Below are 57671 nucleotides of genomic sequence, written 5' to 3' on the forward strand. Positions count from 1 at the left end.
CTGGAGCCGACAAGGCCACGAGAGCTATGCTCGAGTGGCGGGGCGTCCTGAAGAAACGTAACGAGCGCCTCATATAAAACGGGCGGAACTTCGGTTTCGCCGGTTTTGTCAGCCGGCGCGTTCGACCGGCTGGGGCACCACGCCGACGCGCCGCCGTTCGCTGTCGAGATAAGTCTCGATTTGATCGCAGGCCATAGGACGACCAAAGAGATAGCCCTGCATCACCGTGCCGCCGAGGCCCAGTAGGGCTTCCAACTGCTCTTCGGTCTCGATGCCCTCGAAAACACAGGAAATCCCAAGGTTGCGGCACAGGTCGATCATGGTCTTGACGATGGCCCGGCTGGCGGGGTCACAGGTGACCTCGGCCACAAAGCTGCGATCGATCTTGATCCGGTGCAGCGGTAGCTTCTGCACATGAGTGAGGCTCGAATGCCCGGTGCCGAAATCGTCGAGCGCGATGCGCGCGCCCAACCCCAGCAGGGTCAACAGCGATTGATTGGCCTGCTTGAGGTCGCGCAACACCGCGGTTTCGGTGATTTCGAAGTCGATACGGCAGGGCGAGGCAGCAGCCCCGACCAGCGCCGCGATCTGCTCGATGGCGGCGGAAGAACCGATATCGTTGGCTGAGAGATTGACCGAGAGGCGCAGGGGGCGCGGCAGCTGTTCGGCGACGATGAGTGCCTTTTGCAGCACCACTTGGGTGATGCGGCTGATCTGGCCGGTACGTTCGGCCATGGGAATGAAATCTGCCGGCGAAACCTCGCCCAGAAGCGGATTGCGCCAGCGCGCCAGCACCTCGAAGCCGGTGGTGCGGCCCAGGGCCACGTCGAATTGCGGCTGCAGCAGAATGTAGATTTCGCGCTCGAGATCGGCAGTGTGCAACAGGTTTTCCATGAGCCGCACCTGCTGCAATTCGCGCTGATGCACCCCCGAGAACACCACGCTGCGCGCACGCCCGTCGCGCTTGGCCACCCAGGTTGCGTAGTCGGCGCGGTCAAACAGGGTGTCGGCGGTGTCGCCCTTGCGCGAGGCAGCAAAGCCGCATGAGGCGGAAAGGCGTACGGTGCCGAGCGGCATGTCAAACGAGGGGCGCAGGGCGTGGGCGATCATCTCACCGCACCGGACAAGCGAGGCCTCGTCGGTTGGCTCCTGCAGGATCAGAACGAAATTGTCGCCATCGAGACGCGCCAGGATGCTGCTGTCCCGCTTGATGGATTCGATGCGGCGCGCGATCTCCACCAAGATCCGGTCGCCGGTGATCTTGCCGAAGATCTCGTTGACGGATTTGAACCGGTCGAGGTCGATGCGGGCAACGGCGATGGACCGGCAATTCTGCTCAGCAGCCGCCAGCGCCTCATGCAACTGCCGGGTAAACGATCGCCGGTTGGGAATGCCCGTCAGCGTATCGACATTGGCCAGGCGATGGTTCTCGTCCAGCAGTCGCTGGGTCTCGGCCTGCCGGTTCGCCATTTCGTTGCGCGAGGCCACCAGCGCGGCAAAATCCTTGTTGTTGCCAAGCAGAATGATGAGCAGGACCGCGATCACCATCACCATGTTGATGGAAATGGCAATGAATGTCGGCTGCCCGGTGGCCGCGAAGAAGATGGTGAAGGGCACCACGACACAGACGCCCACCGCCAGCGCGCCGGCCCGGACATGCATCAGGCAGAACATGCAGCCAATGGTGGTGATGCCCATATAGAAGGCCACCTGCGATTGCAGATAGGCGTCGCCGTAGGGAAAGAGGCTGAAGCTCCAGGCGGTGAACCCGAGCGCCAACGCGGCGCCGAGCACCACCATCTTGGCCAGCGTGCGCCGCGCCTCTTCTGTGGTCACGTCTCGATTGCGCTTCAACCACCACTGGATGGTGCGAACCACGCATAGCACCGTCAGGATACCGGGCACCAGAATGGTCAATTCGAACGGGGCGACCGGCAGATACATGCCGGCGACGATCAGCGTGTTGGACAGCAGCAGAAAGTAGAGCAGTGGGATCTGGCGGCTGAGTGCGCGCCACTGTGCCAGAGCGAGCGCAGGGGAGTCGTCCCCCCTCACAAACTTGCTCACAATGCCCCGGACCAGCGCCATTATTTTGCGTCTCCTGGCCCTGACCCTAAGCTGGCAAGTCCTAATAGAAAGGAAAACCAGTTCTGGGGTCTGCCAAGAAAATGTCGCAATCGCGCCGATCGAGAATTGTTCGAAACCGCTGCGGCCCCCATTGGAACGCTTGCTCAAAATCGCTAAAAGCGTGTTTCGAAATCGATTTCGATGTCGGAGCTGTCGACAGCCCGGTCGAGCCAGCGCAAAAGGACTTTCCATGGTCATCGCCGCCCAAAATACGTGCCTGGACCTGCATGGCCAGTACACCCTGACTGCGCCTGCCCGCGGCATCACCACTGCGATCCAGCTGCCCGGCGACGTCCACCACGCGCTGCTCGCGGCTGACCTCATCCCGGACCCCTATTACGGGGAAAACGAAAAGCAGGTGCTATGGGTCAATGAGACGGCCTGGGAAGTCGAGCGCCGCTTCACGGCCACTGCGGCCGATATTGATGGCTATCTGACGCTGACGCTGGCCGAAGTTGACTGCATTGCCACCATTTTCCTGAACGGCGCCGAGATCGCCCGCACCGATAACAGTTTCCTCCGCCACGACATCGACGTGACCGGCCGCGTGCATGAGGGCGAGAACACGTTGCGCATCGCCTTCGACATCGCTCCCGACATAGCCAAGGCCCGCGCCGAGGCCCATCCCTTTCCGATCCCGTTCACCAAGAACTACCAGACCAACGGTCTCAAGGGCATCCACATGAACTTCATCCGCAAGGCAGCCTGCCATGCGGGTTGGGACTGGGGCATTTGCCTGATGCCGGTCGGCGTCTATGGCCGGATGAGCCTGCGCAAATCGCGCCTCGCCCGCCAGGAGAGCGTGCAGGTCGAGCAAGCCCACGGCGACAATAGCGTTGAGCTTGCCATCAAGACCCGTCTCTTCGCCTTTGCCCATGGCGAGGTGGAGGTCGAGCACAGCATCGATGGCCAAGTCATCACCGACAAGGTGGCAGTGCAGCCGGGCGAAAACGTCTTCACCCATACGCTCACCATTGCAAACCCGAAACTCTGGTGGCCTGCCGGGCAGGGCGAGCAGCCGCTCTATGCGCTTGTCACTAATGTGGAAGGCGAAATCACCACTCGCAAGATCGGACTGCGCAAACTGGAATGGGTGGTCGAACCCGACGCGATCGACCATACCTTCAAATGCCGCATCAACGGTCGCGACATCACCATGATGGGCGCGAACTGGATTCCTGCCGACGCCATTCCCAGCCGCGTTACGCCGGCGGTCATTCGCGACCTCCTCGACAGCGCCAAAGCCGCCAATATGAACATGCTGCGCATCTGGGGCGGCGGCCAGTATGAGCCGGACTATTTCTACGATCTCTGCGACGAGCTTGGCCTGCTGATCTGGCACGATTTCATGTTCGCCTGCATGAGCTATCCATCTGATCGCCCCTTCCTCGCCAGCGTCCGCGCCGAAATCACCCAGCAGGTGCGCCGGCTCAGCCATCACGCCTCGATCGCTCTTTGGTGCGGTGACAACGAAGTCATCGGCTCGCTGCACTGGTATCCCGAGACCAAAGCCGCGCCCGAGCGCTATGTAGCCAATTATGATCGCCTCAACTCCATGCTCGGCAATATCGTCGAGGACGAAGATCCGGATCGTCGGTTCTGGCCCTCCTCGCCCTCCATGGGCTATCTGGACTTTTCCGATGGCTGGCATGCCGATACGCGCGGCGACACGCATTATTGGGATGTATGGCACTCAGCCAAGAGCTTTGAGGCCTACCGCTCCGTCAATCCGCGCTTCGCCTCGGAATTCGGCTTTCAGTCCTTCACCTCGATGAATGTCATCGAGACCTTTTCCGAGCCCAAGGACCGCAATCCGTCCTCGCCGGTGATGGAAAATCACCAGCGCAATGACGGCGGCAATGCCCGCATCCTCGAAACCATGACGCGCTATTTCCGCTTCCCGCGCGATTTCGACCAGATGGTCTTTCTTTCCCAAATCCAGCAGGGCCTCGCCATCAAGACCGCCATCGAATATTGGCGCTCCACCAAGCCGCGTTGCATGGGCACGCTCTACTGGCAGATCAACGACATCTGGCCCGTGGCGTCCTGGTCGAGCCTCGACTATGGCGGGCAGTGGAAGCTGATGCATTACATGGCACGCCGCTTCTATAATCTCGTCAATGTCGTCGCTGTGCCGCAGACGCGTGATGTGCGTACCAATTCGCGCGGCATCCCGGTCGCCGGCCAGCTTCCGGACGAATTGCTGCTCAAGGCCATCAACGACACCGGATACGACGCGGCGATCACGCTCGAGGTCAAGGCGATCAAGGTGTCCGGTGGCGAGCGCAGCTTGTTCTCCGGCCAGACCAATGTCGGCCCCGACGCCGCACTGGATGTCACATCCATCGACATGGCAGACCTCGCCTCTGACGAATTCCTGTTCTTCGTCTGGAAGGACGACGCGGGCAGGGTATTGGGCGAAAACGACTACTTCCCCAAGGCTTACAAGGCCTATGAGCTGGTCCCTGCCAGCATCGCGGCTACCTGGTCCGACCGGGACGGCCAGCCGGTCCTGACGCTCGAAAGTGACAAGCCCGCCCTTTTCGCCACCGCCAGCGTCGATGCGCCCGGCTACTTCTCGGACAATGCCATCACCCTGTTGCCGGGGCGAAAGGCGGAATTGGTGTTCCATCCGCGCCATGGAGCAAGAGTGACCTCGGCTGATTTGCAGAAGTCGCTGAAGCTCCGGCATCTGGCAGAGACATTCTAGGCGCGGCTATCTAGGCCGCGCCGACGACCGCAAAGGGCAGGGCGCCTTAGAAACTTCCATACAAGTGTGCGGCGTTGCGCATTGACTTCGCCGACGCTTTCTTCGACGCTCTGACGGCGCCGCATTTGTCTGGCGTCCGGATCAGCAATGTCGACCAATTTTACTCCGCCCACCGAACGCCGCTTGTTTGGCATCGGTTTGGCGCTCCTGGCCTATTTCATGTTCACCGGCATCGATTCCTCGGCCAAATGGCTGGGCATGGTGGGTGTGTCATTCATCCAGATCGTATTCCTGCGCTACTTCATCCATCTGCTGATGGTGGCCGCCATTCACCTGCCGCGCCACGGCACCGCATTGGTCCGCACCGGCAGCATCAGGCTGCAGGGCTTGCGTGCGCTGGCACTTCTTGGCTCCACCGCCTGCAATTTCCTCGCCGTGCAGTATCTGCCGCTTACCGTCACCGGCTCCATCGCCTTTACCGTTCCGCTGCTGATCTGCGCGCTTTCGGTGCCGATGCTGGGCGAGCAGGTCGGCTGGCGCCGCTGGACCGCTATTGGCGTTGGTTTCCTCGGTGTGCTGGTCATCGTCCGGCCGGGTACTGACGCCTTCCACCCCGCCGCCTTGCTCAGCCTGCTTGGTGCGCTCAGCACCGCCTTCTACATGCTGTTTACCCGGCGGGTCTCGGGCTTCGACAGCGCGGCGACCAGCCAGTTTTATGTCGGCATTTTCGCGACCATCTGCTTGTTGCCGATCGTGCCATTCTTCTGGTCATGGCCCAGTACGGCCGATGGCTGGTTCGCCTTCTTCGCGGTGGGCGTTTTTGGATTTGTCGGACACCAGTTGATCACCATGGCCTCGGGCCTTGCTCCCGCCACTGTGCTGGCCCCCTTCGCTTATTTCCAGATCTTCTTCATGGCGGCGGCCAGCTGGTTCATCTTCCACCAGCCGCCCGATGTCTGGCTCTATGTCGGCGCACCCATCGTGATCGCCAGCGGCCTCTATATCTGGCTGCGCGAGCGCAAGCTGGCCAAGCCGGTGGTGAGCATTGCCAACGAGGCTTGACCTACCGAAGCGGTGCGCTAACCGGCCTCGTCGACCTCTTCGAGTGGCGCCTTTTCCGTCGCCATGCCGTGGGTGATCAGTCGCGAACTGCGTTGGCCGGTGAGATAGATCCACAGCCAGCTCATCGCCACGAAAATGCGGTTCTTGAAATCCACCAGGAAATAGATGTGGGCAATGCCCCATACCCACCAGGCGATCCAACCCTTGAGCTTGGTTGTCCCGAAGTCGATCACCGCCGATCGCTTGCCAATGGTGGCGAGGTCCCCGGCATGGGCATAGCGAAAGGGCAGGGGGCTGGCATCGCCGCGCAGTCGCGCCAGGATCAGCTGCGCCGCATGTGCCCCCGCCTGTTTGGCAGCCGGAGCCACGCCCGGAACCGGCTTGCCCTCTGGTGTCGAAATGCTGGCGGTATCGCCCACCACGATGATCTCTGGGTGGCCGGGTAGGGTGAGGTCGGCATTGACCTTGACCCGGCCGGCCTTGTCAGCCTCGGCGTCAAGCCATTTTGCCGCCGGCGAGGCCGCAACGCCGGCGGCCCAGATGATGGTCTTGGTGAGAAGGCGTTTGTCCCCGAAGCTGACACCGTCGGCGTCGATGGCCTTCACCATCTGCCCGAGCTCTACCTCCACCCCCAGATCGCGCAAGGATTTCAGCGTATAGGCCGAGAGGTCGGGGCTGAAATTGAGCAGCACGCGATCGGCGCCCTCGATCAGCACGACGCGCAAATCCGCTGGGGTAATGTTGCGAAACTGATCCTTGAGGCTCGCGCGTCCCAGTTCGACCACTGCGCCTGCCATTTCCACGCCCGTCGGCCCAGCGCCGATAATGGCAAAAGTCAAAAGCGCCCGCCGCGCTTCCGCATTGGTCTCGCGCTCTGCTGCCTCGAAGGCAAGTAACAGACGGCGCCTTATCGAAGTGGCGTCTTCGAGCGTTTTGAGTCCGGGCGCGAACTGCTCCCACTCGTCCTTGCCGAAATAGGCGTGCTGCGCGCCCGTCGCCACCACCAGTTTATCGTAGGGCACATGGCTGCCATCCTCGAGGATAACGGCGCGCTGGTTGATGTCCACGCCGACAACTGTGGCCATCAGCACCTGCACATTGTCCTGCTTGCGCAGAATGTGCCGTATGGGCCAGGCCACCTCGGAGGGGCTGAGTGCCGCCGTGGCCACCTGGTAGAGCAGCGGCTGGAACAGATGGTGGTTGCGTCGGTCGATCAGTGTTACCGCGACATTGGCGCCCGCAAGTTTCTGCGCCGCGGCCAGTCCGCCAAAGCCACCCCCGATAATGACGATGCGGGGTTTGGGACTGGTCATTGCGGCCTCCTCTGTCGTTGGCGATGTCAACGCGATCCGAGGCCGACGTCAACCAGGGCTAGCCGCCGACGCGCTCGGTCCATCGGGACACATAGGCATCGAAGCCTTCGACCGCCAGCGGCGGAACCGGCTCCCGCAAGGCGCTGTGGGCGGCTTGTCCACCGAACAACAGGCTAGCCCCCAGGCTGGTTCCGGTACTGTCGCCCGAAGCCCTGACCGGCACACCGGTCAGCTGTGACAGGGCAGAGGAAAACAGCGTGTTGCGCGCCAGCGGCCCCTCGAGGGTAATGCTGCGTCCAAGGCCACAAAGCGCCATCGCCGCGCGCGCCAAAAGCGCAAGATAGAGCGAAACCGCTGCGGTGCGCTCGCCGGCGCTGAGCGTCTCCGGCGCCACCGTCCAGCGCCCCTGCTGGTCGCTAAAGGGCCCGACCCCTGGTACAAAACTGGGCAGCACCTGGATATCGTCTGCGATCACCCGCGCCACCTCGGCCACACTCGGTGTGGCGATCTCCGGCACGAGCAGATCAAATTCGCGCCCGCCCATGAACCGGGCCGTCGGCACCGGCCGCCCGAAGGCGTCGACATTGGCGAGGCTGTCCCGTCCGGCGTCAAGGCCAGACGTGTCGCCCCCAACCGTCATCACGATGGTCCAGGTGCCGCTCGAGACGATGGTGAAAGGTGGCTCCTGCGCCCCCAGATGTGGCAGCAGAGACGCATTTGAATCGTGGATGCCGACGGTGACAGGTGTTGCCGTAGCAAGACCGGTGATTTCGGCCAGGTCGGGCAGTAATGCGCCGAGCACAGATGCCGCCGGCCGCACTGGCGGAAACAGGTGCCGCCAGCCCATGGCATCGACCAGGCTGGAAAAATCTGCCTTGTCCGGCGACCAGAGGTCCGTATGACAGCCGAGCGACGTGACTTCGCTCGCCAACACCCCGGTCAAACGCCAGGCCCAATATTGCGCATAGGGCACGATCGCCGAGACCTCGGCAAATTGCTCCGGGAAGCTGCGCGCCTGCCAGAACAACTGCGCCCCCCAATTGAGCCCATTGGGCAGAGCGGGCGAAAAGCTTCCGCTGAAATCGGGCCGCACACCAGCATATTCGCTAGCCAACTCATCTGGCCCGCCAAATTCATAGTCCAGCACTGGCAGCGCCAGCCGGTCGCCGGCCAGCAATGCGCCTGTGGCGCCATGGGTTGTGATGGAAATACCATCGATGCCGAATTCAGCACCGATCTCGGTCAGGCTCGACAGGATGAAGGCCCAAAGCCTTTCGGTGTCGGCATGCGGATACGGGCCATCGCTGCGCACATGATTAGGCGTGGAGCGCGCCGCCAGCTGTGCGCGATCGGTGGCATCGATCAACACCACCTTGGCATTGGTTTTGCCGACATCGATAACGGCAATGCGACGAGGCGTAACTTGGCTCATGGCGCGACAATCCCGGGGCGTTCAAACGCCCATAGCGGAAATTGTCGCGCCATGCCAGCGCTAACATGTTAGTGGCAATTGCGTCCCGCCGCCGCTATTTGATGATCAGCACCGGGACGTCCGAGTGGGCGAGCACTTCTGCGGCTTGGCTGCCGAGCAGCAGTCGCCCCAGTCCACGCCGGCCATGCGATCCCATCACGATCAAATCGGCCGTATTCTCCTTGGCCGCATGCAAAATGCCCTCGGCTGCCGGACTGTTGGCGACATGCACCGTGGTGATCGCCTGGCCATCGCCTTTGGCGACCACTTCGGCATCCGCCAAAGTCGCTTTGGCAGAAGAGGCCTTGGCCTCGTCGAGGTCGGAGATGATGCTGCTTGTATCGACCATCATGATCTCTGCACCCGGCGCTACGATCACCGAAGGTTCCGTGACGGTCACAGCCGTTACCTTCGCGCCGAGCTTGGCCGCCAGCGCCAAAGCATGCCGCAAGGCCTTGGTGCTCAACTCCGATCCGTCTATGGCGCAAACGATGCGAGAATACATGATGGGCTCCTCTGGCCTGATATGGACTTACCCTACATCAACACACGTCCAGCCGCTTTGATCCAGATCAGTTGGTGGGCGTTGTGCGCGTCAGCTTTGCGCGCTTGTGAAGCCTTACCGGGCGGCAGGGGCTGGACAAGGACGCCAGAATGAAAGATTGCCTTGCCTATGATGAGCTCTGCCCGCCGCTTTTCCGTTGCGCCGATGATGGACTGGACTGATCGTCAGTGCCGGTTCCTGCATCGGCTGCTGACGCGTCATAGTCTGCTGTTCACCGAAATGGTCAATAGCGGGGCGGTTGTGCATGGGGATGCCGAGCGGCATTTGCGCTATCATGAGGTCGAGCACCCACTGGCATTGCAGCTGGGCGGGTCCGATCCGGCAGAACTGGCCAAGGCTACCGGGGTAGCAACCGCATTCGGTTATGACGAAATCAATCTCAATGTCGGCTGCCCCTCGGATCGGGTGCAGTCTGGGCGCTTCGGTGCCTGCCTGATGGCGGAGCCGGCGCTGGTCGCGGACTGCGTGCGCGCCATGCGTGATGCCACCGATCGGCCGGTGACCGTCAAGTGCCGTATCGGCATCGACGACCAGGATGTCGAGGAAAGCCTCGATCGGTTCGCCGATGCCATGGTGGAAGCCGGTGTGGCCGCGCTCTATGTGCATGCGCGCAAGGCCTGGCTGCAGGGCCTCAGCCCCAAGGAAAACCGCACCATTCCGCCGCTTAATTACGAGCGCGTGCATCGCCTGCGCGCTCGCCTGTCGCCGCTGCCGGTGATGATCAATGGCGGCATCGAGACACTGGAACAGGTGGGCGAGCAGCTTGCCCATACCGACGGAGTTATGCTCGGCCGCGCCGCTTATCATAACCCCATGCTGCTGGCCGATGTCGATCGCCGCATTTTCGGCGATGACCGCGATGTGCCCGAGCTTGCGGCCATTATGGCGGCCATGGCCGAGTACGCCGAAGGTGAACTGGCACAGGGCGTCCGGCTCAATGCCATTGCCCGTCACATGCTCGGCCTTGCCAATGGCCGCCCGGGCGCGCGTCAGTTCCGCCAGATCCTCAGCGTTGACGCTTGCAAACGGGGAGCGGGCCCCGAGGTTTTCGAACGCGCTCTGGCAGTGGTCGAAATGCGAGATTTCGCCGCTTCTGCCTGATCCTGTCGCTAAGCCTTTCGTCTAGGCGGACGGCACCATAGGTGCCGCTCGATACCCATGTCCTTGTGCGGAATGACGAATTTCCCTTGCGGTCGAATTTTCGTTTCTGTTTAAAGTCGTTTCGTTTGCGTTCGCTTTTCTTTCGCGTTGACGCTAAATTGCGCCTGTCGCTGTGCCATAGGCATAAGCAACATGTGGGGAGCTCCTTTCAATGACAATAAAAAATCGCCTGTTCCACGCGGGGTGGATCATCATTCTTATCGGTGCGCTTCTGGCGCACTTCATCCAGACTTCGGGTGGTATTTCCATCCGCGATCTGCGCTTCAATGGCCAGAACGGCCAGGTGCTGAGCGGTCTGCTCTATGTGCCGCCCGGCGTCTCCGCCGAGAACAAGGCGCCTGCGATTCTGGCCGTGCACGGCTATTTCAACAGCCGCGAAACCCAGGACGGTTTCGCCATCGAATTTGCCCGCCGCGGCTATGTGGTGCTGGCACTTGACCAGGGCGGCCATGGCTATTCCGACCCACCCGCCTTTGCCAATGGCTTTGGTGGACCGGGCGGCCTGGCCTATCTGCGCTCGCTTGATTTCGTGGATACCGACAATATTGGTCTCGAAGGTCACTCAATGGGTGGCTGGACGGTTCTGGCCGCCGCTGCCGCCATGCCCGACGCCTACAAGGCCGTCGTACTGCAGGGATCGAGCACCGGTGCCCCCTTCGCCAAGGAAGCCGATACCAGCTGGCCGCGTAACCTCGCCGTCGTCTTCTCAAAATTTGACGAATTTTCCGGCACCATGTGGGGCGTCCCCACCGCGCAGGAGGTGCCCACCAGCACCAAGCTGCAGACAGCATTCGGTGTGACCGAACCAGTTGTCATCGGCCAGCTCTATGGCGATATCGCCAACGGCACCGCGCGTATCCTGCAGCAGCCCAACACCACCCATCCGGGCAACCATCTGTCGCCCGAAGCCATCGGCGACGCCATCACCTGGTTCGACCAGACCCTCGAAGGGGCCCAGCCCATTCCGGCCGATAACCAGATCTGGTTCTGGAAGGAAATCGGCACACTGATCGCGCTGGTCGGTTTCGTCGTCCTCATGGCCGGCACCTTCGACATGCTGATCAAGACCCAGGCCTTCGCGCATCTGCGTAAGGAGCCTGCCGGCGCGGCCTATGACAAGCGCAATGGCAAGTGGTGGCTGCAGTTCGCTCTGGCGACGCTGATCCCTGTGCTGACCTACTATCCGTTCTTCTACTGGGCGACCCTGGTTTTCCCGGCCTCTGCGATTTTGCCGCAAAGCTTCACCAGTCAGATAGTGCTGTGGGCAGTGCTGAACGGTATTATCGTCCTGGCGCTGGGCCTGGTGTTCAAGGGCAACAAGGTCGAAGGTCGCGGCGATATCTGGGGCTCTGTCCTCATTGCTCTTGCCACTGTCGGCATCGGCTATCTGGTCGTCGCTGCCACCGACTTCCTCTTCAAGGTGGACTTCCGCTTCTGGGTGGTGGCGCTCAAGCCACTTGACCTTATCCGCACCAAGATCGCCTTGGTCTACCTGATCCCGTTCACCGCCTACTTCATCCTGGCGATGCGCGGTCTGCATACTGGCTTGTCGGTGCGTACCGACAGCCGTGTGGCGCAATATCTGTCCAACATCGCAGTGATGATTGTCGGCTTCATCCTGTTCCTTGGCTTCCAGTACCTGACGCTGCTGTTCACCGGCCACCTGTTTAGCATGAACGAGTCGCTCACCACGGTGATCGGCATGCAGTTCGTGCCGCTGCTGGCGATCGTGGCATTCCTGTCCACCTTCGCCTGGCGTCGGACTGGCAGTTACCTGCCGGGTGCGTTCATCAATGCGCTGTTCGTCACCTGGTATGTGGTGGGCAGCCAGGCGATCCAGTTCGCCATCCGTTGATCCAACCTGAAAGGGCCGGTCCTCGCGGCCGGCCCTTTGTCAATCCACCAGCTCCAGTGCATTCTGCGAGACACTGTAGCGGCTGAGGGTTTCAAGGAAGGTCATGCCCAAAAGGCTGGTGTCCATCGCCCCGGCCTCGGTCACGAACGCCGTGACATTGCGCCTGACAATCCCGCCCACTTCCAGCATTTCGAGCCGCGTGCGCGCCGCCATGCCGCGCCCATTGGCGGTGGACACGGGCACGGTATAGCGCAGGCCCGTCGTATCGATACCCGCCGCTTGTGCGTCCTCTACCGTCAACACCACGGCGCTGGCGCCGGTGTCGAAGATCATCGGTGTCACATGGCCGTTGATATTGGAATTGACCTCGAAATGTCCGCCCAGCCCGCGCCTGAACGTGGCGGTGCCGGTATTGCTGTCGACCATGGCCATGCCCGGCCGCAATTCGCCCGTCACCCGGCTGACCACGCCCAGAATGTCGTCGCGATAAGAATAACCCACCATGACCGCGGCGAAGATGCCCATCCACAGCATCAGCCCGCCCACCAGTTCCGCCGCGCGATGGCGTCGGGCGAACAGCCCACCGGCGAAAACGATGAGGATGATGACCAAAGGCACCAGCTGTGCCGTCTGGTTCTGCGTCAGCCCGATCATGCTGCCGGCATCGGCGCTGATCAGGAGAACGATGGCGGCGGCAACGACGAGGGCAAGCCCGATAAACAACATGCGACTTTGGTCCCTTTCGCCTTCGTCTCTATCGATTAAAGGCTTGCTGGCGACGATTTCAAGGCAATGGGGTAAAGATCAGCAGCAAGCTCAGCGCCGCCACCTCCCCAAGTCCGCCGGCTGCGCCGATCAGGTCGCCGGTCTGCCCGCCCACCAGCCTCCGGCACAACGCCGTCCAGCCCACTGCCACCAGCCCGGTGGCGACGAGGGCCAGCGCCAGCCCGACCAGGCTCGTAAACGGAGCGCCGAGCAAAAAGGCCAGCAGCATTGCCAATGCCGCGCCAACGGCGAAGCGCGAACCCGGCAGCATGCCTGCTGCGGCCGACGCGCCATCGCTGCGCGCCGGGGGCAGGGCGACCGCCACCCACAATCCCCCTGAGCGGCCGGCAATATTGGCGGCGAGCCAAATTCCCGCCGCCGCCAATGGATTGGTCGCGGCGACACTCCCCAGTGCGGTAACCCGCAACAGCAGAAACAGGCATAGGGCGGCGACCGCGAACGTGCCGTGTCGGCTATCCTTCAAGATCTCCAGTCGCCGCTCGCGCGTGGAACCGCCAAACAGCCCATCGGCTGCATCGGCCAGCGCGTCTTCCATCATGCCGCCACCTACGACCACCATAGCTCCAACCGCTAGCACCGCCGCGAAGTAACTTGGCAGTCCCGCCATGGTGCCACCGATCAGCAATAGCGCTGGAATGATCCCCATCACCAGGCTCGCCAGCGGCAGCGCCATGGCGATGCGGCCGAGATGGGGTGGCAGGTGCGGAGAATCGCCGGTCGGCAGGCGCGAGAAGAAGCGCAACGCCATGACGAAATCGTCCTTGAGCCCCATCGCCTGGGGCGACGAGCGCGGTTTGTCGGCTTCGGTCACCGCCGGATCGATCCGGTCGGGGGCGTCTTCGTGCACCTCTGGCGTCAATTGCAATTCGCTCCGTTATGAGCAACAAGTCCGGCGCCCCTCCTATCATATCGTGCTGGACCTGCCATGCCCGCCCTCAATCCCGCTTTTTCCGATATCGTCGAACTGCTGACCGCCGTGCCCGATGGCGACGATGCCGCCGTAGCGGCCGTACGGGCCCGCGAAATGCAGTTGACCAAGCCGACCGGCTCGCTCGGCCGCATGGAAGAGCTGGTCGAGTTTCTGGCCCGCTGGCAGCACCGGTCGCGCCCCCGTCTCGACAACCCCATGGTCACCATTTTCGCCGGCAATCACGGCGTCACCGATCAGGGGGTCTCGGCCTTTCCGCGCGAAGTGACAGCTCAGATGGTCGCCAACTTCACCAATGGTGGCGCCGCCATTTCGCAGATCTGCGGACTGCATGAAATCAATCTCAGAGTGTTCGAGCTGGCGCTGGAATTGCCCACCGGCGACATCACCCAGGAGGCTGCGCTCGACGACCAGATGTGCGCGGCCACCATCGCCTACGGTATGGAAGCGGTGGCGGGCAAACCTGATCTCATCGGCCTGGGCGAAATGGGGATCGGCAATACGACCATCGCTGCCGCCATCTATGCTGCGCTCTATGGTGGCAGCGGCGCCGACTGGGTCGGTCGTGGCACCGGCGTTGACGATGCCGGCCTCGCCCGCAAGGCCGATGCCGTTGATCGTGCCCTGGCGCGCCACGCCGGTGAACTCGACCATCCTCTCGCCATCCTTGCCCGCCTCGGCGGCCGTGAAATCGCTGCCATGCTCGGCGCTCTGATTGCCGCGCGTCACCAGAAGGTTCCGGTCATCGTCGATGGCTATGTGGCGACTGCGGCGGCCGCCATCGCCCATGCGGTCAATCCTGCATCGATCAACCACTGCCTTTTCGCCCATGTCTCGGCGGAAGGAGCCCATGCCCGCGTGCTCGAGAATATGGGCCAGGCCGGCCTGCTCGATTTCGGCATGCGCCTGGGCGAAGGCAGCGGCGCGGCTCTCGCCATCGTCATGGCCAAGACCGCCCTGCACCTGCACAACAACATGGCAACCTTCGATAGCGCCGCCGTCAGCGGCAAGGAAGCCTGAGGTTCGGCGACCCCCTCAGGGTCAGCCTTGGCCTGCTTTAGCGTCCCTTCGGCGCCAGTCCTTCGGGGCCTGGAACCAGCGCCAGCAGATCGATGCCCATTTGCTGGCGGAAGCGCGCCACCGACGCGCTCGAAAGCTTGAACAGCGCTTCGGTATCTTTGCGCGCCACCGCATCGTTGAGCGCGGCGTGCTCCAGCAGGAAATTGAGGATATAGCCCTCGGTCATTTCCTGCTTCTGCCGATCGTTCATGGCGCGGAAATTGGCGTCATTGGCCAGCGCCTGGCGCACCTGCGCCTGGACGGGTCCATTGTCCACCTTGGTGTCGTATGCCGCATTGGCCGTAATCCAGTTGAGCACCCAATAGGCGGTCAGGGCGTCCGCCGCGTCACCGGTCTTGAGCCCGTCCGCCGCCACCAGCTCCTGCCAGATTTCACCGGGGCTGCGTTCGGCAAAGGCGGCCGCCAGCTGGTCGCGCGCCGGAATGCCGGCAGACCAGCGCACATTGTCGAGAAATTGCCGCTGCAGCCGGGCCGAAACCACCGCCGAAGGCCGATAGGTCGTCACAATGGCAGGCTGGTTGTCGCCGGGCGGTACGTTGAGGTTCTGCGCCGTGGCGCCCAGCGTCAGCATCAAAAGCGTCGCGACGGCGATGAGCATACGGTTCACGTGAGGTCTCCTGTGCCATGCCCTTTCCATGCCCTGATCCGGGCGAAATTGGGACGCATGTCTGGAATAGGCGACGACGGGATCAGCCGGCTTCCGAGTAGATCTCGAGCCGGTTGCGGCGCTGTACCACCGGAGCCACCGCATCCATGACGCGGGCGCGGGGGAAGGTGGCGATCACCTCGGTGCCGAAACGGAGCTTCGAGAACAGATCGAAGCGGCCCTGATGCAGGTCCATGATCTTCTGGACGATCGGCAGGCCCAGGCCGGCACCCTGTTCGGCCGTCTTCTGCGCCAGCGAGCCCTGCCCGAACGAGGAGAGCACCGTCTCGATCTCGTTTTCGGGAATGCCGGGGCCATTGTCCTTGACCGAAATCAGCTGCCCGCCATCGGCGCTGCGCTGCACCACCAGGGTGACGCGGCCATTCTGCGGGGTGAACTTGATGGCGTTGGACAGAAGGTTGAGCAGTACCTGGCGGATCGCGCGTTCATCGCCCCACAGCTTGGGCAGATTGTCGCCAATGCTGAACACCAGTTCGATCCCCTTCGACTTGGCGCGCAGCTCCATCATGCGGCGGCAGTCCTCGGCGATATCGGCCAGAGACACCACTTCCTCATTGAGCTCATACTTGCCCGCTTCGATGCGGCTGAGGTCGAGCAGCTCGTTTATCAGGTTCAGCAAATGCTGGCCGCTGGAGTGAATGTCGCCGGCATATTCCTTGTACTGCGGCACCTGGTGCGGTCCCAGCAGTTCCGATTTCAACACTTCGGAAAAGCCGATAATGGCGTTGAGCGGCGTGCGCAGCTCGTGGCTCATCGTCGCGAGGAATTGGCTCTTGGCGATATTGGCCTGTTCGGCATGGCGCCGGGCCTCGTCGGACATTTCGCGTGCTTCTTCCAGTTCGCCGATCAGCGTGTCCTTTTCCGCCTGATGCGAAATGGTCTCGAGCTCAGAGGCGTGCAACTGACGCGCGAGGAAAAGGAAGAACACCTCGCCACAGATCGCCACGGCGGCCAGAGTGTAATTCAGCGTACCGCCAAAGGCGATCAGCGTTCCTGCAACCGTCACCGTCACCGGCAGGGTGCTGGCAAGGGTCGCCGGGGGCAGGGTGTGTGCGGCCACCGCATTGGCGGCCACGCTGACCAGCACCATGGCGAACATCACAGGCGCGAGGTCTGCCGGATTGCCGACCAGGGTGAACAGGGCCAGCAAGGACAGGGCGATGCCGAATGCCGTCTCGGCCGCGACAAAGCTGGTTTTCCACTTTGTGGCGCTGAATTTGTTGGGGTCGCTGTGCTTGAACCTTCGTGCCGTGAGCACCACGACAAGCAGGCCGGCAATCACCATGCCTGCCCACAACGCCGAAAAAACCAGCGGCACCCAGAAGCTGGACAGCGTCGCCAGAATGCCGACAATCGCCGCCATTGGCAGCGTCGCGCCAAGGCGCGAGTCCGCATAATCATGCATCAGTTGGAAGTCGTAATCCGAGCGCGTACCAGAACTCGAGGTCAGGCGCTGGCGCGCATCGAGCACGGTCTTGTGGGCTGTGCGCTTACCGTCACGCCCTTCAAATGCGCTGAAATCGGCGTCTCTGGCCAATTGCGACGGCATGGAACTCTTACTCGTTACTCAACACTGCGAACAAAAACGCGCTCGCTACACTATGGCTGGCACACTAGGAGCCTTGTGGTTAATACCCGGTGAAGGGATCCGACCCCTCGCATGCAACTTGCCACCACTTCGCGGTCAGTGCGGTTAACAAAATCCTGCAGGCGATCTCATTTTTGCCCGCGCAATTTTATTGCCTATGATCGCCGAATGTGGCAGTTGAATAGCCGCAATTTTGGCTATTTTGCGCCGAATTGAAAATCATATTCCTGGGGGTCATGATGGCGCTGGACAAGATTGATCGGAAAATTCTGACGCTGCTTCAGAAGGATGCGACCATGCCGGTGGCCGAAATCGGCCGCAAGGTGGGCCTGTCCACCACGCCGTGCTGGCGCCGCATTCAGAAGATGGAAGAAGACGGTGTCATCCAGCGCCGCGTCGCCATTCTCGATCCGGCCAAGGTCAATGTGGGCGTCACCGTGTTCGTCTCAGTCAAGACCAACGAGCACAATGAAGGCTGGATGCGCAAGTTCTCCGGCGTCATCGACGAGTTTCCCGAAGTGGTCGAGTTCTACCGTATGAGCGGTGACGTCGACTATCTGATGCGCGTCGTCGTGCCCGACATCCAGGCCTATGATGCCTTCTACAAACGGCTGATCAGCAAGATCAACCTGACCGATGTGAGCTCCGCTTTCGCCATGGGCCAGATCAAATACACCACCGCCCTGCCACTCGACTTTGCCATCGTCGTCGACGACGAGAAATAAGTCTGCCGTGTCATCCTAAGACGCGATCCAGGCGGCGTTCTCGCGCCGCTGATAGACGATGGTTCAGCGCAACGCCGAGTGCCAAATGTCGAGTGCGCTGTCGATTAGGCCGGAGACATCATTCGCCGCGGTTCTCTGATGAGCCGCGTCTTTTCGATACTGCCCGGGCGGCATGCCATAAGCCGAGCGGAAGGCCTTGCTGCAATGGCTTTCGCTGGCAAAGCCAAAGGCAAAGGCCAGTTGCGAAATCGAACGCGTCTCCGTGCTTCTGCGCAATGCACGTGCAAGTCGCTCCAGGCGTCGCCCGAGAATGTATCGAGCCACGCCTCCCGACGACTGGAACATTTGATAGAGAACGGTACGCGACACACCTAAGCTGCGCGCGACATAAGCTGCGTCCATCTGATCGTCGGCGAGGCGAGCGTCGATGAAAAGTTCGGCCCGCTCCCGACGCAGGCTTCCGCCACCGGTATCGCCGTGCCTCAGCATGTGCCCGCCATAATTGGCGAAGGCACCCGCCGTCAGTTCGACCAAGGCCTGAGCTGCGCTGTCTGCTATGGCCGCGGGACTGTCCGCGCCCAGGCGCTTGAGCATGAGCATGAATTCGCCAAGCAATTGCGATGTCGAGGCGGGGAGGACCACGCCATGCATGGCAGGCGTTACCCGAAGTGTTGCCTCAATGAGATCTCGAGGCAGATTGATAGTGATCAGTTGAGCGAGATTTGCCCAGTTCCGTTGCGGACGAGCCATGTCTAGGAGAATGATTTCACCCGGCGATACGAGCCGCTCTTCTCCCGGTGGGCCACCGGTCCACTGGCCGGAGGTCACCATCTGGACGACGACATGGTCGAACCCGTCCCGTCGCGCGTGGCGTGCTTCCCTGACATGGGACACACCGCTGATCATGCGGTCGACAACGATCATGCGCGAAAGGCGGTGGGCGTGGGCCTCGGCGTGGAAGCCTTGCCCCGTGGCGGTCACGTTTGAGGCTACCGGATAGAGATCGTGGTAGCGGCCGAAACCGTCTTCGGAGTCCAGCGCTTTTGAGGAAAATCGAAAAGGCTGATCAACACTACCCAATGGAGCACTCGACGCTGTGTTTCACCAGCCTGTCCCTGCCATGCCGGCAAGTCTTGCCGCGCTGGTGCACATAGACGGGTAGCTTTGCTCAACGTCGAAGTAAAGTGTCCTGCTGATCTTCCTTTGCCTCAAATAGCAGGTGGCCTGCGCCGATCAGCGCAAGCCACAAATGCCAAATAGGTCAGCGATTAGTCGTAACTGGCCTCGGCCCCGTCGAAATAGATCGTGTTCGCATCGCAAATGTCGATCGTAGTTACGTCACCCTCGATGTTCGAGCCGTCCTCGGCTTCCCAAGTCACGTAAAACTCGATGTCGCAGGGGCCATCATAATTGAAGGCCATCGCAGCGGTCTCTCCACCCTTGAGCTTGAAGTTCATCCAGTTGGAGCTCCATTCACCGTTCTCCCCGGTATAGAAGCCGGTAATGATGTAGTCCGAGCTGTTCTTGATGTCGAAATTCATGCCCGCCGCGCTGGCAGCGGTCGCCGAAAGCATGGCCAGAGTGGCAGCAAGCGCGACTGATTTGAAAGTCATCGTCACGTGACGGTCCTTGTATATGCGTGCCGAACATGACGCTGGCAAACGCTATGAGGTCTGAGTTTCTTGGTGAGCTAAGGGGCTATCGAGAGCGGCAGAGGCCGGTCGTCGTGGTCTCTTTGTCGCCATCGTCATAATTGATGCCAACCTTCTCGCCGGCAAGCGAAGCGATCGTGCCCGGATACCACTCACCAGCCTTTTTGAAATTGCACTCGACGCGGCTGCCGATCATCCAGTCATAAGGGCGCACGTCGCGCAGACTGACGGTCTCGCGCTCGCCGTCGTCATAACGGATTGTTACCTTGCCACCATTGATGGATTCGGCGATGCCAGCGAACCAGTAGCCGGACTTTTGGTAGTTCCCCAGAACCCAGTCGCCCACGGTTTGAGCATACGCACTGCTGCTGCCCAGCGCGATGATAGCGGCAAGCAGAATGAACGCATTCCTGATCAACTCTATGTCTCCCAATGTCGGGCGCCGTGCTTGGTGCCCGTCGTGGGACTCTTATCCGCCACCGACCCCGTGCGCATTGTCGCGGTGTCCGGATGAATTGTACCAGCGTCCCGATTTTGGGCGGACCGGCCTAAGTCTCAGCCGCCCGTCACGCTCATATGGCGGGCGACGGCGGGTTCGCGGCCGGAACGGTCGACGACGAAATCATGCCCCTTGGGCTTGATGCGCATGGCGTGGTCCAGCGATGCGTCCAGGCCCGCCGCGCCACCCTCTCGCCAGGCGTCACGCAGATTGACCTGGTCGTCCTGGCCCAGGCACAGAAACAATTGCCCCGTCGCCGTCAGCCGCACCCGATTGCAGCTTTCGCAGAAATTGTGGCTCATCGGGGTGATGAAGCCCAGCGTGCCGCCGGTTTCGGCCACATGCACATAGCGGGCAGGGCCGCCGGTGCGGGTATCGAGCCGGGTCAGCGTATAGCGCCGGGCCAACCGTTCATGCAGTTCGCGCAGCGGCAGATAGGAGTCCGCGCGGTCGATGCCCACCTCGCCCAGCGGCATGCCCTCGATCAGCGTCAGCCCCATGCCGCGTCCATGCGCCCAGGCCATCATCGGCTCGATCTCATCGTCATTGACGCCGCGCATTGCCACCATGTTGATCTTGATGGCGAGGCCCGCCGCCTGCGCGGCCTCTATGCCCGCCATGACATCTTCGATCCGTCCGCGTCTCGTGATGGCGCGAAACCTCTCGGCATCCAGCGTGTCCAGCGATACATTGAGCCGCCGCACCCCAGCCGCTTGCAGTTGCACGGCATATTTGGCGAGCTGGCTGCCATTGGTGGTCAGCGTCAGTTCCTCGAGCCCATTCCCGATCCGCCGCCCCAGCGCCGTGACCAATTGCATGATGTCGCGTCGGACCAGCGGCTCGCCACCTGTCAGGCGGATCTTGGTGGTGCCGCGCGCGATGAAGGCGCCGGCCAGCGCTTCGATCTCCTCAAAGCTCAATACATCCCGCTTGGGCAGGAAGGTCATATCCTCGGCCATGCAGTAGACGCAGCGGAAATCGCAGCGGTCGGTCACTGAAATCCGAAGATAGGAGACGCGCCGGCCGAAGCCATCGATCAGTGGGCGCGCAACAGGGGAGGTCGTCGTCATGGCCATCACTTTACTGCCGCGGAGCGCAAGTGCAAAGCGCACAAAAAAAGGCCGCCTCTCGGCGGCCTCGTTGGTTCAGTCCGGATCAATCAGTGCTTGACGACGATCTGGGCGCCGACCTGCACGCGATCATAGAGATCCGTCACGTCTTCATTGGTGAGGCGAATGCAGCCGGAGGATACCGCCTGGCCGATCGACCATGGCTCGGAGGTGCCGTGAACGCGGTACAGCGTCGAGCCGATATAGAGAGCGCGCGCGCCGAGCGGGTTTTCCGGGCCGCCGGGCATATAGGCCGGCAGGTCGGGAACGCGCTTGCGCATTGCCGGGGGCGGGGTCCAGCCGGGCCATTCGGCCTTGCGGGAAATGCGGTGTGTGCCGGACCAACGGAACCCGTCGCGGCCAACGCCGATGCCATACTTCATGGCCTTACCGCCTTCGAGTACCAGATAGAGGCGACGCTCGCTGGTTTCGATGACAATTGTGCCCGGCTTGTAGCTGGTCTGGTAATCGACGATCTGCTTCTTGACCGGGCTGCCACCACGATTGCGCTGCTGGGCGACAGCGCGCTCTTCGAATGTATTGGTATCGGGATTATACCAGCGCGCCGCAGCGGCCGGCAAAATGACACTGACCGACAAGAATATCGACATCACAAGCGCCATTGCGATTCTGAACTTGCTCATGCGTTCACAGGGCCTCTGCAGTGAGTGAGGTATGATTCGGATACCTCTAATGAATTCGGCTACTTACTTGTTTGCTGGTTAACCGCAAAGAGCCAAACGCCCCATTGCAGCCATAGATTGGTCATCATTGCCACATTGTGTTGCCGGCCGGTTACAGTGGTCGTTCACCAATGCGTGAACGCCGACTTTGGGATGGCTTGACATGGCGACGCTGCGCCTGCCAAACCCGCCGCGACTGTGGAGGAAAATGCCATGAGCGAGGCGCTGAAACGCGAGGCTGCCGCCCAGGCTTTGACCGAGGTGCGCTCGGGCATGCGGCTGGGGCTGGGGACCGGGTCGACGGCCAAGCATTTTGTCGAGCTGTTGGGCGAGAAAGTCGCCTACGGTCTCGACGTCATCTGCGTGCCGACCTCCGAGGTGACGGCGGCGCAGGCGAGGAGCCTCGATATTCCGCTTTCGGATCTCGAGACCCTGGATCGGCTCGATCTCACTGTGGATGGTGCCGACGAGCTCGATGCAGCGCTCAATCTCATCAAAGGGGGCGGGGGCGCGCTCTTGCGCGAAAAGATCGTTGCCGCTGCGTCCGATGCGATGATCGTCATTGCCGACGGCACCAAGCTGGTCGAGACGCTCGGGCGTTTCCCGCTGCCGATCGAGGTCAATCGTTTCGGCTTGGGGGCAACCCGCCGCACCATCGCAGAAGTGCTGCTGGCCCATGGCGCCGAGGGGGGCCTCAAGCTCCGTGGCGAGGACAAGGGGACGCCTTTCGTGACCGACGGTGGACACCTCATTCTCGATGCTTTTTTTGGCCGCATTTCACGGCCAGAAGCGCTTTCGATGGATTTGCTGAACATTCCTGGTGTCGTCCAGCATGGATTGTTCCTCAATATGTGCAGCAAGGCTTATGTAGCGACGCCGGATGGCGTAAAACGTCTTCTCAAGAACAACTGACCAAGCGTGGATCGGGACAATATGGCTTTCTGGACAAACCCAAACCTGGTGCGCAACGCTCGGGCTCTCGTGGCGGCCGTGCTCACCATCGGCACTCTCGGCCTTTCCGTGCCGGCTATGGCTCAGGAAGTGGCGCCCGAGCACCTGGCTCTTGCCCGTAAATATATCGACCTGACGGATCGCGCCGCGGTGTTCGAGGTGACTGTCGTCGAGACCGGCATCGAGACCATGCAGCAGATCGTGCAGCAGAACCCCGAAATTCTGGACAAGACCAATGATGCCGTCGGCAAGGTCATCCAGGAATATAATGGTCGCAAGGGCGAACTGCTCGACCAGTTTGCGCGCGTCTATGCGGTGCGTTTCTCCATCGAAGAGCTGCAGCAGATTGTTGCGTTCTATGAATCGCCGGTCGGTATGAAGCTGTCCCAGGCCAATTCCGAGCTGAACACTGATCTGCAGCGCGTCTTGCAGGTCTATACCAACAATCTCAAGCGCGAGTTCTTCGCCAAAGTGCGCGCCGAGCTGCGTGCTCAGGGCATCGAGATCTGATCGCCTGCGCCCTGACGCATACCGGCCCCGCCTTGTGCGGGGTCTTTTTTTGTGCGAAGCGGCTTCCCACATTCATCGTTGATTGCCGATAAACTAATCCGGGGGCTTCCATGAGCTATGACTACGATCTTCTGGTGATCGGTGCCGGTTCAGGCGGTGTGCGCGCGGCGCGCATGGCCGCCACCTATGGCGCCAAGGTCGCCGTGATCGAGGAGTTCCGCGTCGGCGGCACCTGCGTCATCCGCGGTTGCGTGCCCAAGAAGCTCTATGTCTATGCTTCCCGCTTCAAGGACCAGTTCGACATTGCCTCCAGCTTCGGCTGGCAGGTCGATGCCAGCTTCGATTGGCCGGCCCTGGTCGCCGCCAAGGAGCGCGAAATCACCCGGCTCGAACATGCCTACACGTCCAATCTCGAAAAGCCCGGTGTCGAGATCATCCGCGACCGCGGCGTGGTCACTGGAACCAACAGCGTGCGCCTCGTCGCTGGCAATCGTGAACTGACCGCCGAGCGCATTCTCATCGCCACCGGCGCCCGTCCCTTCATTCCCGAAATTCCGGGCGCCGAACTGGCCATCACCTCCAACGAGGCCTTCGATCTGCCGGCGCTGCCGCGCTCGATCCTCATCGAAGGCGGCGGCTATGTGGCGGTGGAGTTCGCTACCATCTTTGCCGGGCTGGGCGTCGACACCACGCTCATCTACCGCGGCGACTGCGTCTTACGCGGGTTTGATGAGGACATGCGCCGCGGCCTCGAAGCCGGGCTCATCGACCGCGGCATTCGCCTCATCTACCAGACCAGCATCACTGCGCTTTCCGAAGCCGGCGACGATGTGCGCGCGACCTTCAGCGACGGCGTCTCCGCACCCTATGGTGCGGTCATGTTCGCCACCGGCCGTCGCCCCAATGTCGATGGGCTGGGGCTCGAAAGCGCCGGCGTAAAGGTCAATGATTTTGGCGTCATCGCCGTCGACAAGTTCTCACAGACATCGGTGCCGTCCATTTATGCGGTGGGCGACGTCACCGGTCGGGCGCAGTTGACGCCAGTCGCCATCCGTGAGGGCTGGTATTTCGCCGAAACCGTCTACAACAACAACCCGCTCTGGGTGGATCATTCCCTGATCCCCACCGCCGTTTTCGCTGAACCCGAAATCGGCACCGTCGGACTCACCGAGCATGAAGCGGCCACGCATGGCGATATCGACGTCTATGTCGCGCGCTTCCGCCCGATGCAGAACACTCTCTCGACCCGTACCGAGCGCATGGTGCTCAAGCTGATCACCGAAAAGGACGGCGGCAAGGTGCTTGGCGTCCACATTCTGGGCCCCAGCGCCGCGGAGATGATCCAGCTTGTGGCCATCGCCGTGGGCATGTCCGCCACCAAGGCCGACTTCGACCGCACCATCGCGCTTCACCCCTCGGCGGCCGAGGAACTCGTGACCTTCAAGTCACCCAGCCATATCTACCGCAATGGGCATAAGGTCTGATCCATGGGCCCTTGGCAGGCCTCCCGTAGATTGATAGACCGCCCACAAGCCCAGCAGTACCGGCGTAAGCGAGACCGACAATGACCAATTGGACCCCCAGTTCCTGGCGCGAGAAGCCGATCAAGCAGGTTCCGGCCTATCCGGATCCGGCGGCTCTTGTCGAAGCCGAACGCCAGTTGGGCTCCTTCCCGCCGCTGGTCTTTGCCGGTGAAGCCCGCGAACTCAAGTCGCGCCTGGCCGCGGTGTCGCGTGGCGAGGCCTTCCTGCTGCAGGGCGGCGACTGCGCCGAGAGCTTTGCCGAGCACGGGGCCGATCACATTCGCGACTTCTTCCGCGTCTTCCTGCAGATGGCGGTGGTGCTGACCCATGGCGCCTCCAAGCCGGTGGTCAAGGTCGGCCGCGTTGCCGGTCAGTTCGCCAAGCCGCGCTCCGCCGACACCGAAGTCATTGATGGCGTCGAGCTGCCCAGCTATCGCGGCGATATCATCAATGCCATCGACTTCAACGAAGCCTCCCGGGTGCCCGACCCGGATCGCATGCTGCAGGCCTATCGCCAGTCTGCCGCCACGCTCAACCTCCTGCGCGCCTTCTCCATGGGCGGCTATGCCGAGTTGACCCGCATCCATGAATGGACCATGGGCTTCATGAAGGGCTCCAATTGGAGCACCCGTTTCGAGGAAGTTGCCCGTAAGATCGACGACGCCATCACCTTCATGTCGGCTCTGGGCCTCAACCCCGAAAATACCCCGGCGCTGAAGCAGACCAGCTTCTACACCAGCCACGAAGCGCTGCTGCTTGGCTATGAGGAAGCGCTGACCCGCCGCGACTCCATTTCCAACAATTGGTACGCCACCTCCGGCCATATGCTCTGGATCGGCGACCGCACCCGCAATCCCGATGAAGCGCATGTCGAATACTTTGCCGGCATTCACAACCCCATCGGCATCAAGTGCGGCCCCAGCCTCGCCAATGACGACCTTCTGCGCCTGCTCGATCGGTTGAACCCGACCGATGAAGCGGGCCGCATCACGCTGATTTCGCGCTTCGGAGCCGACAAGGTACATGAGCACCTGCCGCGCCTGGTGGAAACCGTTCAGCGTGCCGGTCGTACCGTCGTCTGGTGCTGCGATCCGATGCATGGCAACACCATCAAGGCGTCCACCGGCTACAAGACCCGCCCCTTCGATCGCGTACTCTCGGAAGTCCGCAATTTCTTTGAAGTGCACCGCGAAATGGGCACCTATGCCGGCGGCGTGCATATCGAGATGACCGGCGATGACGTGACCGAATGCGTTGGCGGCGTATCTGCCGTCACGGAGACCACGCTGGCAGACCGCTACAACACCTATTGCGACCCGCGCCTCAATGCGAGCCAGGCGCTGGAACTGGCATTCCTGGTCGCCGAGGAAGTTCATGCGCAGAAGCCGCCTCGCCAACAGCGTCTTGCCGGAGAATAATTCTCACCGCGCTGTGAACTCATCTCATCGGCCGCGCGTTGTTATCATTGGCGAGCGGCCTTTTTTCGCGATCGGGCATTGCCATCACGTCTCTACGGACCGCTTGAGTAGGCAATGCCAAGATCTTTGTTCCCCCACGCATCCGCTGACCGCCGTGAGACGCTCGAACAAGATCCCACGATAAAGCTCTTCAATACCCATGATTGGACCGGTAATCCCCTCGGTCCCATTCCCGAATGGCCCGATACCCTAAAAGGAGCCGTTCGCCTCATGGTCGCCGCATCCACGCCCATGGCGATGATGGTCGGCCCCCAGGGCATCCTGATTTACAACAATGGCTACGCCGATTTCGCTGGCAAGAAGCACCCCGATATTTTCGGCATGCCTGCGCTGGAGGCCTGGCCGGAGATTGCCGATTTCAACCGGCAGAACATCGAACGCGGGCTGCGCGGCGAGTCCTGGACGCTCAGCGGCCAGGAACTGCTGCTCAACCGCCACGGCGAGCTCGAATCCGCGTGGATGGATCTGCACTATAGCCCGATCATGGGCGATGACGGTCTCTCCATGGGTACGCTCTGCGTGGTCCACGAGACCACCGAGCGTGTGTTGGCCGAGCAGGCGCTGGCTCGCAGCGAAGAGCGTATGGCGCTGGCCATCAACGGCACCGATCTCGTCGGCACTTGGGATTGGGATGTGCTCAACGACAAGGTCACTGCAGACGACCAGTTCGCCGCGCTGTTCGACCTCGATTCCCTCCGTGCCGGCTTGGGCGTGCCGATCCAGGATTTTCTGCGCGCCATTCATCCTGACGACGTGCAGCGGGTCGGTGATGAGATCGCCCAGGCGTTGCGGGAAGGCTCGCCATACAAGTCCGAATACCGCCTTATGGGTAAGGATGGGGACGTCACGTGGGTCGTCGCTTCCGGCCGCCCCCGCGCCGACGCCGATGGCCGTGTGAACCGTTTCCCCGGCGTCGCCATTGACGTGACTGCCCAGCATCGCGTTGCCGAGGCCCTGCGCGAAAGCGAATTGCAGTTTCGTACCCTGGCCGACACCATGCCGCAAATGGTGTGGTCCACCCGTCCGGACGGGTTCCACGATTACTACAATGCGCGCTGGTACGAGTTCACCGGCATGCCGGATGGCTCCACCGATGGAGAGGGCTGGAACGGCATGTTCCATCCCGACGATCAGGATCGCGCCTGGGAGGCCTGGCGGCATTCGCTTGCGACGGGCGAGCCCTACCAGATAGAATATCGCTTGCGCCACCATAGCGGTGAGTATCGCTGGACCCTGGGCAGGGCATTGCCGATCCGTGACGAGAGCGGGCAGATCGTGCGTTGGATCGGTACCTGTACCGACATCCATGAGTCGCGGGTCGCCGCAGAAGAGCGGGAGCTCGTGGCCCAGGAGCTGAGCCACCGCATCAAGAACATCTTTGCCGTACTCAATGGCATTATCGGTCTTTCCGCGCGCAGCTACCCAGCTTCCAAGGATTTTGCCGACCAGCTCCGCCAACGCATCTATGCGCTGGGTGAAGCGCACGACTTTGTCCGCCCGCATAGTGCTTTATCCGCACCGACAGATGGGCAGGGCACGCTTGCCGCGCTCATCGCCCGGTTGATGCGCCCCTATAATGATGGTGCCGACCAGGCGCGCGTTGTCTTCCTAGGCGACGACATCCCCATCGATGACGCTGCCGCCACGCCCTTGGCGCTTCTGTTCCATGAATTGGCGACCAACGCCGCCAAATATGGCGGCCTGTCTGCGCCAGGTGGCAAAGTGGAGCTCACCGGCTCGCGTCTGCCCGACATGTACCGCCTGACCTGGCGGGAACTGGGGGGACCCGAGACTTCCGAGCCTGTGCAATTGTCCGGCTTTGGTTCACGCCTCGTCAGCCTGTCGGTGGAGGGGCAGATGCGCGGGCATCTGGAACGGGAATGGAATGCCGGCGGTCTGGTCGTCGCAGTACAAATTCCATACGAAGCGCTCAGCCGCTCAGACCGCCTCCGCCAGCGCATTCACGACTGATTTCGGGCCGCACCAATGCAGAATGCCGAAGCATCATTGCAGCGAAAGCTGCAACTGTGCCTCGGCTCACTCGGCAGAAAAGTATGGTAATTCAGGCGTAGGTGCCGTCGTTCCAGTCAAACAGCCGCATGCGCTGCGGTGGGTTCGCTTTCTTCCTCGCATGCTGGGCAACGGCGAAGTTCACCACATCATGCAGATCGCGATCCGTCGCCGGCTTGGGAAGCACGCCGAGCGTGCCCGGTACACCATCACCGAGCTGCGAGGGATTGGCGGTCATGAAAACCACCGTCACCCCATGCGTCTGCGCCAGGATGCGGCCAATAGTCATGCCCGTAGGGCCATCGCGCAAGTTGAGGTCGACCAGGGCCACATCCACATTGCCTGCGAGCGCCAGAGCCGATTTCTGATCGGCAGCAATCCCCACCGGAACGTGACCCATATCGGCGATCACGTCCTCGATTTCGGTTGCTACGATGATTTCGTCTTCGACGATAAGAATGCGGTAACTCATGGATACAAGGCTGGTTGGTTAAACTTTCAACTATCGACAGGAGTGCAACTCGCAATGCTGCCCAGGGGTTGCGCAGATGTGATCACCGTTTCGCGCATAACCCAATCATGCGCTGCGCTCGTTACCAAACCACCAACATTCTGGCCACCCGCTTAGTGGAACATTAACCCTAACCGATCATAAACGGTGTGGAAGATGGCCGTTTTGCAGGCGGGGGACATAGAAATGATGCGCAGCGTTTCGACCACTTTGCTAGTACTCTTGACCACGACCGCACCCGCCTGGGCCGCCGATTATCTCACCCCGGGCCCCGATCTGCGCCCGTCCTATCCCACGCAGTGGGAGATGGGCGAGGACAGTGGTCTGCATATCGAAGCCGGTGTCCGCTACTGGTACTCGTTTGGGGCGCAAAAACACCAGATCGGGCCGTACACACAGACCATGGATACCAAGACCCATGCCGGGGAAGTGTTCGTGCGCGTCGATGACCGGCCGACCCGTTCCTATCTCGAAGCCTCTGGCGCCTATGGCGTCGCCCATGAAGGCACCTACACCACCAATGGCGGGCCCGCCGTCAATCTGCCGGCCGCGCGCCTTGGCTATGGCGCTGCCGATTTTGGCTGGCTGCCTTTCGGCACTGACCAAGCCAGCTTCGGCTTCGTGACCGGCTATCACTACACTTATGATTCTCCCGACACCGGTCGCGCCAATTACACCACCGCGAAGAGTTCGAGCGACATCGCCTGGTCCAATGCCACCGGGCTCTGGAGTGTTGGTGCTGACAGCAAGACCAACGATTTCCACGTCCATGGCCTCAAGCTCGGTGTCGCCGGTCGCATCGATATGGGCATGTTCGACATCACCGGTGAAGCGGCTGCCACGCCCTATGCTTGGGTGAGCGGCACCGCTGGCTCCGCCCAGGTGGGCCCGAATGGCCCATTTGCTGGCGGGCCGTTCGGTGCCACCTCACTCCAGGCCTCGCCCGCTGCCATCAATGGCTTCGGATACGGCGCAAGCGGCAAACTCATGTTTGGCCTCAAGCCGACTGAGAACCTCGCCGTGCGTTTCGGCGGCCGCGCATCCTACCTCCAAGGTGCCTATGACGTGACCTGGGATCAGGCCACCATCACCCATCCGACCGCCAATCCAAGTGCGCCGCCGGCCTTCTCAGCGCCAACACTGGCTAAGCAGGGTATTATCAGCAACAACAACCCGTTCTCCATGCTGCGCTATGGCCTGTTGGTCGAGGTGAGCGGACGGTTCTAGGGCAGGGGTGACCTGCTGGGCGCTTGCCCTTGCCGGGTTCACCCGGTAAGTCTCGCGCGTCTATGGATCGTGTCCATACCCCGTCCCAGCATTAGGCCATCATCGCCGTGACCGACCAGCTTCGTATTGCGCTCGCCCAGCTCAACCCCAAGGTCGGCGATCTGCCGGGCAATCTGGCGCTGGCGCGGCAGGCACTAGCCGGTGCCCAGGCGGCCAAGGCCGATATTCTCATGCTCTCCGAGCTGTTCCTCACCGGTTATTTCCCGGACGATCTGCTGTTCAAGCCGCAATTCGTTGCCGATGCCATGGAGACGGCGCGGAGCCTCGTCGCCGATACCGCCGGCACCGATGTGGTGCTTATCCTGCCCACCATCTGGCAGGATAAGGGCAATCTCTACAATGCCGTCGTCGTCGGGGAGAATGGCGAGATCATCGCCACACGCTACAAGCGCGAACTGCCCAATACCGACGTGTTCTACGAAAAGCGCTATTTCGCTGCCGGTCCTCTGCCGCAGCCGGTCGAGATCAAGGGCGTGCCCGTGGGCATACCGATCTGCGAGGATATCTGGCACCGCCCGGTCTGCGAGCACCTGGCCATGCGCGGCGCCGAGATCATGCTCTGCCCCAATGGCTCGCCCTATTGGACCGACAAGCAGCATATCCGCAAGGACCTGGTACGGGCTCGCGTCGCCGAGGATGGCGTGCCACTGATCTATCTCAACCAGGTCGGTGGCCAGGACGAGCTCATCTATGACGGCGCATCCTTTGCCATTGAGCCGGGTGAAAAGCTCGTCATTCAAGGCAAGTCCTTCGAAAGCGATTTCATTGTTTCAGACTGGGCGCGCGGCGCCGATGGTTGGACCTGCACCAATGGCCGGGTCGACGACCTGACTTCGGTCAAGGAAGCGCCCTGGCGCGCCGCCGTCCTCGGTCTGCGCGACTATGTGCAGAAGAACGGCTTCCGCGATGTGGTTCTGGGGCTTTCCGGTGGTATCGACAGCGCCGTGGTCGCGGCCATGGCGGTGGACGCATTTGGGCCCGAAAAGGTCCACTGCATCATGCTGCCCTACCGCTACACCTCCGAGGACAGTCTCCGCGACGCCAAGGATTGTGCCTCGCGCTTGGGCGTCCGTTATGACATCGTCGCCATTGGCGTTCCCGTGGACGACGCCCTGCGTGAACTGCAGCCGATCTTTGGCAATCGCCCGCTCGACACCGCCGAGGAAAATATCCAGTCGCGCATGCGCGGCACCATTCTCATGGCTGTCTCCAACAAGCTCGGCTCCATGCTGCTGACCACCGGAAACAAGAGCGAGATGGGTGTCGGCTACGCCACCATCTATGGCGACATGAATGGCGGCTATAATCCGCTCAAGGACATGTTCAAGATGGAAGTCTATGCGCTGGCCGACTGGCGCAACAAGCATCTGCCCGGCGACTGCCTCGGCCCATCGGGCGAAGTCATTCCGCAGTCGATCATCGACAAGGCCCCCAGCGCCGAGCTGCGTCCCGACCAGACGGATCAGGACAGCCTGCCGCCTTATCCGGTGCTCGATGACATCCTGAGGTCCATCGTCGAGGACGAAATGTCCCTCGGTGAGGTGGTGGCGCGCGGCCATGATCCGGCCCTGGTCAAACGCATCGAGCGCCTGCTCAACATCGCAGAATACAAGCGCCGCCAGTCCGCGCCTGGCCCGAAACTGACCCCGCGCGCCTTCGGCCTCGGCCGCAAATATCCCATTACCAATGGCTATAAGGATTTCACTGTCGGATGAGTGTTATCGTACGCTGGGCGCCCTCGCCAACCGGCCGCATTCATCTGGGCAATGCCCGGCCTGCGCTGCTCAACTGGTTCTTCGCCCGTCGTCACGGCGGCAAATATGTGCTGCGCATGGACGATACCGATCTGGCGCGCTCCACCCGCGACTTTGCCGATGGCATCGAAGAAGACCTGGCTTGGCTTGGCGTCACCCCGGACTTCCTGGTCCGCCAGTCTGAGCGCACCGCCCTTTATGACGCTGCCCGCGACCGCCTGATCGCCGCTGGACGCCTCTATCCCTGCTACGAAACCGAGGAAGAGCTCGATCGCAAGCGGGCCCGCGCCCGCCTTCTCGGCAAGCCGCCGATCTATGACCGCGCCGCCCTGGCACTCACCGACGAAGATCGCGCGCGCCTTGAGGCCGAGGGGCGCAAGCCACATTGGCGCTTTAGGCTCGATGGCCGTCCGGTACAGTTCGCCGACCTCATCAAGGGCGCGCAGACCGTCAATACCGGCTCCATGTCCGACCCGGTGCTTATCCGCGCCGACGGTTCGTATCTCTATACGCTCCCCTCCGTCGTCGACGATATCGACCTGGGCATTACCCACGTCATCCGCGGCGAGGATCACGTCTCCAATACCGGCACGCAGATCGAGATCTTTGAGGCGCTGGGCGGAATGGTGCCGACCTTTGCCCACCATAACCTGCTGACTGACGCGCAGGGGCAGGGTTTCTCCAAGCGCCTTGGCTCTCAGTCCATCGCCGACTTCCGCGCCGAGGGCTATGAGCCGCTGGCCATCGCCATCATGGCGACGCTCACCGGCACGAGCCTTCCCATCGAGCCTTATGACGGCCTCGATGCCATTGCCGCAGTGCTCGATTTCTCGATGATTTCCCATGGCGCGGCGCGCTTCGACCCCGCCGAGCTCGACGGCCTCAACGCGCGTCTCCTCCATACCATGCCCTATGCCGCCGCCGCGCCGCGCCTTTCGGCCCTGGGGCTTGAAGGCGAAGCCATGTGGTTGCTGCTGCGCGAAAACCTGGCACGGTTTGTCGATATTGCCGAATGGGCCAAACTGCTTACCGGCCCGATCGAGCCGGTCGTGGCGCCCGAGGATGCTGAGTTCATTGCTCTCGCCAAGGCGCTGCTGCCACCCGAGCCCTGGGACGACACCACTTGGGGCCACTGGACCAATGCGCTGAAAACAGCCACCGGGCGCAAGGGCAAGACCTTGTTCCTGCCGCTGCGCATGGCCCTGACGGGCCGCCATGATGGCCCTGAGCTTAAGTCCCTGCTCGTCCTGCTTGGGCGTAAGGCGTCTCTGGACCGACTACCCTGACCGCCTTGTCGCCGAAATGCACGATGCGCATGCTTGGCTCCACCGGCGCCTGAGCGCTGGTCGGCAGGGCGGCGACTTCGCCCGGTCCGGCCGGGCGGCGACGCGGGAAGGGCACCTCGATCATGGCCACGGTTTCCACCGGCGCGGCCGCAACCGCGGCCTGCACCGGCACCACGCCGCGCGGATCGCGCAGGGGCAGGGGGAAACTGACGCCATTGACCTCGATGATCGAGCGATTGCTGCCATCGGGCGCGGCCGCCAGCGTCACGGCGCCGCCGCTGGTCGGTTTCGCCCGGCAGCTCGCCTCGCGGTCAAAATTGTTGCGATAGGCAAAGGCCGTCGGCAGCGACGTATAGGGCGACCCCGACATATTGCGCATCTGCTCCGGCTCCTGGCCGGGATTGTCGTAATAGTAGAGATCGACCGCCGTGTTCGGACACATGGCCTGGCAGGTCTGGGCGTCCTGGCCGATGAAATCGGAAATGGTCGAATAGCTGATCGGCCAGAAATAGCCGTCCGTCAGCCGCACGCACACTGTGCGGATAGTGTTGTAGCCCTGATAGCCCCAATAGTCGCCGCCATCGATGAAATCGCCATTGGTGAAGTCACCCTCGGTGGTGCTGCCGAAGATGCGGTCGAAAATGCCTTGGCGTTCCTGGCTGAAATTCGCGCTCGAACCCTGGGTGGCGCAGCCGAAGCGCGCCATTTCCTGCAGGATCGCCTCGCGCTGCTGGGCGATGGCACCGGCAGTCTCAACCGATTTGGAGACATTGGCGAACTGGTCGCGCAGGCGCAGCACTTCGCGCGCGATCTGCTGGCACTGGCGCGTCAGCGTCCGCCCGGCCTTGGCATCGTCATTGCAACCCTCGCGGATATAGCGGCTTTCCGCGTTCTGCACATCACGCTGCAATTGTCGCGCCGCCTGGGAATTGCCGTCGAACTGGCGGAAATCCGAATTGCGGTCGAACTGCTGCAGGGCGTTAACGAGGCGATTGCACTGGCTGGATTGCGCATGGGCCATCTCTACGTCCAGCGCGAAAAAAATCATCGCCAGAAGCCCGAACACTATGGCGCGCACGCCGTTTCTGCTGATCGTCACCATGTCGTCCCGTTTGCGGCCGTCAACGTATTGCGGCCTGCCGCCCTTAAGACATCGCTAGGGCCATTGGCAACATTATAGCGTTGAGTCGGAGGCGCGATAGCGCGCCAGGGCAACACAACAGCGAGAGAACCGCCGCATGAAACTGGCAACCCTGCGCTCTTCCCGCCCCGATGGGCAATTGGTCGTGGTTTCGTCGGCGACCGATCGCTGCGTTTCGGCCGGCCGCATCGCACCCACGCTTCAAGCCGCCCTCGACGACTGGGACATGGCCGCTCCGGCGCTCGAACAGCTCGGTGCTCAGCTCGACGCCGGCGCCATAGCCGGTCAGCCCTTCGATCCTGCCGCCGCCCTGGCCCCGCTGCCGCGCGCCTTTCAGTGGATCGATGGCTCCGGCTATATGAGCCATCTCGAACGCGTCCGCTCGCTCAAGGGCAGCAAGGATGCAGAGCTGCAATCTGTCCGTCCGCTGCTCTATCAGGGCGGCTCCGATTCGCTCTCCGCGCCCACCGCGCCCATTCTGGTCACCGCCGACGATCTCGCGCTCGATTTCGAGGCCGAGGTCGCCGTTATCACCGGGCCGGTGCCCATGGGTGCAACACGCGAACAGGCCAGCGCCGCCATTCGCCTCATCACCATTTGCAACGACGTCTCGCTGCGCAAGCTGGTGGCCGATGACCTGCAGAACGGCTTCGGCTTCTTCCACTCCAAGCCGTCCACATCCTTCGCCCCTATCGTCATCAGCCCTGATAGCCTCGGCAGCTCCTGGCGCGACAATCGCCTGCATCTGCCGGTGCGTATCGAGGTCAATGGCGCTCTTTACGGTCAGCCCAATGCCGGTATCGGCGTGCATTTCGACTTTGCCGATCTGATCGTCGAAGCCTGCCGCACGAGAGCGCTTGGCGCCGGCACCATAGTCGGCGGCGGCACGGTGTCCAACGCCCATGATGAAACCCTGCCGATCAAGCGCGATAATATCGGCTTTGCCTGCATCGCCGAGGCCCGCACCGCCGAGAAGGCCAAATATGGCCGCGCCCGCACCCCCTTCCTCAAGCAAGGTGACCGGGTGAAAATCGGTGCCATTGGTGCCGGAGGCGAGGCGGTTTTCGGCTTCATCGATCAGCCGGTCACAGTGCTGCCGCGCTGAAGGATAACATTCCCGTGTATGCGTTGGGTGCTGTGTCCCGGCATGCAATGGTGCCTGTATGGGAAAGTGTTTTCCCTGTCCTGCCGAGAGGCAGCGACCGCGCCACGCGCTGAGTGGCCAGACCAATTCTCTTTCGCCTCCAAAGCGAATAGGGCGGCCTTCGGGTCGCCCTTTTTTGTTTTCACTTGCTTTCTTGTCCTCGCCCGGTCAATCTCCGGCTCCATGAAGACCAAGTGCACCATTACCTGCTGCATTATTAGCTGCTAACCCAAGCGTTGGCGGAGTGGTCTTCTACATCCCGATAGTCAAAACGGATAGAGGCTCCCCCGCCAGGGCACATTTATGTCTGGCCACAGGAAGCCTTTATGACCACGGCAAAGCCGCAGATCAGCCTCTACAATACGCTCACCCGCTCCAAGGCGCCCTTCGTGCCCATGGATGCGACCAATGTGCGCCTCTATGCCTGCGGCCCCACGGTTTACGACTTCGCCCATATCGGCAATGGCCGCGCTGCCATCGTCTTCGACCTGCTGTTCCGCGTCCTGCGCCACGTCTATGGACCCGAGCACGTCACCTATGTGCGCAACATCACCGACGTGGATGACAAGATCAACGCCCGCGCCCTGCGCGACCATCCCGACCTGCCGCTGAACGAGGCCATCCGCAAGGTTACTGAAACTACGGCTGCCCAATATCAGAAGGACGTCGCCGCGCTCGGCTGCCTCGAGCCTAGCGTGCAGCCGCGCGCCACCGAAAACATCGATGAGATGCAGGCCATGATCGGCACGCTGATCCAGCGCAGCCACGCCTATGCGGCCGGCGGCGAAGTGCTGTTCCGCACCCGCTCCATGCCCGATTATGGCCAGCTCTCGGGGCGCAACCTCGAAGACAACCTTGCCGGCGCCCGCATTGCGGTCGATGCCCACAAGGAAGACCCGGCCGATTTCGTGCTCTGGAAACTGTCCTCGCCCGAAGAACCCGGCTGGGACAGCCCCTGGGGCCGCGGCCGCCCCGGCTGGCATATCGAGTGCTCTGCCATGTCCGAGCGCTATCTCGGCAAGACCTTCGACATTCACGGCGGCGGGCTCGACCTCATCTTCCCGCACCACGAAAACGAAATCGCCCAGTCCCGTTGCGCTCATGGCTCCCACGCCATGGCCAATGTCTGGATGCATAACGGTTTCCTGATGGTGGAAGGCCAGAAGATGTCCAAATCCCTGGGCAACTTCTTCACCATCCACCAGCTGCTCGAAACCGAAGACTTCGGCGGTCGCAAATGGCCCGGCGAAGTCCTGCGCCTGGCCATGCTGATGACGAGCTACCGCGAGCCGATCGATTTTACGGTGAGGAGGCTGGAAGAGGCATTGACGCTGCTCGAACGCTGGGAACGTGCCGCGGGCGATGCCGAGCCAGCAGCCCAGCTTTCGAGTGATCTCGTCGAGCGCTTGGTCGACGATCTCGACACGCCCGCCGTGATCAACCGCATCCACACCCTGATCCTGGAAGAAGGCCGCGCCGCAGATGGTCTCGCCTTGGCCGCCCTCATGGGCATCACGGTAAAGCGTGATGTTGCTGTGGACGACACCGTCGCCACCCAGATCGCCGCCCGCCTCGCCGCCCTCAACGCCAAAGACTTCGCCGAAGCCGACCGCATCCGCAACGATCTTGCCGAGCAGGGCATCGCCTTGATGGACTACAAGGACGAAGCCGGTCAGCGCCAGACCAAGTGGGAGGTTAAGCGGTAGATGTCTGCGCAAGCGGATAAAACCCCTCACCCGTCTCGGCCCTTGGCCGATCCACCCTCTCCCACAAGGGGAGAGGGGACCACCGCGCACAGACCGGCCACCGCGCGCCCTTCTCCCCTCGTGGGAGAAGGTGCCCAAAGGGCGGATGAGGGGGACCTTGCCAGCCAGTCCACCAGGCTTCGGAATTTCGCCCGTTCCATGCGCCGCAAGCCTACGGAGGCGGAGCAGGCGCTTTGGCTTCTTTTGCGTGATCGTCGTTTCTTGGGCTTCAAGTTCCGACGTCAGGTGCCTATCGGCCCATATGTCGCTGACTTCGTCTGCTATGCATCCAAGCTGGTCATTGAGGCCGATGGGTTGCAACACGCCGAGAGTGCCCGCGATTTGATACGAGATGCTGAGCTGTCTCGCCGTGGCTTTCGGCTGCTTCGCTTGTGGAACCACGACATTCTGGCCCGCCCGCAAGGGGTTGCGGAGCTTATCTGGTCTGAGCTGCAGGGCGGCAAGCCATGACAAACCGGCCTTCCAGAACCGCCATCTGCCATGTCTGTGAACTGTCAGCAGTCCTCCTGACACCCCCTGTCACGGTTTCGCGATCAACCGATGTCTCCACACCAAAGGAGACATTGAAATGATCGATCACACCGGTATCCTCGTCGCTGACTGGGCCAAGTCCAAGGCTTTTTACGACGCTGCTTTCGCCCCGCTCGGCTACACCCTCCTGGCTGAAGTGCCGGTGGAATATACCGGCGGCGTCAAGGTTGGCGGCTATGGCAAGGACAAGCCCGATTTCTGGCTGACCGAAAGCCAGGATGTCGGTCCCGGCCGCCACTATGCCTTCGTTGCCAAGTCCACGGCCGAAGTCGACGCTTTCTATGCCGCGGCCATGGCTTCCGGCGGCAAGGACAATGGCGGGCCCGGTCCGCGTCCGCAATACCACGAGCACTATTACGGTGCGTTCGTGATCGATCCCGATGGCAACAATGTCGAGGCGGTATTTCATGGTGGATAGAGAAGCCCATACCGGAGGCTGCCAATGCGGCGCCGTGCGATTCAGGGTGACCCGTTTGGGTCGCCCGTCCATCTGCCATTGCCGCATGTGCCAAAAGGCCTTTGGCGGCTTTTTTGGCCCCCTTGTCACCGCCCATAACGCGGTCTGGACCCGCGGCGAGCCCAAATGGTTCCAGTCCTCCAATGCCGCCCGCCGCGCCTTTTGCGGCGATTGCGGCACCCCACTTGCCTATGAGACGCGCTTCGGGCTGGAACTGGCCATCGGTGCCTTCGACGAACCCACTGTCGCCGCCCCGGAAATCCAGGTGAATCTTCACGATCGCCAGCCCTTCTTTGCCGGCCTCAGCACGCTGCCCGAACGCCATGACGTCAGCGACGAGTGGCGCGATTTCATGGCCGGCATCCATTCCAACCAGCATCCCGATCACGACACGGCCGACTGGCCGCCGCGCGGAGAAGACGATGAGTGAAGCCTGGTCCGGCGGCTGCCAGTGTGGCGCGGTGCGCTATGTGTTCAGCCAGAAGCCGCAAGGCGCCCACATCTGCCATTGCCGCATGTGCCAGAAAGCCTTCGGCGCTTTCTATGCCCCGCTGGTCGGCGGCCCAATGCAAACCTTCACGGTGACGCGCGGCGAAATCGCCCTGTTCCGTTCGTCCGATCAGGTCGAGCGCGGTTTTTGCCGCGATTGCGGTACGCCCCTGAGCTTTGCCTATATTGATGGCGACTGGATGAGCGTCTCCATCGGCTCGCTCGACCATCCAGAAGCCTTCCCGCCTAAGGACCAGCACGGTACCGAAAGCCGCCTGAACTGGGCCAATGGCCTTGGCGCGCTTCCCGATGTCGCGCCGACCGAGGAACGGCATCCCGAAACCGCAGCCTTCATCAAGTCCACCAACCACCAGCATCCCGACCACGACACATCTGTCTGGCCACCCAAGTAAGCATCCGAGTTAGGCCCCCGCCCATGTCCCGTGAACGCCTTTATCTCTTCGACACCACTCTGCGCGATGGTGCCCAGACCGCCGGCATCGAGTTCTCGCTCGAGGACAAGATCGCCATTATCGGCCTGCTCGAGGATCTTGGCGTCGACTATATCGAAGGCGGCTATCCCGGTGCCAATCCGGTCGACACCAGCTTTTTCGAGCGTCGCCGCACGAAAAAGGCTGTGTTCACCGCCTTCGGCATGACCAAGCGGGCAGGGCGCTCCGCTGCCAATGATCCGGGCGTCATGGGCCTCACCCAATCGGCCGCCGACGCCACCTGCTTCGTGGCCAAGGCCTGGGATTATCAGGTCGAGCTGGCGCTGGGCTCGACCACAGACGAGCACCTCGAAGGCATTGCCGACACGGTGCGCACCGCCATCACCGCCGGCAAGGAAGCGCTGATCGACCTCGAACACTTTTTCGATGGCTACAAGGCCAACCCCTCCTATGCACTGGCCTGCGTACAAACCGCTCTTGACGCCGGTGCCCGCTGGGTGGTGCTCTGCGACACCAATGGCGGCACCATGCCGTCTGAAATCCGCGAAATCGTCGGCGCGGTGCTGAAGATCGCTCCGGGCGACCGTCTTGGCATCCACCCGCACGACGATACCGGCCAGGCCGTTGCCAATGCGCTGGCTGCCGTGGAGGCCGGCGTGCGCCAGGTGCAGGGGACGCTCAATGGCCTCGGCGAACGCTGCGGCAATACCAATCTGGTGACGCTGATCCCGACCCTGGTGCTAAAACCCTACTATGCTGAGCGATTCGAAACCGGCATCACGCCCGCGCAGCTGGAGCGTCTGACCCACATTTCCCGTGCCTTCGATGACCGGCTCAATCGTGCGCCCGCTCGACAGGCGCCCTATGTCGGCGCCTCCGCCTTCGCCACCAAGGCCGGCATCCATGCGTCGGCTTTGCTCAAGGATTTTTCCACCTATGAGCATGTGCCGCCCGAAAGCGTCGGCAATGAACGTTCGATCATGGTCAGTCAGCAGGCCGGCAAATCCAATCTGCTCACAGCCCTGGCGCGGCACCACATCACCCTAGAAAAAGACGATCCGCGCCTCGAAAAGCTCCTCGCGACCGTCAAGGAGCGCGAGGCGCGCGGCTATTCCTATGACGGCGCCGACGCGTCCTTTGCGGTGCTGGCGCGGCGGGTGCTCGGCACCTTGCCGAACTTTTTCGATGTCGAGAATTACCGGGCAATGGTCGAGCGGCGCCATAATGCCCAGGGCGAGGAGATCACCGTCACCGAGGCCGTGGTCAAGATCCGCGTGGCCGGCGAACTTCTGATGTCGGTTGCCGAAGGCAATGGTCCGGTCAATGCGCTGGACCTGGCATTGCGCAAGGATCTGGGCATCTATTCGCGCCGCATCGAAGATCTCGAGCTGGTCGATTTCAAGGTGCGTATCCTGGACGGCGGCACGGGCGCGGTCACCCGTGTACTGGTCGAAAGCCGCGATGGCAGCGGCGAGCGCTGGGTCACCATCGGCGTCTCCCCCAATATCATTGATGCCTCGTTTGAAGCTCTGTATGAATCAATCACCTACAAGCTGTTGAAGACTGACGCGGCACAGGATTCGGCGGACTAGCGCAGTAGAAAAATCCATCGGTCCATACGACCGTCTGTTCATCGCCGGGAGGGTAAACTGGCCGACACTGCTCCGAAACGTCCTCTAGCTCTGACTATCGGAGCGGCAGCTGCAACTCTGTTGGTTGTCCTCGGTGTCCTCACCGGTCCGTCCGTCGTTACCTGCTTCAACAGCCCCGACGGCATGGGCCAGTGCCTGCGTGGCAAGATGGTCGATGCCGGCCTCTTCCCGCCGCCGCCCGCTACCGAGATTGCCGAGACCGAAGCGCCGGCCGAACCGGCCGCTGAGACACCGGCCGTTGCACCCGCCCAAGGCGAAGTCACCGAGGCCCCCGCGCTCGACGTCGCCGAGCCGACCCAGACCGCAATGGCGCCTGCCGATGTCGTCGCCGCCACCTTTGGCCTGTTGCGGGCCGAGCCCGATGGCTCCGTCGTCATCGCCGGCAGCGGCACGCCCGGCAGCGAGGTTGAAGTCTATCTCAATGGCTCGCTTCTCGGCCGCGCCACCGTCGAAACTTCGGGCGATTGGGTGCTTGTGCCCGACGCGCCGCTGCCCACCGGCGGCGTCGAAATTACCCTCGGCGAAAAGGGCAAGACCGGCCAGTCTCCGGATTCCTTCGTTGTCGTCATCCACGACGACAAGACCACCCAGCCGCTTGTGGTTGCCAGCGCACCCGGCCAGGCCAGTGAAATTCTCCAGGGCCTGATCCGCACGCCGGAACAGCCCATCGAGACCGCAATGGCTCCGCTTGCCACGCCGGCTGCGCCCGCTGCAACACCGCCAGTCGCGACCCCGCCGGCCAGCGAGCCGGCGGCACCCGCGAGCGAGCCCGCCGCTGCACCCACCACAGAAACGCCTGCTCCGCCGGCCGCCGGCACGCCGGTCCAGACCGCTATTGCCGCGCCGCCTGCTGCGCCGCCTGAGGCTGCCGCAGCAACGCCGACCCCGGCCGTTGCCGCGCCGGAAAGCACTGCGCCTGCCGCTCCCGCAGAGCAAGCTGCGCCGACGCCTGAACCTGCAACGCCGGCAGCGACCGAAACCGCTGCCGCCACGCCGCAGCTGGAACCGGAGCCGGAATCTGCCCCCGCCGCCACCACCACCGAGGTGGCGCCCCAGACGGCCGCGGTCGCGCCGCAGCCGGAAGTTGCGCCTCCTGTCGCGCCACCAGCATTGGCCGACACCGTTACCACCATCGACGCCATCGAAATCGAAGGTGCGCGCACCTTCTTCGCAGGCGGCGGTCCCAATGGCGGCATCATCCGGCTCTATGTCGATGATGTGCATATTGCCGATGCCGTCGTCGACAATGGCCGCTGGCTGGTCGAAGCCGGTTCGGTGCTGAGCAAGCCGAGCCAGCGCATCCGTGCAGACCTGCTGCAGCCCGGCTCCGCCACCGTGCTGTCGCGCGCCGAGGTGGATTTCGTGGTCCAACTGCCCGAAACCGAGCAGCCGTCCATTGCCGTCGCCGACGCCCCTGTGGCGCCTGCTGCGCCCGCGCCCCAACCCGCAGCCACTGCGCCCGCTGCCGCGCCGGCCGAAGCGCCAGCGAGCGGCGAAGCCACTGCCGCGCCGGCCCAATCGGCATCGGCCGTGCCGACGCAGCCCGCGCTGTCAGCGCCCGCTGCCCCGGCCTCCAGCCAGCAGGAGCCAGCGGTGCCTCCGCCAGAAGTTCCGGCGACGGCACCGTCTGTACAGCAGGCCCCTGCCGCCGCGCCCGCGGCAGCCACGCCGGCGGCACAGCCCGCGCTAGCAGCGCCGCAGCCTGAAACGGCTCCGGCCGCACCGCCGGCCGAGCCTGCCAGTGCTCCGCCCGCTCCGTCGTCGCCTGCCACCGCATCCGAGCCTGCGCCTGCAACGGCAGCGCCGGTCCCTGCCGCCCAGCCGCAACCGGCTGTGCCCACTCTGGTGGCGGTGTCGGTCGGCGATCCCGACGCCCAGCGCTTCGCCGCCGGCAAGGCCATCATTCGTCGCGGCGACAATCTCTGGACCATCGCCCGCCGTGTCTATGGCGAAGGCATCAAGTACACCACGATCTACGAGGCCAATACCGGCCAGATCCGCGATCCGCATCGCATCTATCCAGGCCAGGTGTTCGATCTGCCCACCGGCCAGTAACCCAGCAAAAAAACGGCGCCGCGAGGCGCCGTTTCTCCATTGGGATTGACCTTGCGGCCAATCCTCCCCATCTTCTATCGTAATTATGCGATCAACTGGCCCCCTAGAGATGCGCGACGACGACATTGCCACCATCATGAGAGCTTTTGGCCACCCGGTCCGGCTCAATATTCTGCGCATCCTTGCCACCCAGCAGCAGGGTCAGTGCTGTTGCGCCGACGTGACCGAATCCCTGCCTCTGGCCCAGTCCACCGTCTCTCAGCACATCAAGGTGCTGCTCGATGCCGGGCTGATCGAGCGCAAGCCGCATGGCACGCGCAATCGCTATTGTATCCGCCATGACCGGCTGTCCGAACTGGGCGTCGCCTTTGGCGGCCTGCTCCAGGGTCTGACGCCGCTCGCGGTCCCCCAGGAAGCGGAACTGGCCTGATGTCTCAGAACAATGCTGAAAAGAAGCCGTCCGTCAGCGCGGACGAGGGCTCGGTATTCGCTACCGTTCGCAATCTCTGGGCCTATATGTGGCCGGCCGACCGGGCCGATCTGAAGCTCCGCGTCATCCTCGCCATTGCGGCGCTGCTGGCCAGCAAGGTGGCCACCACGCTCGTGCCCTTCGCCTATAAGGGCATCATCGATAGCCTCGACGGTTCCGGCGCCAATGGCGCACTGATCCTGGGTCTGGCTGTGCCGATCGCGCTTGTCATCGCCTATGCGCTGGGCAACGTCATCGATGCCGGCTTCCAGCAATTGCGCGACGTGCTCTTCGCCAGTGTTGGTCAGCATGCGGTGCGCAAGCTGGCGCTCGAAACCTTCCACCACATGCATCGCCTCTCGCTGCGCTTCCATCTGCAGCGGCGTACCGGTGGCCTTTCCCGTGTTATCGAGCGCGGCACCAAGGGCATCGAGACGGTCGTCCGTTTCGCCATGCTCAATATCGCCCCCACCATCGTCGAATTCGTCGTCGTCGCCATCATTTTCGTCTGGCTCTTCGGCGTCAGCTATCTCGGCGTTCTAGTGGTGATGATTTGGGCCTATCTCTATTTCACCATCAAGGCCTCGAACTGGCGCATCGCCATCCGTCGGGACATGAACAATTCCGACACCGATGCCAATGGCAAGGCTATCGACAGCCTGCTCAATTTCGAGACCGTGAAATACTTCGCCAATGAGAAGATGGAGGCGGAGCGCTACGACGCATCCATGGCCGGCTATGAGCGCTCGGCCATCCGCATCTGGACCTCGCTCGGCTTCCTCAATTTCGGCCAGGCGGTCATCTTCTATGGCGGTTTCCTGATCATCTCGATCATGGCCATCGTCGGGGTCATGAATAAGACGCTTACCCTCGGCGACTTCGTGCTGCTCAACACCTTCCTGATGCAGATCTACCGGCCACTCAACTTCATCGGTTTTGTCTATCGCGAACTTCGGCAGGGCCTCACCGATATCGAAGAGATGTTCAAGCTGCTCGATCAGGACCCGGAAATCGTCGACAAGCCCGAAGCCAGGCCGCTTTCCGTTTCCGGCCCGGTCATCCGCTTTGAGAATGTTACCTTCCACTATGACCCCGATCGCCCCATCCTCAAGGGCGTCAGCTTCGAGGTGCCGGCCGGCAAGACCGTTGCCATTGTCGGCCCGACCGGGGCCGGCAAGTCCACCATTTCGCGCCTGCTGTTCCGCTTCTATGACGTCACAGGTGGCCGCATCACCATTGACGGTCAGGACCTTCGCGACGTGACGCAGGAGAGCCTGCGCTCGGCCATCGGCATGGTCCCGCAGGACACCGTGCTGTTCAATGACACCATCGGCTACAATATCCAGTACGGCCGCCCCGGCGCCTCCATGGATGAGGTGCGCGAGGCAGCACGCATGGCCCAGGTCGGCGATTTCATCGATGCGCTGCCCAAGGGCTACGATACGCCCGTCGGCGAGCGTGGCCTGAAACTTTCTGGTGGCGAGAAACAGCGCGTGGCAATCGCCCGCACCATCCTCAAGTCGCCCTCCATCCTCATTCTCGACGAGGCCACCTCGGCGCTCGACACCAAGACCGAGCGCGATATCCAGCAGGCTCTCGACGAGGTCTCGCGCAATCGCACTACTGTGGTCATCGCCCACCGGCTGTCCACCGTCGTCAATGCCGACGAAATCCTGGTTCTGCGCGAGGGCCTGGTGGCCGAACGCGGCAATCACTATGAGCTTCTGGCGCAGGACGGCCTCTACGCCCAGATGTGGAACCGCCAGCGCGAGGCCACTGAAGCGGAAGAACTCCTCGCCCGCACCCAGAACGACCCAGACGGCTTCGTCCGCCGCGGCACGCCGGCAGCGGAGTAGACAAAGCGCTGAGTTCAACAGCGGGTCATTCCCGCGAAAGCGGTAATCTATCTGCCTTTTTAGTTCCCCGCTTTCGCGGGGACAACTCAGTAGGGTAGATAAGTCGGATCGCGAAGCTATGCTGCCCCCATGAACTCTATCGCTCTCCGCCCTGCCACCATCGACGAAAAGCCCGTCATCGCCAACCTCATCCAGCTTTACCTCCACGACATGACCGAGTTCATGCCGTTCCCGGTGGGCGCGGATGGCCGCTACGAATACGGTTTTCTCGACCGCTTCTGGCAACATCCCTATTTCATCATGTTGGGCGAAGAGATTGCCGGCTTCGCGCTGGTGATAGAGGAATGCCCGCTCACTGGCCGCAGTCCCTGCAACTTCATGGCCGAGTTCTTCGTGCTGAAAGCTTATCGCAGGCAGGGCGCTGGCAAGGCCGCCCTTGACTTAGCTCTCGCCGCACATATCGGAGACTGGCATATCGCCGTGCCGCATGCCAACAAGGCCGCCCAGACGTTTTGGCGTCAAGCCTTAGTCAGTCGCCGACCTAAGTCCCGAGATATCCATTTCGATGACGACGATTGGCGGCTGTATGCGTTCGAAACTGGCCAAATCAGGTCTTAAGTGGCGCTGAATGCTCTCGCAGCCAAGCTTCCAGTATATCCTTGCGGAACGTTCCAGCTTCAAGGTTTGAGTAGATAAAATCTATCCACTCCTGCTCAGAGCCGGTTGGCTCCAAGCCGTTGGCTGCGAGAAAAATGATCGTACAGGCGAAACCAACCCGCTTATTGCCGTCAATGAAGCCATGGTTCATGGCCAGACTTTCCCAAAGCGCCGACGCTTCCTCTACAAGATCGGAATAATAGCCTGTCTGAGGTCGGAGCAACGCGGATTCAATCAATCCTGCGTCTCGCACGCCCGCGGCCCCGCCATATTCACGAATTTGCTCTTCATGAATCCACAGCACGTCATCCAAGGTGAGATAGATGCGAGAAGACATAGGCTATTTTGCCAGTGCCTCGTAAACCTTGCCCCAGCGAGAAAGGCTATTTTTATGCAGTTTTTGCACCAAGGGGTTGACGCGCGGTTGGATATTGGCGGCCTGTAAAGCAGCATACTGCTCCGGCGATAACATCACCCCGACATCGCGGCCATTTTTCTGCACACGCACAGGTTCCACCTTCGCCATTTCCAGCATCTGGCCAAACTTGTTTTTCGCTTCGGTTGCCGACATCGTACCCATAGTTGGCTCCTTTAGCTGAATTAGCTAATCATGAACTTAGCTATTTTAGTTATAAAAGCAAGAGGCCCGCATGTGCGGGCCTCTTGCACATTTGACAATTGCTGTACGTCTACTCCGCCGCATCCCTGCGACTGACCACCGTCACGCCATTGGCTTCCTTTTCCACCAGCCCCGCCTCCTTGGAGACGATATAGCGCTTGGCGCCATCGGCTTCCTCGGGCACTTCCACGGCCATGCCGTCGAAACCGGCAGGGGCCGCCATGGCCGGCTTGCGGCGGAAGGGGCTGGCGATCAGCCCGCCCAGCGCCGCAAAGAGCCCGCCCAGCCACCTGATCTGCTTCCACATCACGGTAGGCGCGGTGATCATCACCGGCACCATGATCAGCGTCAGCGCCGTCGAGAAGAACAGGCCCGATACCAGCGCCGCCGACAGATGGATGAACCACGACCCTGCAAGACCGCCAATGACGATCTCGCGGCGGATGAAGTCGAACTCCACATTCGCCCACATCGGGATCACGCCCAGCGCCGTGAGGAAGGCGGTGAGCAGCACCGGCCGCACGCGCTGGCTCACGGTCAAGAGCATAGCCTTGACCGCCTCCACCTGTTGATGGCGGTGATAGTCGTTATAGGTGTCGATCAACACGATGCCGTTCTTCACCACGATACCCGCCAACGCCACGATGCCGAGACCGGTCATGATGGCCGAGAAGGTCATCCCGGTGATCAGCATGCCCAAAAGCACGCCGGCCACCGACATGATCACCGTCGAGAGCGTCACCATCACCTGGTAGAAGCTGTTGTACTCGAGCAGCAGGATGAAGAAGATCAACGCCATAGCCATGCCGAAGGCCTGGACAATGAATGCGTTGGCATCGCCCATCTGCTCCTCGGCGCCGCCGAAGGTCACCTTCACGCGTTCTGGGAAGCCCTGCTCGCCGATCCAGGTCTGCAGTTCCTTCACCTTGTCGGCGGCATAGACGCCCTCGGGCAGGTTCACGAGGCCCGCAGCCACGTTCATCGTATAGACCTGGTTGCGACGCTGGATGGTCGCCACCTTCGGTACGGCCTTGCGCTCGATGAAGTTGCTGACCGGGATCAGCCCCTGTGCCGTGGCGATACGCATGGAGTCGAGCGCGTCGAAGGTCCGCTCGTCCTTGGGCAGCCGCACCCGGATATCCAGCTCGTCGCCGGTTTCCGCGTCACGATAGGTGCCCAGTTTCACGCCGGAGGTGATCAGCTGCACATAGGGCGCCAGTTCGCGCACGCCGATGCCATATTTGCCGGCCTCAACACGGTCGATGGTGATCTGCCAGTCGATGCCGGGGGAGGGGCGACCGTCTTCGAGGTCGACCACTTCCGGCCAGCTGGCGAGATGGTTGCGGATCGCGGTGACCGCCGGAACCAGGTCGTCATAGCTGGTGCTTTCGACCCGCATATTGATGTCCTTGCCAGCAGGCGGACCGTTCTCCGCCGCCAGCACCTGGATGTCGAGACCGGCAAAGCCGGCCACGCGCTGGCGGATTTCGGCGAAGATCGTCTCGGCCGGCACGCGATGGTTCCAGTTGGTCAGCTGCAGCTGGAAATTGCCGATCGTGTCGGGCGGTGTGGTGCCGAACGCGCCGGTCGAGCCGAACTGCATGATCACGTCCTGCACGCCCGGAACCTGGATCAGCTGATCTTCGATCTCCACCAGCATGTCGCGGATTTCTTCGGGCGAGTAGTTGCCACGCCCGACCACGGCCACCGTCGCGAATTCCGGTTCGGACGCCGGGAAGGCTTCGGTGCCGGTCGGATTGGCGGCATAGGTGGCAAAGATGACCGCGATAATGCCGAAACCCACCGCCAGCGTCGGCAACGGCCAATGCAGCAGCTTGTCCATGACGCGAACATAGAGCCCGGTCAGGCCGCCGACTTTTTTGACGTCGAACTTGTCGGGATACATGACGATATCGGCCTTGGCCTTCGCCTTCTCGTCCACATGGGTCGAGGCGATCACCGAGCCGATCACCGGCATGAAGATCAGGGCCGAGATGAAGGAGGCGATCATGACGATGATCACGATCATCGGCAGATAGCTCATGAACTTGCCGATGATACCCGGCCAGAACAGCAGCGGCACGAAGGCGCCCAGCGTCGTGGCCGTCGCGCCCACCACGGGCACGAACATCTTGCGCATGGCCATGATGAAGGCTTCCTTCTTCGGAACGCCTTCCATCAGCTTTCGCTCGGCATATTCGACCACCACGACGGGGTCGTCCACAAGGACGCCTACCGCGATCACCAGTCCGAACATCACCATCATGTTGATGGTCATGCCCAGCATATCGGCGACGAGGAAGGCCATCATGAACGACAGCGGAATGGAAAGGCCGATCATCAGGGCAGGGCGCACGCCGAGCGTCGCCACGCAGGTGATCAGCACCAGCGCCACGGCCGTCAGCACCGCCGCTTCCAGCGAACGGAACAGGCTGGTCGTGGTTTCGGCCTGGTCGAGGAAGAACGAGTAGGTCACCCCGCTCGGCCAGTCCTTGGCCACTTCCTCGGTGGTCGCGCGGACCTTGTCCGACACGTCGATGATGTTGGTGCCGAGCTTCTTGGAAATGCCCAGGATCAGGGCAGGAGAGCCATTGACCTGGGTATATTCGGTCGCGTCGGCCAGCGTGCGCGTGATGGTCGCCACATCGCCGAAGGTGACGATGGTATTGCCATCGGTTTTCAGCGGCAGCGCATAGACGTCCTCGGCCGTGGTGATAAGCCCCGGCACCTCGATGTTGAACGAGCCCTGTCCGGTGTTGATCGTGCCGCCGGGCACGACCATGTTGTTGCGGGCCAGCGCGTCGAACAGCTGTCCGGCGGTCAGGCCATAGGTTTCGAGGCGCAGCAGGTCGACACGGACTTCCAGCTGCTCCTTGCGCGAGCCGGAGAGCTTGGCTTCGCGCACTTCGCCGATGCCTTCGAGTGCGTCCTGCAGCTGCTTGGCGCGGCGCACCATTTCCTTCTCCGGCGCCGAACCATATATGGCCACCGAAATGATCGGCTGGCCCACCAGGTCGATTTCGTTGACGCTGGGATCGGTGGCGTCGTCCGGCAGTTTGGCCTTGACCGCGTCCATCTTGGCGCGGGTGTCGGCCAGCGCCTTGTCCTTGTCGGTATTGATGTCGAATTCGAGGAACACCGAGGCATGCCCGGTGGTCGAGGTGGAGCTGATATTCTGCAGCCCCGGCAGGTTAGCCAGCTCTTCTTCCGCCGGCTTGGCCAGGAGGTTTTCTGCGTCGCGGGGCGACACGCCGGTCTGGCTGATCGAGACGTAGAGATAAGGCACGTCGATGGCCGGGAAACTCTCCTTGGGCATCGACACATAGGCTGCGGTGCCAGCGGTCAGCAGCAGCACCATGACCGTCAGGACGACTCGCGGCATCCTGAGTATTTTTTCGATGAAATCGAGCATGTCTGCGTCCCTCAGCCGGCCGTGGTTTCGGTCTTCTCAGCCGTCGGGCTGGCATCGACATGCTGCCCGGCAGTGACGTTTTCCTGACCCACCGTGATCACATCGGCGGAGATCGGCAGCCCGGTCACCCAGACGCCGTCACGCGTGTCACTGACGATCTGGATCGGGTAGAAGGCGACAACGCCGTTTTCGACGGTGCGCACGCCCAATACGCCTTCATCGTCCAGCGTCAGGACAGATTGCGGCAGCAGCTGGCCTGGCGCGGTGCCGATCTTGACCACGGCCTGCGCGGTGACGCCGTCGCGGATCGAGTAATCGGCATTGGGCAGCTCGATTTCGGCCGGGAAAGCACGCGTGGCGTTGTCGGCGACCGAAGAAATATAGGTCACCTTGCCCTCGACGGTCTGGCCGGTCACCGTGGTGACAGACGCCGCCAGGCCCAGCTTGGCGAGACCGATATGGGCCTCGGGGACCATGCCGGTGAACACGATGGGGTTGAGCTGCACGATGGTGGCGCAGGGCTGGCCGGCCGCGAGCATGGCGCCGGCATCGGCCAGCGGGCTTTGCACGAGACCCGCCACCTTGGCGACGATTTCGGTACGATCCAGCTCGGCCTTGGCATTGTCGAGCCCGGCCTGGGCCTGGGAAACTCCGGCCTTGGCCTGGGCCAGGGCGACCTCGACCGACTGCGCGGTATTGGCAGCGGCAAGGCCGCGCGAGCGCAGGTCGGTGTTGGTATCGTAATTGAGCTGTGCCTGGGCCAGCGCCGCCTGTGCAGTGGCGAGGCCGGCCTCGGCCTGCGCCACGGCGGCGGCGCGCGTGCCCTGGTCAAGCGTGCACAGCTTGTCGCCGACATTGACCTGCTGGCCGCGCGTCACATGAACGACGTCGATAGTGCCGGCGGTCTCGGCAACGGCGGTGACGGTAGCCTTGGCCTGGGTCCGGCCGCGCAGCGGCACTTCGATCGGCATGGGCTTGGCGACAAAGGTCTGCACCCGCACGCTCTGCAACGGTGCCGCGGCGCCGGTCGTGGCTTCATTGCGCTGAGCAATGGTCAGCGTGGGGTCGACCTCGGGCTTGTGATGTTCGGCCAGCACACCGGCATCGCCGAGCGCGGTGGCAAGCGGGCCGTGCTCTTCGCCTTCGAGCACCGAAACGATCGGCTTTTCTCCCTTACCCGGGCCCTGTCCGCCCTGAACCAGAGTGCCGGTCGCCAGCCATCCGCCCGCCATCAGCAGGATCATGAAGGCAAGGCCATAAGAAAACAGTGCGCGCATTATTGGTCTTGCCCCTTATTCCGCGGCGTTCTTGGCAGGTTCGGCCTGCGCCAGATCGATTAGTTTGTGCATATGGGTACGCATATAGGCCATGGCAACGTCCCCGATGGCTCGGCCGAAATCGATGATCCACTCATCGGCGGCCGTGCACTCCATGTCCTCGGTAGCGGTCTCGAGTTTGGACCAGCGGTCCTCCTGGCGTTTCAGGAACTCGTTGCAGCGCTGCTCCACCAGGTCGCGCGGCAGGATATGTGCGAAGCGGGCGAACAGCAGGAACGGGCTGCGGAACACGTCCTCGGCCAGCGGCCCGGACAGCTGCTCGGCAAAGGCCTGGCGGCCCGCCTCGGTAATAGTATAGACGCGTCGCGCCGGCTTGCCGTCCTGCGGCACCAGCTGGCTGGTCACCGAGCCCTCTTCCTCGAGCTTGGCCAAGGCAGGATAGATCGACCCGTAGCTCGCCTCCACGAAATAGGCGAACTCCTCGTCCGTGCACATGCGGCGGATATCGTAACCGCTGGCATCCCCGTTATAGAGGATGGACAGGCAAAGGGTTTTGACGTTCATGCACCCGTTCCAGGCATATTATGGGCCGATATATGCTTGCCCTATATATTCTGGTCCGGAATATAGCAACCGGGTGCGTGGCGGCGAGTGCGCAGGTCAGTTAAGCATTGATTGCATGGGCGCCGTCTAGTCCAGCAATCTGCGCATTTCTGCCGCAGCCTGTTGCGCCAGGTCCAGGCTGGCGGCCGCGACGAAATAGGGGTTGAGGAACTTTAGCGATCCCTTCCCATAGGCCATCGGTGCACCATCCAGCGTCACCACGGCCCCACCGGCTGCTTCAAGCACAGCCTGGCCCGCAGCGGTATCCCATTCGCAAGTCGGCGTAAACCGGGGGTAAAGCTGCGCCTCGCCCCGCGCCAATAGGCAGAACTTCAGCGACGAGCCTACCGACAGATCCGCCTCGACATCCAGCGTCCGGCACAACTGTTCCAGCGCGGCATGGCCATGTGAGCGGCTGGCGACGATTTTCGGCCTTGGCCGCGCGGCGACGCCGATAGGCCGACGCTCGGTGACCACGCCATCCACAATCTTGCCTGACCAGGCGCCGCCTTCATCGCCCACGAAAATCTCGCCCGTCGTCGGCGCCAGCACCACGCCCATGATGGGCCGGCCATGCTGCACCAGCCCGATATTGACGGTGAATTCGCCGTTGCGCTTGATGAATTCCTTGGTCCCGTCCAGCGGATCAACCACGAAATACAGGTCGCCCAGTGTCGGCACGATCCCCGCCGCCACACTCTCTTCACCCAGCATCGGAATGCCCGTGGCTTCGAGATGCGCGATGATGACGTCTTCTGCTGCCCGGTCCGCCTCGGTCACCGGCGAGCCATCGTCCTTGCTGATCACCTGGATCGGCCTGTGATAGATCGTGCAGATGGTCTCGGCCGCTTCGATCGCCGCCGCAATGGCGATGTCGGTAAGCGATGGGGCAGGGGTGGCCATGGCGCTCACGTCGCCGCCCCAATAGAAACGTCGAGCCCCAGATCGAGCGGCTTGGCGCCCATGGTGATCTGGCTGGTGGAGATATAGTCGACCCCGGTCTCCGCGATGGAGCGCACGCGATCGAGTTTTACCCCGCCAGAGGCCTCGAGCTTTGCCCGCCCGGCCGTGATTGCCACTGCCTGCGCCAGCAATTGATTGTCCATATTGTCGAGCATGATCACGCGCGCGCCCGCCGCCAGCGCCTCTTCCAGCTCAGCCAGCGTCGTCACTTCGATCTCGATGGCCACAAGATGCCCGGCAAAGGCCTCGGCTGCCCTGTAGGCAGCGGTGACGCTGCCGGCCACCGCGATATGGTTATCCTTGATCAGGATGGCGTCGTTGAGCGCATAGCGGTGGTTGGACCCGCCGCCACAACGCACCGCATATTTTTCGAACGCGCGCAGCCCCGGTGTGGTCTTACGCGTATCGCAAATGCGGGCTTTTGTGCCGTCAATCGCATCGGCATAGGTCCGGGTCAGGGTCGAAATGCCGCTGAGATGATTGAGGAAATTGAGCGCCACCCGCTCGCCCGACATCACCAGCCGTGCCGGTCCGGAAACCTCGGCCACCAAGCCGCCCACGGCGATGCGGTCGCCATCGTTGAGGCGCGGCGTGAAGCTGACGCCATCGCCCACCAGGCGAAACGCTGCTGCCGCCAGATCCAGCCCGGCAATCACTCCCGCTTCGCGAGCAGAGATTGTCGCCGTTGCCCAGGCATCCGGCGCCAACGTTGCCTGGCTGGTGAGGTCCCCCGCCAGCCCCAGATCTTCCTCCAGCGCCGCTGTAACGGCACGCTCGACCAAGAGGCGGGGCAGTTGAGCGGCAAAGGCGATCATGGGGCAGGGCACCAACAGGGAAAAGCTGAGGCTGATTTACGCGCCGCCACCGCCTGAGGCAACCATAGTGGAGAGTTCGCTTTTGCCCCAATTGCCGCTAGCGCAGCAAACTCTGCCCCCCATCGATCCAGACCGGGCTGCCGGTAACGTGCCGCGCCCCATCCGAAACGAGGAAGGTGATGACATCGGCCACGTCGCGGGCCTGGCCGCTTTCGCCATCGGTCAGCGGGATGTCGCCATCGGGAAACTCCACCGCGATGCCGGCTTTATCGCTGTTGCGGTGCTCGGTATTGTCATCGATATCGCTTTCAATTGCGCCGGGGCAGACGGCATTGATGCGGATATTGCGCTTGCCCAGCTCCAGCGACAGCTGCTGCACCATGGCCAGTTGTCCCGCTTTCGTTGCCGAATAGGCCGTGGCACCCGGCGAGGTGAACGTGCGCGTGCCGTTGATCGAGGAGACTACGACGATCGCCCCGCCACCGGCCCGTTCCAACGCCGGCACAGCGTGATGGATGGTAAGGTATGTGCCCTTGAGATTGACCGTCATAGTCTGGTCCCACTCTTCGGGCGTCAATTCGTCGATAGGCGCCCACACCCCGTTGATCCCGGCATTGGCCACCACGATATCGAGCCGGCCATGCTCGGCCTCGATCTTGGCGATCAGCTCGCCCATCCCCGCATCGTCGGTGATATCGGCGGTCGCCGCCGCGGCCTTGCCGCCCTGTTGAACGATCTCGGCCGCGGTGGCTTCGACTTCTTCGGCCGTGCGGCTCATCGCCACCACTGTCGCGCCCGCTTCCGCCAGCGCAAGGGCCGTCGCCTTGCCGATGCCCGATCCGGCGCCGGTTACCAGCGCCACCTTGTTCGTCAGTCCTGCCATTATCGGTTCTCCATGCTGCCCAGGGGCAACGCGAAGAACCGGCAAAGGTTGTCGGCGAGGAGCGCTTAGTAGCCCGGTCCGCCGTGATCTGTGGTGATGATCGAGCGCGTCAGGCTGCCATTGGCGGGATAGAGCGGGATCAGGCAGGCCTGCAGGGCATGATAGATGTCCGGCTTGCCCACGAAGAGCCGCGAGGTCGGCGTCAGGTCTTCCTTGAGCTCGCTGATCCAGCCACCGCGCACATGGTCGATCACGTGATTCTCGGCAAAATCCCAGAGTTTGCGATACCAGTGCTGGAAATACTCGTCATGGTCATAGGCCCCGATATAGGCCGCCGCACCAATCGCCTCGGCCACCGGCCACCACAGCTTTTCGCGCATGATCGGCTGGTTGTTCCAGTCGAGCGTATAGAAGAAGCCGCCATGCACCTTGTCCCAGCCGAGATCGACGGCGTTGCGGAACAGGCCGCGTGCGGCCTCGGTCATCCAGCCATGCTCCTTGTGCCCGAGCACAAAAAGCTGGAACAGGAGGCGCGACCATTCCAGCGCGTGGCCCGGCGTGGTGCCCGATGGGCGGAACATTTCCGAGCCCACAAAGTCCTTGTCGAGGCTCCAGTCCTCGTGAAAATGCTCGGCGACGCGATGCTCGAGCTTGACCGCGTTGCGGCGGATGATCAGGTCGGCAATCTTGGTTGCCTTCTTGATATACTCCTCCTTGCCGGTGGCTTCGAACGCGGCCATCAGCGCCTCGGTCAGATGCATGTTGGAGTTCTGGCCGCGATAGGTGCTCACCTGGCTCCAGTCATTGCCGAATTCCTCGCGCACTGCGCCGATCTTCTTGTCCCAGAAGCGGGTGTCGATCACCTCGGTTACGTCAGCGATCAACTGGTCGGCCAGCGGATGGCCCACCAGCTTGGCGCTGGCGCCGGCCAGCAGCACGAAAGCATGGCCATAGGCCTGCTTGCTGGCATCGACATAGTTGCCGTCATCCAGCGACCACACATAGCCGCCATGGTGCTGGTCGCGGTGCTTTTCCCACAGATAGCGCATGCCATGATCGACGATCTCGTCCGATCCGGGCCGCCCCAGCAGGCTGCCGATGACGGCGCAATGGATCATGCGGGTGGTGACATGGATCTGCCGCACCGCATTGTCCGGATTCAGCGGCTCGCCATCGTCGCTGAGTTCGTAAAACCCGCCCTTGGGGTTGATCGAGGCCGCCTCGAAGAAGTCGAACAGCCGATTGGCCTGCTCCATCAGATACTGCCGATGAAACGGCCGGATCTGCCAGGCGCCGGCATTGGTCTTGGGCAGGGAAAATTTGGCGTCGCTCATCGGGGCTCCCATCCGGCCATGCGGCCCGGCACTAATCTCCCGAGCCTTCTACCCAAACCCCGGCAACGTTGCAATTTTGCCGTGCTTGTGTCGAGGCCGTTAGCCTCGCGCGTACCAGGCCTCCACCCGCTTGACCTCTTCAGACGAGCCGAGAATAACCGGGATGCGCTGATGAATGCCGGTGGGCACCACCTCCAGCAGGCTCTCCCGCCCGGTGGTCGCGCGTCCACCCGCGCCCTCGATCAGCCAGGCCATGGGATTGGCTTCATAGAGCAGCCGCAGCCTGCCGCCCTTGGCGCGGGTCTCGCTGTCGAGCGGATAGAGGAAAATGCCGCCACGCATCAGGATGCGATGAACATCGGCCACCATCGATCCCACCCAGCGCATATTGTAACGCTTGCCGGCGGGCCCCGTTTCTCCCGCGACGTTCTCGCGCACATAGCCAGTGGTCGCCGCGTCCCAGAACCGGTCGCGCGCCGTGTTGATGGCATATTCGGCTGTGCTGTCCGGCACGCTGGTCTTGGCTTGGGTGAGAACCCATTGGTCCGCATCATCGAGTGTGAACACCGCCACATCGCCCGAAATGCGCAGCACCAGATTGATCGCCGGGCCATAGGCGATATAGCCCGCCGCCAGTTGCGCCCGTCCCGGCTGCAGCAAGCCGCCAGCCACGCCGAGCACCGAAAAAATCGTGCCCACGGTGACGTTTACGTCGAGGTTCGAAGACCCGTCCAGCGGGTCGGTGGCGACGATGAACCGGCCTTGATTCGCCATCTCAACCGCTTCATCCATCTCTTCCGAGATCAGAATCCCCACGGCAGGATTTTGCCCTAACTGATTCAAAACAATGTCGTTTGAGATGACGTCGAGCGCCTTTTGCGCCTCGCCCTGCACATTGACCGCGCCGACCACCCCGATCTGACCCTTGATTGCCGCCTGACGCAGCACCGAGGCGATTTCCACACCCGATGCGGCCATGGAAACAATGACGCTGCCGAGATCGGCGTCGTCGGTTTGGGCGCGCAGCCAGTCAAGCAGAGTGGTCATGAGGAGCATCCTTTCGATGCCCCACTGTCCCCAACCGCCCCGATCAGACAAGGCAGACTTTCGGTTAGCATGGCGCGCCGGGCGTCTGGCCGCAGGCGCGGTGCGATCGGGCGCAGGCCTTAAAAGGCGCCGAAATGGACGGTGATGGCCAAGGTCAGAACCATGGCAGCGACCAGAGCCGCGTAAGACACAAGCTGAGAAACCTTCGGCATGCATGCCCCCGGAATGATGTCGATACAAACACTACCAGATCAATCGAGTTTAACAAGGGGTAAACATTCTTGCCCTTGGTGGCCGAGGAAACGCTTTGCTCGCCAAAATGGCTGCACCGAAAACTCATGCCCATTTTATCAATCGCGCCTTCCTGAAAAAGCATGCGCTCCCCAAAGCGGTAATGCCTCGACAAGGGACTTGTCCCCAACCGCATAGCGCAAGTCAGGCCTTCCGTGGTGATGCCGACGGGGGAAGGAAGTCGGCAGAACGCCCGCCACCGCAAAGGGCGACGTAAACCGACGCAGCGCGACGATTGTCTGTAGAGCACGCACCCGTCTGGATTGCCTATGGCCGTCATTCGCCACCAGCCTTACATCGACGGCCGCCGCGGCCTGGGCGGCACCTCGAAAAGGGCAAGATCACTCGCTCGAGGTTCGGCTAAGGCGTCGTTTCGCTCTCGCTGACGAACCCAATCAAGGCATTGGAAAATTTGGTCCGTAAGGATTCCGCAAGGAAGCTTGCGTTGATGGCGTTGAGGTTTGCCG

At 62.3% G+C, this 57671-nt stretch carries 51 protein-coding genes (1 of these 51 cut by a window edge); 25 read left to right on the plus strand and 26 right to left on the minus strand.

Annotated features, from left to right (window positions below):
• Positions 1 to 108: 108 nt before the first annotated feature.
• Positions 109 to 2088: a putative bifunctional diguanylate cyclase/phosphodiesterase gene (locus tag BGO80_RS16180; RefSeq protein WP_286722281.1), complete on the minus strand. Its 1980-nt coding sequence runs from the start codon at positions 2086 to 2088 to the stop codon at positions 109 to 111.
• 229 nt (positions 2089 to 2317) lie between these two features.
• Between BGO80_RS16180 and BGO80_RS16185 the strand changes: the two genes are divergently transcribed.
• Positions 2318 to 4837, plus strand: a complete 2520-nt coding sequence (locus BGO80_RS16185; RefSeq protein ID WP_286722282.1) for a beta-mannosidase — start codon at positions 2318 to 2320, stop codon at positions 4835 to 4837.
• A 147-nt stretch (positions 4838 to 4984) separates the two neighbouring features.
• Positions 4985 to 5899, plus strand: coding sequence for a DMT family transporter (locus BGO80_RS16190; protein ID WP_286722284.1), 915 nt, complete (start codon positions 4985 to 4987; stop codon positions 5897 to 5899).
• A 17-nt stretch (positions 5900 to 5916) separates the two neighbouring features.
• On the opposite strand, the gene BGO80_RS16195 is transcribed toward BGO80_RS16190, so the two are convergent.
• From BGO80_RS16195 to BGO80_RS16205, 3 genes are all read right to left on the minus strand, one after another.
• A complete protein-coding gene (locus tag BGO80_RS16195; RefSeq protein WP_286722285.1) occupies positions 5917 to 7212 on the minus strand; it encodes an NAD(P)/FAD-dependent oxidoreductase in 1296 nt (431 codons plus the stop codon).
• A gap of 58 nt (positions 7213 to 7270) precedes the next feature.
• Complete coding sequence (locus BGO80_RS16200; protein ID WP_286722287.1) at positions 7271 to 8644, minus strand: FGGY-family carbohydrate kinase; 1374 nt, start codon at positions 8642 to 8644, stop codon at positions 7271 to 7273.
• A 94-nt stretch (positions 8645 to 8738) separates the two neighbouring features.
• Positions 8739 to 9188, minus strand: coding sequence for a universal stress protein (locus tag BGO80_RS16205; RefSeq protein WP_126150766.1), 450 nt, complete (start codon positions 9186 to 9188; stop codon positions 8739 to 8741).
• Between the two features lie 168 nt (positions 9189 to 9356).
• Here BGO80_RS16205 and dusA point away from each other — a divergent pair, with 168 nt between their 5' ends.
• Complete coding sequence (dusA, locus tag BGO80_RS16210; protein WP_286722290.1) at positions 9357 to 10349, plus strand: tRNA dihydrouridine(20/20a) synthase DusA; 993 nt, start codon at positions 9357 to 9359, stop codon at positions 10347 to 10349.
• A 211-nt stretch (positions 10350 to 10560) separates the two neighbouring features.
• Positions 10561 to 12264, plus strand: a complete 1704-nt coding sequence (locus BGO80_RS16215; RefSeq protein ID WP_286722291.1) for an alpha/beta hydrolase family protein — start codon at positions 10561 to 10563, stop codon at positions 12262 to 12264.
• A 39-nt stretch (positions 12265 to 12303) separates the two neighbouring features.
• Here the strand turns inward: BGO80_RS16215 and BGO80_RS16220 are convergent, their stop codons facing one another.
• On the minus strand, positions 12304 to 12990 hold the full coding sequence (locus BGO80_RS16220; RefSeq protein WP_286722292.1) for a retropepsin-like aspartic protease family protein: 687 nt from the start codon (positions 12988 to 12990) through the stop codon (positions 12304 to 12306).
• A 58-nt stretch (positions 12991 to 13048) separates the two neighbouring features.
• Positions 13049 to 13909, minus strand: coding sequence for an adenosylcobinamide-GDP ribazoletransferase (locus BGO80_RS16225; RefSeq protein WP_286722293.1), 861 nt, complete (start codon positions 13907 to 13909; stop codon positions 13049 to 13051).
• Positions 13910 to 13975: 66 nt separating this feature from the next.
• Between BGO80_RS16225 and cobT the strand changes: the two genes are divergently transcribed.
• A complete protein-coding gene (gene cobT, locus BGO80_RS16230; protein WP_286722294.1) occupies positions 13976 to 14998 on the plus strand; it encodes a nicotinate-nucleotide--dimethylbenzimidazole phosphoribosyltransferase in 1023 nt (340 codons plus the stop codon).
• Positions 14999 to 15035: 37 nt separating this feature from the next.
• On the opposite strand, the gene BGO80_RS16235 is transcribed toward cobT, so the two are convergent.
• Positions 15036 to 15656, minus strand: coding sequence for a DUF6683 family protein (locus BGO80_RS16235; protein WP_353744227.1), 621 nt, complete (start codon positions 15654 to 15656; stop codon positions 15036 to 15038).
• A 91-nt stretch (positions 15657 to 15747) separates the two neighbouring features.
• Positions 15748 to 17274 (minus strand): sensor histidine kinase, encoded by a 1527-nt coding sequence (locus BGO80_RS16240; RefSeq protein WP_126150759.1) that lies wholly within the window; start codon positions 17272 to 17274, stop codon positions 15748 to 15750.
• A 284-nt stretch (positions 17275 to 17558) separates the two neighbouring features.
• On the opposite strand from BGO80_RS16240, the gene BGO80_RS16245 reads away from it, so the two are divergent.
• Positions 17559 to 18038 carry an Lrp/AsnC family transcriptional regulator gene (locus BGO80_RS16245; protein ID WP_126150802.1) on the plus strand — a complete coding sequence of 160 codons (480 nt, stop codon included), beginning with the start codon at positions 17559 to 17561 and terminating at the stop codon, positions 18036 to 18038.
• A 63-nt stretch (positions 18039 to 18101) separates the two neighbouring features.
• Here the strand turns inward: BGO80_RS16245 and BGO80_RS16250 are convergent, their stop codons facing one another.
• The 5 genes from BGO80_RS16250 to BGO80_RS16270 all read right to left on the minus strand — a co-directional run bounded on the left by BGO80_RS16250 (position 18102) and on the right by BGO80_RS16270 (position 21909).
• A complete protein-coding gene (locus BGO80_RS16250; protein WP_286722297.1) occupies positions 18102 to 19118 on the minus strand; it encodes a helix-turn-helix domain-containing protein in 1017 nt (338 codons plus the stop codon).
• 188 nt (positions 19119 to 19306) lie between these two features.
• Positions 19307 to 19651: a hypothetical protein gene (locus BGO80_RS16255; RefSeq protein WP_286722299.1), complete on the minus strand. Its 345-nt coding sequence runs from the start codon at positions 19649 to 19651 to the stop codon at positions 19307 to 19309.
• An 85-nt stretch (positions 19652 to 19736) separates the two neighbouring features.
• Positions 19737 to 20108, minus strand: a complete 372-nt coding sequence (locus BGO80_RS16260; protein ID WP_223214196.1) for a tudor domain-containing protein — start codon at positions 20106 to 20108, stop codon at positions 19737 to 19739.
• A gap of 137 nt (positions 20109 to 20245) precedes the next feature.
• The gene (moaA, locus tag BGO80_RS16265; RefSeq protein WP_286722304.1) at positions 20246 to 21259 is read right to left on the minus strand and encodes a GTP 3',8-cyclase MoaA; all 1014 of its coding nucleotides are present in this window, start codon (positions 21257 to 21259) and stop codon (positions 20246 to 20248) included.
• A gap of 89 nt (positions 21260 to 21348) precedes the next feature.
• The gene (locus tag BGO80_RS16270) at positions 21349 to 21909 is read right to left on the minus strand and encodes a L,D-transpeptidase (RefSeq protein ID WP_286722306.1); all 561 of its coding nucleotides are present in this window, start codon (positions 21907 to 21909) and stop codon (positions 21349 to 21351) included.
• A gap of 285 nt (positions 21910 to 22194) precedes the next feature.
• On the opposite strand from BGO80_RS16270, the gene rpiA reads away from it, so the two are divergent.
• The 5 genes from rpiA to BGO80_RS16295 all read left to right on the plus strand — a co-directional run bounded on the left by rpiA (position 22195) and on the right by BGO80_RS16295 (position 28414).
• Entirely contained in the window at positions 22195 to 22893 is a 699-nt protein-coding gene (gene rpiA, locus BGO80_RS16275; protein WP_286722307.1) for a ribose-5-phosphate isomerase RpiA, read from the plus strand.
• Between the two features lie 21 nt (positions 22894 to 22914).
• On the plus strand, positions 22915 to 23442 hold the full coding sequence (locus BGO80_RS16280; protein WP_126150753.1) for a DUF2059 domain-containing protein: 528 nt from the start codon (positions 22915 to 22917) through the stop codon (positions 23440 to 23442).
• A gap of 110 nt (positions 23443 to 23552) precedes the next feature.
• Positions 23553 to 24926, plus strand: a complete 1374-nt coding sequence (gene gor, locus BGO80_RS16285) for a glutathione-disulfide reductase (RefSeq protein ID WP_286722311.1) — start codon at positions 23553 to 23555, stop codon at positions 24924 to 24926.
• Between the two features lie 80 nt (positions 24927 to 25006).
• Positions 25007 to 26383, plus strand: coding sequence for a class II 3-deoxy-7-phosphoheptulonate synthase (locus BGO80_RS16290; RefSeq protein WP_286722313.1), 1377 nt, complete (start codon positions 25007 to 25009; stop codon positions 26381 to 26383).
• A 270-nt stretch (positions 26384 to 26653) separates the two neighbouring features.
• On the plus strand, positions 26654 to 28414 hold the full coding sequence (locus BGO80_RS16295; protein WP_286722315.1) for a PAS domain-containing HWE histidine kinase family protein: 1761 nt from the start codon (positions 26654 to 26656) through the stop codon (positions 28412 to 28414).
• A gap of 91 nt (positions 28415 to 28505) precedes the next feature.
• Here the strand turns inward: BGO80_RS16295 and BGO80_RS16300 are convergent, their stop codons facing one another.
• Entirely contained in the window at positions 28506 to 28925 is a 420-nt protein-coding gene (locus tag BGO80_RS16300) for a response regulator (RefSeq protein ID WP_286722317.1), read from the minus strand.
• Between the two features lie 225 nt (positions 28926 to 29150).
• Here BGO80_RS16300 and BGO80_RS16305 point away from each other — a divergent pair, with 225 nt between their 5' ends.
• From BGO80_RS16305 to gltX, 3 genes are all read left to right on the plus strand, one after another.
• Positions 29151 to 30191, plus strand: coding sequence for a hypothetical protein (locus tag BGO80_RS16305; protein WP_126150749.1), 1041 nt, complete (start codon positions 29151 to 29153; stop codon positions 30189 to 30191).
• Positions 30192 to 30289: 98 nt separating this feature from the next.
• Positions 30290 to 31966, plus strand: a complete 1677-nt coding sequence (locus BGO80_RS16310) for an NAD+ synthase (protein ID WP_286723059.1) — start codon at positions 30290 to 30292, stop codon at positions 31964 to 31966.
• The gene (gene gltX / locus BGO80_RS16315) at positions 31963 to 33291 is read left to right on the plus strand and encodes a glutamate--tRNA ligase (RefSeq protein WP_286722320.1); all 1329 of its coding nucleotides are present in this window, start codon (positions 31963 to 31965) and stop codon (positions 33289 to 33291) included. The genes BGO80_RS16310 and gltX overlap by 4 nt, the downstream gene beginning before the upstream one ends.
• Here the strand turns inward: gltX and BGO80_RS16320 are convergent.
• The gene (locus BGO80_RS16320) at positions 33236 to 34390 is read right to left on the minus strand and encodes a DUF2865 domain-containing protein (protein WP_286722322.1); all 1155 of its coding nucleotides are present in this window, start codon (positions 34388 to 34390) and stop codon (positions 33236 to 33238) included. The genes gltX and BGO80_RS16320 overlap by 56 nt on opposite strands.
• A gap of 139 nt (positions 34391 to 34529) precedes the next feature.
• Here BGO80_RS16320 and BGO80_RS16325 point away from each other — a divergent pair, with 139 nt between their 5' ends.
• From BGO80_RS16325 to BGO80_RS16375, 11 genes are all read left to right on the plus strand, one after another.
• Complete coding sequence (locus tag BGO80_RS16325) at positions 34530 to 35537, plus strand: fumarylacetoacetate hydrolase family protein (RefSeq protein WP_286722324.1); 1008 nt, start codon at positions 34530 to 34532, stop codon at positions 35535 to 35537.
• A gap of 365 nt (positions 35538 to 35902) precedes the next feature.
• Positions 35903 to 37282 carry a cysteine--tRNA ligase gene (gene cysS, locus BGO80_RS16330; protein WP_286722326.1) on the plus strand — a complete coding sequence of 460 codons (1380 nt, stop codon included), beginning with the start codon at positions 35903 to 35905 and terminating at the stop codon, positions 37280 to 37282.
• Positions 37283 to 37402: 120 nt separating this feature from the next.
• Complete coding sequence (locus BGO80_RS16335) at positions 37403 to 37792, plus strand: endonuclease domain-containing protein (protein WP_223214198.1); 390 nt, start codon at positions 37403 to 37405, stop codon at positions 37790 to 37792.
• Positions 37793 to 37910: 118 nt separating this feature from the next.
• Positions 37911 to 38291: a VOC family protein gene (locus BGO80_RS16340; RefSeq protein ID WP_286722328.1), complete on the plus strand. Its 381-nt coding sequence runs from the start codon at positions 37911 to 37913 to the stop codon at positions 38289 to 38291.
• The gene (locus tag BGO80_RS16345; protein ID WP_126150741.1) at positions 38281 to 38760 is read left to right on the plus strand and encodes a GFA family protein; all 480 of its coding nucleotides are present in this window, start codon (positions 38281 to 38283) and stop codon (positions 38758 to 38760) included. Before BGO80_RS16340 ends, BGO80_RS16345 begins: the two co-directional genes overlap by 11 nt.
• Positions 38753 to 39232 (plus strand): GFA family protein, encoded by a 480-nt coding sequence (locus BGO80_RS16350; RefSeq protein WP_126150740.1) that lies wholly within the window; start codon positions 38753 to 38755, stop codon positions 39230 to 39232. The genes BGO80_RS16345 and BGO80_RS16350 overlap by 8 nt, the downstream gene beginning before the upstream one ends.
• A 23-nt stretch (positions 39233 to 39255) precedes the next feature.
• Positions 39256 to 40863, plus strand: a complete 1608-nt coding sequence (gene cimA / locus BGO80_RS16355; protein ID WP_286722330.1) for a citramalate synthase — start codon at positions 39256 to 39258, stop codon at positions 40861 to 40863.
• Between the two features lie 120 nt (positions 40864 to 40983).
• Positions 40984 to 42978 carry a LysM peptidoglycan-binding domain-containing protein gene (locus BGO80_RS16360; RefSeq protein ID WP_286722331.1) on the plus strand — a complete coding sequence of 665 codons (1995 nt, stop codon included), beginning with the start codon at positions 40984 to 40986 and terminating at the stop codon, positions 42976 to 42978.
• Between the two features lie 109 nt (positions 42979 to 43087).
• Positions 43088 to 43408, plus strand: coding sequence for an ArsR/SmtB family transcription factor (locus tag BGO80_RS16365; RefSeq protein WP_286722332.1), 321 nt, complete (start codon positions 43088 to 43090; stop codon positions 43406 to 43408).
• Positions 43408 to 45303, plus strand: a complete 1896-nt coding sequence (locus BGO80_RS16370) for an ABCB family ABC transporter ATP-binding protein/permease (RefSeq protein WP_286722333.1) — start codon at positions 43408 to 43410, stop codon at positions 45301 to 45303. Before BGO80_RS16365 ends, BGO80_RS16370 begins: the two co-directional genes overlap by 1 nt.
• 129 nt (positions 45304 to 45432) lie before the next feature.
• Entirely contained in the window at positions 45433 to 45921 is a 489-nt protein-coding gene (locus BGO80_RS16375; protein ID WP_286722335.1) for a GNAT family N-acetyltransferase, read from the plus strand.
• On the opposite strand, the gene BGO80_RS16380 is transcribed toward BGO80_RS16375, so the two are convergent.
• The 11 genes from BGO80_RS16380 to add all read right to left on the minus strand — a co-directional run.
• Entirely contained in the window at positions 45911 to 46297 is a 387-nt protein-coding gene (locus BGO80_RS16380; RefSeq protein ID WP_286722337.1) for a type II toxin-antitoxin system death-on-curing family toxin, read from the minus strand. The genes BGO80_RS16375 and BGO80_RS16380 overlap by 11 nt on opposite strands.
• 3 nt (positions 46298 to 46300) lie before the next feature.
• Positions 46301 to 46540, minus strand: coding sequence for a type II toxin-antitoxin system Phd/YefM family antitoxin (locus tag BGO80_RS16385; protein ID WP_286722339.1), 240 nt, complete (start codon positions 46538 to 46540; stop codon positions 46301 to 46303).
• 109 nt (positions 46541 to 46649) lie between these two features.
• Positions 46650 to 49991: an efflux RND transporter permease subunit gene (locus BGO80_RS16390; RefSeq protein ID WP_286722341.1), complete on the minus strand. Its 3342-nt coding sequence runs from the start codon at positions 49989 to 49991 to the stop codon at positions 46650 to 46652.
• 11 nt (positions 49992 to 50002) lie between these two features.
• The gene (locus tag BGO80_RS16395; RefSeq protein ID WP_286722343.1) at positions 50003 to 51268 is read right to left on the minus strand and encodes an efflux RND transporter periplasmic adaptor subunit; all 1266 of its coding nucleotides are present in this window, start codon (positions 51266 to 51268) and stop codon (positions 50003 to 50005) included.
• Between the two features lie 15 nt (positions 51269 to 51283).
• A complete protein-coding gene (locus BGO80_RS16400; protein ID WP_286722345.1) occupies positions 51284 to 51832 on the minus strand; it encodes a PadR family transcriptional regulator in 549 nt (182 codons plus the stop codon).
• A gap of 126 nt (positions 51833 to 51958) precedes the next feature.
• A complete protein-coding gene (gene cysQ / locus BGO80_RS16405; protein WP_286722347.1) occupies positions 51959 to 52774 on the minus strand; it encodes a 3'(2'),5'-bisphosphate nucleotidase CysQ in 816 nt (271 codons plus the stop codon).
• Between the two features lie 5 nt (positions 52775 to 52779).
• A complete protein-coding gene (nadC, locus tag BGO80_RS16410) occupies positions 52780 to 53649 on the minus strand; it encodes a carboxylating nicotinate-nucleotide diphosphorylase (RefSeq protein WP_286722348.1) in 870 nt (289 codons plus the stop codon).
• A 97-nt stretch (positions 53650 to 53746) separates the two neighbouring features.
• On the minus strand, positions 53747 to 54532 hold the full coding sequence (locus BGO80_RS16415; protein ID WP_286722349.1) for an SDR family oxidoreductase: 786 nt from the start codon (positions 54530 to 54532) through the stop codon (positions 53747 to 53749).
• A 65-nt stretch (positions 54533 to 54597) separates the two neighbouring features.
• On the minus strand, positions 54598 to 55866 hold the full coding sequence (locus BGO80_RS16420; protein ID WP_286722350.1) for an AGE family epimerase/isomerase: 1269 nt from the start codon (positions 55864 to 55866) through the stop codon (positions 54598 to 54600).
• 99 nt (positions 55867 to 55965) lie between these two features.
• A complete protein-coding gene (locus BGO80_RS16425) occupies positions 55966 to 56913 on the minus strand; it encodes a class 1 fructose-bisphosphatase (protein WP_286722351.1) in 948 nt (315 codons plus the stop codon).
• Positions 56914 to 57564: 651 nt separating this feature from the next.
• On the minus strand, positions 57565 to 57671 hold the 3' portion of the coding sequence (gene add, locus BGO80_RS16430) for an adenosine deaminase (RefSeq protein ID WP_286722352.1). 916 nt of this gene lie beyond the right edge of the window; 107 of the gene's 1023 nt are visible here — the last part of the coding sequence; its start codon lies off the right edge, out of view; it ends in the stop codon at positions 57565 to 57567.

The organism is Devosia sp. 63-57 (assembly GCF_001899045.1).
Taxonomy (GTDB): Bacteria; Pseudomonadota; Alphaproteobacteria; order Rhizobiales; family Devosiaceae; genus Devosia; species Devosia equisanguinis.

What these genes read in the sequence shown, in the direction of transcription:
- BGO80_RS16180 (WP_286722281.1), bottom strand. Translation starts at nt 2,088, where the DNA reads ATGGCGCTGGTCCGGGGCATTGTGAGCAAGTTTGTGAGGGGGGACGAC.
- BGO80_RS16185 (WP_286722282.1), top strand. Translation starts at nt 2,318, where the DNA reads ATGGTCATCGCCGCCCAAAATACGTGCCTGGACCTGCATGGCCAGTAC.
- BGO80_RS16190 (WP_286722284.1), top strand. Translation starts at nt 4,985, where the DNA reads ATGTCGACCAATTTTACTCCGCCCACCGAACGCCGCTTGTTTGGCATC.
- BGO80_RS16195 (WP_286722285.1), bottom strand. Translation starts at nt 7,212, where the DNA reads ATGACCAGTCCCAAACCCCGCATCGTCATTATCGGGGGTGGCTTTGGC.
- BGO80_RS16200 (WP_286722287.1), bottom strand. Translation starts at nt 8,644, where the DNA reads ATGAGCCAAGTTACGCCTCGTCGCATTGCCGTTATCGATGTCGGCAAA.
- BGO80_RS16205 (WP_126150766.1), bottom strand. Translation starts at nt 9,188, where the DNA reads ATGTATTCTCGCATCGTTTGCGCCATAGACGGATCGGAGTTGAGCACC.
- dusA (WP_286722290.1), top strand. Translation starts at nt 9,357, where the DNA reads ATGATGAGCTCTGCCCGCCGCTTTTCCGTTGCGCCGATGATGGACTGG.
- BGO80_RS16215 (WP_286722291.1), top strand. Translation starts at nt 10,561, where the DNA reads ATGACAATAAAAAATCGCCTGTTCCACGCGGGGTGGATCATCATTCTT.
- BGO80_RS16220 (WP_286722292.1), bottom strand. Translation starts at nt 12,990, where the DNA reads ATGTTGTTTATCGGGCTTGCCCTCGTCGTTGCCGCCGCCATCGTTCTC.
- cobT (WP_286722294.1), top strand. Translation starts at nt 13,976, where the DNA reads ATGCCCGCCCTCAATCCCGCTTTTTCCGATATCGTCGAACTGCTGACC.
- BGO80_RS16235 (WP_353744227.1), bottom strand. Translation starts at nt 15,656, where the DNA reads ATGCTCATCGCCGTCGCGACGCTTTTGATGCTGACGCTGGGCGCCACG.
- BGO80_RS16240 (WP_126150759.1), bottom strand. Translation starts at nt 17,274, where the DNA reads ATGCCGTCGCAATTGGCCAGAGACGCCGATTTCAGCGCATTTGAAGGG.
- BGO80_RS16255 (WP_286722299.1), bottom strand. Translation starts at nt 19,651, where the DNA reads ATGACTTTCAAATCAGTCGCGCTTGCTGCCACTCTGGCCATGCTTTCG.
- moaA (WP_286722304.1), bottom strand. Translation starts at nt 21,259, where the DNA reads ATGACGACGACCTCCCCTGTTGCGCGCCCACTGATCGATGGCTTCGGC.
- BGO80_RS16270 (WP_286722306.1), bottom strand. Translation starts at nt 21,909, where the DNA reads ATGTCGATATTCTTGTCGGTCAGTGTCATTTTGCCGGCCGCTGCGGCG.
- rpiA (WP_286722307.1), top strand. Translation starts at nt 22,195, where the DNA reads ATGAGCGAGGCGCTGAAACGCGAGGCTGCCGCCCAGGCTTTGACCGAG.
- BGO80_RS16280 (WP_126150753.1), top strand. Translation starts at nt 22,915, where the DNA reads ATGGCTTTCTGGACAAACCCAAACCTGGTGCGCAACGCTCGGGCTCTC.
- gor (WP_286722311.1), top strand. Translation starts at nt 23,553, where the DNA reads ATGAGCTATGACTACGATCTTCTGGTGATCGGTGCCGGTTCAGGCGGT.
- BGO80_RS16290 (WP_286722313.1), top strand. Translation starts at nt 25,007, where the DNA reads ATGACCAATTGGACCCCCAGTTCCTGGCGCGAGAAGCCGATCAAGCAG.
- BGO80_RS16295 (WP_286722315.1), top strand. Translation starts at nt 26,654, where the DNA reads ATGGTCGCCGCATCCACGCCCATGGCGATGATGGTCGGCCCCCAGGGC.
- BGO80_RS16300 (WP_286722317.1), bottom strand. Translation starts at nt 28,925, where the DNA reads ATGAGTTACCGCATTCTTATCGTCGAAGACGAAATCATCGTAGCAACC.
- BGO80_RS16305 (WP_126150749.1), top strand. Translation starts at nt 29,151, where the DNA reads ATGATGCGCAGCGTTTCGACCACTTTGCTAGTACTCTTGACCACGACC.
- gltX (WP_286722320.1), top strand. Translation starts at nt 31,963, where the DNA reads ATGAGTGTTATCGTACGCTGGGCGCCCTCGCCAACCGGCCGCATTCAT.
- BGO80_RS16325 (WP_286722324.1), top strand. Translation starts at nt 34,530, where the DNA reads ATGAAACTGGCAACCCTGCGCTCTTCCCGCCCCGATGGGCAATTGGTC.
- cysS (WP_286722326.1), top strand. Translation starts at nt 35,903, where the DNA reads ATGACCACGGCAAAGCCGCAGATCAGCCTCTACAATACGCTCACCCGC.
- BGO80_RS16340 (WP_286722328.1), top strand. Translation starts at nt 37,911, where the DNA reads ATGATCGATCACACCGGTATCCTCGTCGCTGACTGGGCCAAGTCCAAG.
- BGO80_RS16345 (WP_126150741.1), top strand. Translation starts at nt 38,281, where the DNA reads ATGGTGGATAGAGAAGCCCATACCGGAGGCTGCCAATGCGGCGCCGTG.
- BGO80_RS16350 (WP_126150740.1), top strand. Translation starts at nt 38,753, where the DNA reads ATGAGTGAAGCCTGGTCCGGCGGCTGCCAGTGTGGCGCGGTGCGCTAT.
- cimA (WP_286722330.1), top strand. Translation starts at nt 39,256, where the DNA reads ATGTCCCGTGAACGCCTTTATCTCTTCGACACCACTCTGCGCGATGGT.
- BGO80_RS16365 (WP_286722332.1), top strand. Translation starts at nt 43,088, where the DNA reads ATGCGCGACGACGACATTGCCACCATCATGAGAGCTTTTGGCCACCCG.
- BGO80_RS16370 (WP_286722333.1), top strand. Translation starts at nt 43,408, where the DNA reads ATGTCTCAGAACAATGCTGAAAAGAAGCCGTCCGTCAGCGCGGACGAG.
- BGO80_RS16375 (WP_286722335.1), top strand. Translation starts at nt 45,433, where the DNA reads ATGAACTCTATCGCTCTCCGCCCTGCCACCATCGACGAAAAGCCCGTC.
- BGO80_RS16380 (WP_286722337.1), bottom strand. Translation starts at nt 46,297, where the DNA reads ATGTCTTCTCGCATCTATCTCACCTTGGATGACGTGCTGTGGATTCAT.
- BGO80_RS16385 (WP_286722339.1), bottom strand. Translation starts at nt 46,540, where the DNA reads ATGGGTACGATGTCGGCAACCGAAGCGAAAAACAAGTTTGGCCAGATG.
- BGO80_RS16390 (WP_286722341.1), bottom strand. Translation starts at nt 49,991, where the DNA reads ATGCTCGATTTCATCGAAAAAATACTCAGGATGCCGCGAGTCGTCCTG.
- BGO80_RS16395 (WP_286722343.1), bottom strand. Translation starts at nt 51,268, where the DNA reads ATGCGCGCACTGTTTTCTTATGGCCTTGCCTTCATGATCCTGCTGATG.
- BGO80_RS16400 (WP_286722345.1), bottom strand. Translation starts at nt 51,832, where the DNA reads ATGAACGTCAAAACCCTTTGCCTGTCCATCCTCTATAACGGGGATGCC.
- cysQ (WP_286722347.1), bottom strand. Translation starts at nt 52,774, where the DNA reads ATGGCCACCCCTGCCCCATCGCTTACCGACATCGCCATTGCGGCGGCG.
- nadC (WP_286722348.1), bottom strand. Translation starts at nt 53,649, where the DNA reads ATGATCGCCTTTGCCGCTCAACTGCCCCGCCTCTTGGTCGAGCGTGCC.
- BGO80_RS16415 (WP_286722349.1), bottom strand. Translation starts at nt 54,532, where the DNA reads ATGGCAGGACTGACGAACAAGGTGGCGCTGGTAACCGGCGCCGGATCG.
- BGO80_RS16420 (WP_286722350.1), bottom strand. Translation starts at nt 55,866, where the DNA reads ATGAGCGACGCCAAATTTTCCCTGCCCAAGACCAATGCCGGCGCCTGG.
- BGO80_RS16425 (WP_286722351.1), bottom strand. Translation starts at nt 56,913, where the DNA reads ATGACCACTCTGCTTGACTGGCTGCGCGCCCAAACCGACGACGCCGAT.